General features: G+C 45.3%; 47 protein-coding genes, 3 tRNA genes and 1 pseudogene (1 of these 51 only partly in view). 25 read left to right on the top strand and 26 right to left on the bottom strand.

What is annotated here, in order from left to right; genetic code table 11:
- The 12 genes from rpoC to EXU30_RS11070 form a co-directional block, all read right to left on the bottom strand.
- Window positions 1-231: the 5' portion of a DNA-directed RNA polymerase subunit beta' gene (gene rpoC / locus EXU30_RS11125; RefSeq protein ID WP_130600050.1), read on the bottom strand. 3,987 nt of this gene lie to the left of the window's left edge; 231 of the gene's 4,218 nt are visible here — the first part of the coding sequence; its start codon is at window positions 229-231; the stop codon falls past the left edge of the window.
- Between the two features lie 85 nt (window positions 232-316).
- Window positions 317-4,348 carry a DNA-directed RNA polymerase subunit beta gene (gene rpoB / locus EXU30_RS11120; protein WP_130600048.1) on the bottom strand — a complete coding sequence of 1,344 codons (4,032 nt, stop codon included), beginning with the start codon at window positions 4,346-4,348 and terminating at the stop codon, window positions 317-319.
- Between the two features lie 234 nt (window positions 4,349-4,582).
- Complete coding sequence (rplL, locus tag EXU30_RS11115; RefSeq protein ID WP_130600046.1) at window positions 4,583-4,951, bottom strand: 50S ribosomal protein L7/L12; 369 nt, start codon at window positions 4,949-4,951, stop codon at window positions 4,583-4,585.
- A 54-nt stretch (window positions 4,952-5,005) separates the two neighbouring features.
- Window positions 5,006-5,503 carry a 50S ribosomal protein L10 gene (gene rplJ, locus EXU30_RS11110; RefSeq protein WP_130600044.1) on the bottom strand — a complete coding sequence of 166 codons (498 nt, stop codon included), beginning with the start codon at window positions 5,501-5,503 and terminating at the stop codon, window positions 5,006-5,008.
- Between the two features lie 265 nt (window positions 5,504-5,768).
- Window positions 5,769-6,470, bottom strand: a complete 702-nt coding sequence (gene rplA, locus EXU30_RS11105) for a 50S ribosomal protein L1 (protein ID WP_130600042.1) — start codon at window positions 6,468-6,470, stop codon at window positions 5,769-5,771.
- A 4-nt stretch (window positions 6,471-6,474) separates the two neighbouring features.
- A complete protein-coding gene (rplK, locus tag EXU30_RS11100; RefSeq protein WP_130600040.1) occupies window positions 6,475-6,903 on the bottom strand; it encodes a 50S ribosomal protein L11 in 429 nt (142 codons plus the stop codon).
- A gap of 129 nt (window positions 6,904-7,032) precedes the next feature.
- Window positions 7,033-7,584 (bottom strand): transcription termination/antitermination protein NusG, encoded by a 552-nt coding sequence (nusG, locus tag EXU30_RS11095; protein WP_130600038.1) that lies wholly within the window; start codon window positions 7,582-7,584, stop codon window positions 7,033-7,035.
- Between the two features lie 9 nt (window positions 7,585-7,593).
- Complete coding sequence (secE, locus tag EXU30_RS11090; protein WP_130600036.1) at window positions 7,594-7,965, bottom strand: preprotein translocase subunit SecE; 372 nt, start codon at window positions 7,963-7,965, stop codon at window positions 7,594-7,596.
- A 257-nt stretch (window positions 7,966-8,222) separates the two neighbouring features.
- Window positions 8,223-9,407 (bottom strand): elongation factor Tu, encoded by a 1,185-nt coding sequence (gene tuf, locus EXU30_RS11085; protein WP_130600035.1) that lies wholly within the window; start codon window positions 9,405-9,407, stop codon window positions 8,223-8,225.
- A gap of 162 nt (window positions 9,408-9,569) precedes the next feature.
- Window positions 9,570-9,643 (bottom strand) — tRNA-Gly (locus tag EXU30_RS11080).
- A 36-nt stretch (window positions 9,644-9,679) separates the two neighbouring features.
- Window positions 9,680-9,764 (bottom strand) — tRNA-Tyr (locus EXU30_RS11075).
- A 7-nt stretch (window positions 9,765-9,771) separates the two neighbouring features.
- Window positions 9,772-9,847: transfer RNA gene (locus EXU30_RS11070), tRNA-Thr, on the bottom strand.
- Between the two features lie 222 nt (window positions 9,848-10,069).
- Between EXU30_RS11070 and coaA the strand changes: the two genes are divergently transcribed.
- Entirely contained in the window at window positions 10,070-11,020 is a 951-nt protein-coding gene (coaA, locus tag EXU30_RS11065; protein WP_130600033.1) for a type I pantothenate kinase, read from the top strand.
- Window positions 11,021-11,103: 83 nt separating this feature from the next.
- On the opposite strand, the gene birA is transcribed toward coaA, so the two are convergent.
- The 3 genes from birA to EXU30_RS11050 form a co-directional block, all read right to left on the bottom strand.
- Window positions 11,104-12,066 (bottom strand): bifunctional biotin--[acetyl-CoA-carboxylase] ligase/biotin operon repressor BirA, encoded by a 963-nt coding sequence (birA, locus tag EXU30_RS11060; protein ID WP_130600031.1) that lies wholly within the window; start codon window positions 12,064-12,066, stop codon window positions 11,104-11,106.
- Window positions 12,063-13,076, bottom strand: coding sequence for a UDP-N-acetylmuramate dehydrogenase (gene murB, locus EXU30_RS11055; protein WP_130600029.1), 1,014 nt, complete (start codon window positions 13,074-13,076; stop codon window positions 12,063-12,065). The genes birA and murB overlap by 4 nt, the downstream gene beginning before the upstream one ends.
- A 133-nt stretch (window positions 13,077-13,209) precedes the next feature.
- Window positions 13,210-17,214 (bottom strand): AAA family ATPase, encoded by a 4,005-nt coding sequence (locus EXU30_RS11050; RefSeq protein ID WP_130600027.1) that lies wholly within the window; start codon window positions 17,212-17,214, stop codon window positions 13,210-13,212.
- A 224-nt stretch (window positions 17,215-17,438) separates the two neighbouring features.
- Here EXU30_RS11050 and EXU30_RS11045 point away from each other — a divergent pair, with 224 nt between their 5' ends.
- Window positions 17,439-18,380 (top strand): YeiH family protein, encoded by a 942-nt coding sequence (locus tag EXU30_RS11045; protein WP_130603433.1) that lies wholly within the window; start codon window positions 17,439-17,441, stop codon window positions 18,378-18,380.
- A gap of 158 nt (window positions 18,381-18,538) precedes the next feature.
- Here the strand turns inward: EXU30_RS11045 and EXU30_RS20275 are convergent, their stop codons facing one another.
- From EXU30_RS20275 to EXU30_RS11035, 3 genes are all read right to left on the bottom strand, one after another.
- Window positions 18,539-18,715 carry a hypothetical protein gene (locus EXU30_RS20275; protein ID WP_165399007.1) on the bottom strand — a complete coding sequence of 59 codons (177 nt, stop codon included), beginning with the start codon at window positions 18,713-18,715 and terminating at the stop codon, window positions 18,539-18,541.
- Window positions 18,716-18,803: 88 nt separating this feature from the next.
- Window positions 18,804-19,460: a paraquat-inducible protein A gene (locus tag EXU30_RS11040; protein ID WP_130600025.1), complete on the bottom strand. Its 657-nt coding sequence runs from the start codon at window positions 19,458-19,460 to the stop codon at window positions 18,804-18,806.
- A 121-nt stretch (window positions 19,461-19,581) separates the two neighbouring features.
- Window positions 19,582-20,775, bottom strand: coding sequence for a cyclic di-GMP phosphodiesterase (locus EXU30_RS11035; RefSeq protein WP_130600023.1), 1,194 nt, complete (start codon window positions 20,773-20,775; stop codon window positions 19,582-19,584).
- A 332-nt stretch (window positions 20,776-21,107) separates the two neighbouring features.
- Here EXU30_RS11035 and EXU30_RS11030 point away from each other — a divergent pair, with 332 nt between their 5' ends.
- From EXU30_RS11030 to EXU30_RS11020, 3 genes and pseudogenes are all read left to right on the top strand, one after another.
- Entirely contained in the window at window positions 21,108-22,466 is a 1,359-nt protein-coding gene (locus EXU30_RS11030) for an isochorismate synthase (protein ID WP_423213345.1), read from the top strand.
- Window positions 22,467-22,750: 284 nt separating this feature from the next.
- Window positions 22,751-23,412: pseudogene (locus EXU30_RS11025) on the top strand (7-cyano-7-deazaguanine/7-aminomethyl-7-deazaguanine transporter).
- A gap of 148 nt (window positions 23,413-23,560) precedes the next feature.
- Window positions 23,561-24,016 (top strand): GNAT family N-acetyltransferase, encoded by a 456-nt coding sequence (locus EXU30_RS11020; protein WP_130600019.1) that lies wholly within the window; start codon window positions 23,561-23,563, stop codon window positions 24,014-24,016.
- Window positions 24,017-25,002: 986 nt separating this feature from the next.
- On the opposite strand, the gene EXU30_RS11015 is transcribed toward EXU30_RS11020, so the two are convergent.
- Both EXU30_RS11015 and EXU30_RS11010 read right to left on the bottom strand, forming a co-directional pair.
- Window positions 25,003-27,165 (bottom strand): sensor histidine kinase, encoded by a 2,163-nt coding sequence (locus tag EXU30_RS11015; protein ID WP_423213344.1) that lies wholly within the window; start codon window positions 27,163-27,165, stop codon window positions 25,003-25,005.
- Window positions 27,166-27,167: 2 nt separating this feature from the next.
- Window positions 27,168-28,535: a sigma-54-dependent transcriptional regulator gene (locus EXU30_RS11010; RefSeq protein WP_130600017.1), complete on the bottom strand. Its 1,368-nt coding sequence runs from the start codon at window positions 28,533-28,535 to the stop codon at window positions 27,168-27,170.
- Window positions 28,536-28,835: 300 nt separating this feature from the next.
- On the opposite strand from EXU30_RS11010, the gene EXU30_RS11005 reads away from it, so the two are divergent.
- The 8 genes from EXU30_RS11005 (at window position 28,836) to mutM (ending at window position 36,322) form a co-directional block, all read left to right on the top strand.
- The gene (locus EXU30_RS11005; RefSeq protein WP_130600015.1) at window positions 28,836-29,654 is read left to right on the top strand and encodes an ABC transporter substrate-binding protein; all 819 of its coding nucleotides are present in this window, start codon (window positions 28,836-28,838) and stop codon (window positions 29,652-29,654) included.
- Window positions 29,654-30,361 carry an ABC transporter permease gene (locus tag EXU30_RS11000; protein ID WP_130600013.1) on the top strand — a complete coding sequence of 236 codons (708 nt, stop codon included), beginning with the start codon at window positions 29,654-29,656 and terminating at the stop codon, window positions 30,359-30,361. Before EXU30_RS11005 ends, EXU30_RS11000 begins: the two co-directional genes overlap by 1 nt.
- Window positions 30,362-31,096 carry an ATP-binding cassette domain-containing protein gene (locus tag EXU30_RS10995; RefSeq protein WP_130600011.1) on the top strand — a complete coding sequence of 245 codons (735 nt, stop codon included), beginning with the start codon at window positions 30,362-30,364 and terminating at the stop codon, window positions 31,094-31,096.
- Between the two features lie 7 nt (window positions 31,097-31,103).
- Complete coding sequence (mobA, locus tag EXU30_RS10990; RefSeq protein WP_130603429.1) at window positions 31,104-31,685, top strand: molybdenum cofactor guanylyltransferase MobA; 582 nt, start codon at window positions 31,104-31,106, stop codon at window positions 31,683-31,685.
- 27 nt (window positions 31,686-31,712) lie between these two features.
- Complete coding sequence (locus EXU30_RS10985; protein WP_130600009.1) at window positions 31,713-33,524, top strand: bifunctional molybdopterin-guanine dinucleotide biosynthesis adaptor protein MobB/molybdopterin molybdotransferase MoeA; 1,812 nt, start codon at window positions 31,713-31,715, stop codon at window positions 33,522-33,524.
- A gap of 21 nt (window positions 33,525-33,545) precedes the next feature.
- Window positions 33,546-34,532, top strand: coding sequence for a GTP 3',8-cyclase MoaA (gene moaA, locus EXU30_RS10980; RefSeq protein WP_130600007.1), 987 nt, complete (start codon window positions 33,546-33,548; stop codon window positions 34,530-34,532).
- A gap of 409 nt (window positions 34,533-34,941) precedes the next feature.
- The gene (locus EXU30_RS10975; protein WP_130600005.1) at window positions 34,942-35,400 is read left to right on the top strand and encodes a hypothetical protein; all 459 of its coding nucleotides are present in this window, start codon (window positions 34,942-34,944) and stop codon (window positions 35,398-35,400) included.
- 106 nt (window positions 35,401-35,506) lie between these two features.
- A complete protein-coding gene (gene mutM, locus EXU30_RS10970; protein ID WP_130600003.1) occupies window positions 35,507-36,322 on the top strand; it encodes a bifunctional DNA-formamidopyrimidine glycosylase/DNA-(apurinic or apyrimidinic site) lyase in 816 nt (271 codons plus the stop codon).
- Between the two features lie 134 nt (window positions 36,323-36,456).
- On the opposite strand, the gene coaD is transcribed toward mutM, so the two are convergent.
- Both coaD and hldE read right to left on the bottom strand, forming a co-directional pair.
- Window positions 36,457-36,936 (bottom strand): pantetheine-phosphate adenylyltransferase, encoded by a 480-nt coding sequence (gene coaD / locus EXU30_RS10965; RefSeq protein ID WP_130600001.1) that lies wholly within the window; start codon window positions 36,934-36,936, stop codon window positions 36,457-36,459.
- Window positions 36,937-36,948: 12 nt separating this feature from the next.
- Window positions 36,949-38,379 carry a bifunctional D-glycero-beta-D-manno-heptose-7-phosphate kinase/D-glycero-beta-D-manno-heptose 1-phosphate adenylyltransferase HldE gene (gene hldE, locus EXU30_RS10960; protein WP_130599999.1) on the bottom strand — a complete coding sequence of 477 codons (1,431 nt, stop codon included), beginning with the start codon at window positions 38,377-38,379 and terminating at the stop codon, window positions 36,949-36,951.
- A gap of 297 nt (window positions 38,380-38,676) precedes the next feature.
- On the opposite strand from hldE, the gene rfaD reads away from it, so the two are divergent.
- The 4 genes from rfaD (at window position 38,677) to EXU30_RS10940 (ending at window position 42,680) form a co-directional block, all read left to right on the top strand.
- Entirely contained in the window at window positions 38,677-39,630 is a 954-nt protein-coding gene (gene rfaD / locus EXU30_RS10955) for an ADP-glyceromanno-heptose 6-epimerase (protein ID WP_130599997.1), read from the top strand.
- An 80-nt stretch (window positions 39,631-39,710) separates the two neighbouring features.
- A complete protein-coding gene (locus tag EXU30_RS10950; protein ID WP_130599995.1) occupies window positions 39,711-40,712 on the top strand; it encodes a glycosyltransferase family 9 protein in 1,002 nt (333 codons plus the stop codon).
- Window positions 40,713-40,781: 69 nt separating this feature from the next.
- Complete coding sequence (locus tag EXU30_RS10945) at window positions 40,782-41,561, top strand: glycosyltransferase family 25 protein (protein WP_130599993.1); 780 nt, start codon at window positions 40,782-40,784, stop codon at window positions 41,559-41,561.
- A 9-nt stretch (window positions 41,562-41,570) separates the two neighbouring features.
- Window positions 41,571-42,680: a glycosyltransferase family 9 protein gene (locus tag EXU30_RS10940; protein WP_130599991.1), complete on the top strand. Its 1,110-nt coding sequence runs from the start codon at window positions 41,571-41,573 to the stop codon at window positions 42,678-42,680.
- Window positions 42,681-42,771: 91 nt separating this feature from the next.
- On the opposite strand, the gene EXU30_RS10935 is transcribed toward EXU30_RS10940, so the two are convergent.
- Window positions 42,772-43,851 carry a hypothetical protein gene (locus EXU30_RS10935; RefSeq protein WP_130599989.1) on the bottom strand — a complete coding sequence of 360 codons (1,080 nt, stop codon included), beginning with the start codon at window positions 43,849-43,851 and terminating at the stop codon, window positions 42,772-42,774.
- Between the two features lie 126 nt (window positions 43,852-43,977).
- Entirely contained in the window at window positions 43,978-45,024 is a 1,047-nt protein-coding gene (locus EXU30_RS10930) for a glycosyltransferase family 9 protein (protein ID WP_165399006.1), read from the bottom strand.
- A gap of 133 nt (window positions 45,025-45,157) precedes the next feature.
- On the opposite strand from EXU30_RS10930, the gene EXU30_RS10925 reads away from it, so the two are divergent.
- Window positions 45,158-45,922 (top strand): 3-deoxy-D-manno-octulosonic acid kinase, encoded by a 765-nt coding sequence (locus tag EXU30_RS10925; protein ID WP_130599987.1) that lies wholly within the window; start codon window positions 45,158-45,160, stop codon window positions 45,920-45,922.
- On the opposite strand, the gene waaA is transcribed toward EXU30_RS10925, so the two are convergent.
- On the bottom strand, window positions 45,919-47,244 hold the full coding sequence (gene waaA, locus EXU30_RS10920) for a lipid IV(A) 3-deoxy-D-manno-octulosonic acid transferase (protein WP_130599985.1): 1,326 nt from the start codon (window positions 47,242-47,244) through the stop codon (window positions 45,919-45,921). The two genes, EXU30_RS10925 and waaA, sit on opposite strands and share 4 nt — an antisense overlap.
- Before the next feature lie 122 nt (window positions 47,245-47,366).
- On the opposite strand from waaA, the gene EXU30_RS10915 reads away from it, so the two are divergent.
- The 6 genes from EXU30_RS10915 (at window position 47,367) to EXU30_RS10890 (ending at window position 53,100) form a co-directional block, all read left to right on the top strand.
- Window positions 47,367-48,017: a TetR/AcrR family transcriptional regulator gene (locus EXU30_RS10915; RefSeq protein WP_130599983.1), complete on the top strand. Its 651-nt coding sequence runs from the start codon at window positions 47,367-47,369 to the stop codon at window positions 48,015-48,017.
- A 438-nt stretch (window positions 48,018-48,455) separates the two neighbouring features.
- Window positions 48,456-49,649 (top strand): glycine C-acetyltransferase, encoded by a 1,194-nt coding sequence (locus EXU30_RS10910; RefSeq protein ID WP_130599981.1) that lies wholly within the window; start codon window positions 48,456-48,458, stop codon window positions 49,647-49,649.
- 10 nt (window positions 49,650-49,659) lie between these two features.
- Window positions 49,660-50,685 carry an L-threonine 3-dehydrogenase gene (tdh, locus tag EXU30_RS10905; protein ID WP_130599979.1) on the top strand — a complete coding sequence of 342 codons (1,026 nt, stop codon included), beginning with the start codon at window positions 49,660-49,662 and terminating at the stop codon, window positions 50,683-50,685.
- A gap of 114 nt (window positions 50,686-50,799) precedes the next feature.
- Window positions 50,800-51,108, top strand: a complete 309-nt coding sequence (glpE, locus tag EXU30_RS10900) for a thiosulfate sulfurtransferase GlpE (protein WP_130599977.1) — start codon at window positions 50,800-50,802, stop codon at window positions 51,106-51,108.
- Window positions 51,105-51,953: a rhomboid family intramembrane serine protease GlpG gene (gene glpG, locus EXU30_RS10895; RefSeq protein ID WP_130599975.1), complete on the top strand. Its 849-nt coding sequence runs from the start codon at window positions 51,105-51,107 to the stop codon at window positions 51,951-51,953. Before glpE ends, glpG begins: the two co-directional genes overlap by 4 nt.
- Before the next feature lie 133 nt (window positions 51,954-52,086).
- Complete coding sequence (locus EXU30_RS10890; protein ID WP_130599973.1) at window positions 52,087-53,100, top strand: glycosyltransferase family 9 protein; 1,014 nt, start codon at window positions 52,087-52,089, stop codon at window positions 53,098-53,100.
- 88 nt (window positions 53,101-53,188) lie between these two features.
- Here the strand turns inward: EXU30_RS10890 and elbB are convergent, their stop codons facing one another.
- A complete protein-coding gene (elbB, locus tag EXU30_RS10885) occupies window positions 53,189-53,842 on the bottom strand; it encodes an isoprenoid biosynthesis glyoxalase ElbB (protein ID WP_130599971.1) in 654 nt (217 codons plus the stop codon).
- Window positions 53,843-54,512: 670 nt separating this feature from the next.
- Between elbB and polA the strand changes: the two genes are divergently transcribed.
- The gene (gene polA / locus EXU30_RS10880; protein WP_130599969.1) at window positions 54,513-57,269 is read left to right on the top strand and encodes a DNA polymerase I; all 2,757 of its coding nucleotides are present in this window, start codon (window positions 54,513-54,515) and stop codon (window positions 57,267-57,269) included.
- Window positions 57,270-57,671 lie beyond the last annotated feature (402 nt).

Below are 57,671 nucleotides of genomic sequence, written 5' to 3'. Positions count from 1 at the left end.
ACGTTTGTATTTACCACACAAACATTCGTAATCTTTCACAGGACCGAAGATACGCGCACAGAACAAACCTTCACGCTCAGGCTTGAATGTACGGTAGTTAATGGTTTCTGGCTTTTTAACTTCACCAAAAGACCAAGAACGGATGAGGTCTGGCGATGCTAGACCAATTTTAATACCGTTAAATTCTTCAGTCTTGCTTTGCTGTTTAAGAAACTTTAATAAGTCTTTCACGTTTCTCTCCTGAAGGAGTTAAACCGGGTGCTTCGCACGGGGCGAAGCACCGTTAGGTTACCAAAACATTGCTTAAGAGCGATGCTTACTCTTGATCCAACTCGATATTAATACCCAGTGAACGGATCTCCTTCAGCAATACGTTGAAGGACTCTGGCATGCCAGGTTGCATCTGATGGTTACCGTCGACGATGTTCTTATACATCTGAGTACGACCGTTAACGTCATCCGACTTAACTGTAAGCATTTCTTGAAGAGTATAAGCGGCACCGTATGCTTCAAGTGCCCATACTTCCATCTCACCGAAACGCTGACCACCGAACTGAGCTTTACCGCCCAGAGGCTGCTGAGTAACCAAGCTGTACGAACCGGTAGAACGGGCGTGCATCTTGTCATCAACTAAGTGGTTCAGTTTAAGCATGTACATGTAACCAACAGTTACTTCACGCTCAAATTCGTTACCAGTGCGGCCATCGAATAAACGAAGCTGGCCTGAAGATGGTAAGCCTGCAAGTTCAAGCATTTGCTTGATCTCTTTCTCTTTAGCACCGTCGAATGCTGGTGTTGCGATTGGCAGACCAGATTTCAGGTGTTTGGCAAGACGTACAACTTCATCATCAGAGAATGAGTCGATGTCAACTTTCTGTTGAACTTCATCACCTAACTCATAAACTTCTTTGATATAGCCACGTAGCTCAGCAAGTTCGCGTTGCTCTTCAAGCATTTCGGTAATACGGTTACCAATGCCTTTAGCAGCTGCGCCCATGTGAACTTCAAGTACCTGACCGATGTTCATACGCGATGGTACACCCAGCGGGTTCAGGACGATGTCTACTGGGTTACCAGTTTCATCGTATGGCATATCTTCAATAGGACAGATCTTCGAGATAACACCTTTGTTACCGTGACGACCAGCCATCTTATCACCAGGTTGGATAGTACGTTTAACTGCTAGGTAAACCTTAACAATCTTCAGTACGCCAGGTGCTAAGTCATCACCTTGAGTGATCTTACGACGCTTGATTTCAAACTTCTTATCAAAGTCAGCTTTTAGCTCTTCGTGCTGCTCAGCTAACTGCTCAAGTTCAGTTTGTTTCGCTTCGTCGTCAATAACTTGGATTAACACGTCTTTACGTGGGATCTCAGCAAGTTTTGCTTCAGAGAAACCAGCAGACAGTAACAAGTTACGTGCACGGTCTAAGACACCTTCTTCAAGGATCTTGAACTCTTCGCCTAAGTCTTTACGAGCTTGGCTTACGTGCATTTCTTCAATTTCTAGTGCGCGCTTGTCTTTTTCAACACCGTCACGGGTGAAGACTTGAACGTCGATGATGGTACCTTTTACTGAGTTAGGTACACGTAGCGAGCTGTCTTTAACGTCAGACGCTTTTTCACCGAAGATAGCACGAAGTAACTTCTCTTCTGGAGTAAGCTGAGTTTCACCTTTAGGTGTCACTTTACCTACTAGAATATCGCCACCTTTCACTTCTGCACCAATGTAAACGATACCTGACTCGTCTAGTTTAGACAGAGCAGACTCACCTACGTTTGGAATATCAGCTGTGATTTCTTCACTACCAAGTTTAGTATCACGTGCAATACATGACAGCTCTTGGATGTGAATAGTCGTGAAACGGTCTTCTTGCGCTACGCGCTCAGAAATAAGGATCGAATCCTCAAAGTTGTAACCGTTCCAAGGCATGAATGCGATACGCATGTTTTGGCCAAGTGCCAAATCACCTAAGTCAGTTGAAGGACCGTCAGCTAGTACGTCACCACGAACCACTGGCTCACCAACGAAACAACGTGGACGTTGGTTGATACAAGTGTTTTGGTTCGAACGGGTGTACTTAGTTAGGTTGTAAATGTCGATACCCGCTTCACCTGGAGTAAGCTCGTCTTCATTTACTTTAACTACGATGCGGCTAGCATCAACATAGTCGATTACACCGCCACGTTTAGCAGCAACAACTACGCCTGAGTCAACAGCCAATGCACGCTCAATACCCGTACCGACTAATGGCTTTTCAGCGCTTAGTGTTGGTACAGCCTGACGTTGCATGTTCGCACCCATCAATGCACGGTTCGCGTCATCGTGTTCTAGGAACGGAATCAATGAAGCAGCAACAGAAATAATCTGTTGTGGCGAAACGTCCATGTATTGAATGTCAGCTGCGCGCATAAAGGTAGATTCACCTTTGTGACGACATGCAATCTGCTCTTCAACCATGCGGCCGTTCTTATCAACTTCAATGTTTGCCTGTGCAATAACATAACGACCTTCTTCAATCGCTGACAAGTATTCCACTTCGTCAGTGATCACACCGTCTACCACTTTGCGGTAAGGTGTTTCTAGGAAACCGTATGAGTTAGTACGTGCGAAACTTGCCAAAGAGTTGATCAAACCAATGTTTGGACCTTCAGGTGTTTCAATCGGACATAGACGACCATAGTGAGTCGGGTGTACGTCACGTACTTCGAAGCCAGCACGTTCACGAGTCAAACCACCTGGGCCTAATGCAGAAATACGACGCTTGTGCGTCACTTCTGATAGCGGGTTATTTTGGTCCATGAACTGAGACAGCTGTGAAGAGCCGAAGAATTCTTTCACTGCCGCAGAAATTGGCTTAGCGTTAATTAGGTCTTGTGGCATTAGCTCGTTTAGGTCGCCTAAAGATAGACGCTCACGAACAGCACGCTCAACACGAACTAGACCAACGCGGAATTGGTTTTCTGCCATTTCGCCCACAGAGCGAATACGACGGTTACCAAGGTGGTCGATATCATCGACTTCGTCGAAACCATTGCGAATATCAATGATTTTCTTCATTACCGCAACGATGTCTTCTTTAGACAGAATGCCTTCGCCTTCATCTTCAGCCATTTCTAGACGACGGTTGAACTTCATACGACCTACTTTAGATAGGTCATAACGCTCGTCGCTGAAGAATAGGTTTTGGAATAAGCTTTCTGCCGCTTCCTTGGTTGGTGGCTCACCAGGGCGCATCATACGATAGATTTCAACTAGCGCTTCTAGGCGGTTAGTTGTTGAATCGATACGTAGGGTGTCAGCAATGTAAGCACCGTGATCAAGGTCATTGATAAACAGAGTGTCAACGGCTTTGATGCCTGCTAATGAAAGCTTAGCTAGGTCTTCTAAAGTGATTTCGGCATTTGCTGAAACTAATACTTCACCAGTATCTTCGTCGATGTAATCTTGCGCAGCAAACTTACCAACGATGTACTCAACTGGTACTTCAAGATCTGTTGTGTTAGTTTTCTCTAGCTGGCGAATGTGACGTGCAGTAACACGGCGACCCGCTTCAACTAGCGTATTGCCTTCAGAATCTTTAATGTCAAAGCTAGAAGTTTCACCACGTAGGCGATCAGGAACTAGCTTCATCACTAATGAGTCTTTCTTAATCTTGAACTCAGTGCGTTCGAAGAATAAGTCTAGAATTTCTTGAGTCGAGTATTCCAATGCGCGCAGAATGATAGTCGCAGGTAGTTTACGACGACGGTCAATACGTACGAATAATGCATCTTTTGGATCGAATTCGAAATCCAACCATGAACCACGGTAAGGAATAATACGTGCGTTATACAGCACCTTACCTGAAGAGTGGGTTTTACCACGGTCGTGATCGAAGAATACACCCGGACTACGGTGTAACTGAGAAACAATTACACGTTCAGTACCATTGATAACGAAAGTACCATTTTCAGTCATTAATGGGATGTCACCCATATAGACTTCTTGCTCTTTGATATCTTTTACAGTACCAGCAGCAGCTTCACGGTCAAACAGTACCATGCGTAGTTTTACGCGTAATGGCGCTGAATAGGTAACACCGCGGATCTGACATTCTTTCACATCAAAAACTGGCTCACCTAGCTTGTAGCTGACATATTGCAGCTCACTATAGCCAGAAAAGCTCTTGATAGGAAAAACGCTACGGAATGCGGCTTCTAAGCCACGTTCACCCGTAGGGTCTTGATCGGTGAACTTCTTAAAAGAGTCTAACTGGATAGACAGTAGGTAAGGGATGTCCAGAACTTTAGGACGCTTACCAAAGTCTTTGCGAATACGCTTCTTTTCAGAATAGGAGTAAACCATGGGTTTCCTCTGCTTACGAGATGTGACCAAGACTGAAATAAACTTAATTAAATCAGCACGTTTGCCCATCACCGTTGATGCAAGAACCTAACCAGTAATCTCTGCTAGGGACTGCTAATAATTGGCGATAAACGGTGAAAAAAAATCGCCTGCGCTTAAAGCGCAAAAAAGCTGACGGTCAAAAAACCGTCAGCCCTCACCCAAATTAATGGGTGACTGAACTATAAGTATAGATTACTTAAGTTCAACTTCAGCGCCAGCTGCTTCTAGATCAGCTTTAAGAGCTTCAGCTTCTTCTTTGCTGATACCTTCTTTAACTGGTACTGGGCAAGATTCAGCCATGCCTTTAGCTTCTTTCAGGCCTAGACCTGTAGCGCCACGTAGTGCTTTAATAACAGCAACTTTGTTAGCACCGTGTGAAGTAAGAACTACGTCGAACTCTGTTTGTTCAGCAGCAGCTGCACCAGCGTCACCGCCTACAGCTACAGCAGCAGCGGCAGCAGAAACACCGAATTTCTCTTCCATTGCTTCGATTAGTTCAACAACTTCCATTACAGACATTTCTGCAAAGGCTTCTAAGATTTGATCTTTAGTGATAGACATTAGAAATATTTCCTATTGTTCTGAATTCAATTTAATTAAGCGGCTAATGTAAAATTAAGCTGCTTCTTTCTGATCGCGTAGGGCAGCCAAAGTACGTACGAACTTGCCAGCAGATGCTTCTTTCATAGTCATCATTAACTGAGCTAGTGCTTCGTCGTAAGTTGGTAGTTTCGCTAAACGATCAATATCAGCTGCAGGGATTAGTTCCCCTTCAAATGCTGCACCTTTAACTTCAAACTGCTCTTGCTCTTTAGCGAAGTCTTTAAGAAGACGCGCTGCAGCACCTGGGTGCTCGTTTGAGAATGCAATTAAAGTTGGGCCAGTGAATGTTTCTACTAGGCACTCAAAATCAGTACCTTCAACAGCACGGCGAGCAAGTGTGTTACGTACTACACGTACGAATACACCATTTTCGCGAGCTGACTTACGTAGAGCAGTCATAGCGCCTACAGTTACACCGCGTGAATCGGCAACAACTGCAGAAAGTGCACCTTTGGCAGCTTCGTTGACTTCAGCAACAATTGCCTTTTTGTCTTCGAGTCTTAATGCCATTGGCTTTACTCCTGGATTCTACCTAGGGCTATCCCTAGTATTAACCAACTAAATACTAATGTACTTAGCTACTTACGGTGCAGATTTCCAGCAGAATAAAAATTCTTATCTGGGGCCTGACACCGTCTACGCAGGGAATTAAGTTAGTCGTTTGAATAACACCTGCGGTCTTGGACGGAAGCTGATTTATGTCGATTTAATCGTCACTTACCAGCTTCAACCCACAAGGAGCGCGAATTATACGCTAATTTACGCCCCTTGTATATTACTTAACTTCAGTTAAAGAAGCTTGGTCAACAGCAACACCTGCACCCATAGTGGTAGAGATGCTAACTTTCTTGACGTAAACACCTTTAGCAGAAGCAGGCTTAGCCTTCTTCAGAGCGCCAACAAGTGCTTCTAAGTTTTCTTTAAGCTGTTCAGCGGTGAAATCCACTTTACCGATAGTAGTGTGGATAATACCGTTCTTGTCGTTACGGTAACGAACTTGACCAGCTTTAGCGTTCTTAACTGCTTCTGCAACGTTAGGCGTTACAGTACCAGTCTTAGGGTTAGGCATTAGACCACGTGGACCTAATACTTGACCTAGTTGACCAACAACGCGCATTGCATCTGGAGATGCGATAACTACGTCGAAGTTCATTTCGCCAGCTTTAACTTGAGCAGCTAGATCGTCCATACCTACAAGTTCAGCGCCTGCTTCTTTAGCAGCATCAGCGTTTGCACCTTGTGTGAATACCGCAACGCGGATGTCACGACCAGTACCGTGTGGTAGTACAGTAGCACCACGAACGTTTTGGTCAGATTTACGTGGATCGATACCTAGGTTAACGGCAACGTCAACACTCTCAACGAATTTAGCAGTTGCTAATTCTTTAAGTAGAGCAACAGCTTCGTTCATTTCGTAGCTTTTAGTTGCTTCAACTTTTTCGCGGATTACGCGCATGCGCTTAGTTAGCTTTGCCATTATATTAGTCCTCTACTACCAAACCCATTGAACGTGCAGTACCTTCAATTGAACGCATCATTGCTTCAATATCAGCACCAGTCATATCAGCGGCTTTAGTTTCAGCAATTTCCTGAACAGCGCTACGCTTGATAGTTCCCACTTTTTCAGTGTTAGGACGGCCAGAACCAGACTTCAGACCAGCTGCTTTAAGCAGTAGGAAAGACGCAGGTGGAGTCTTAGTTTCGAAAGTGAAAGAACGGTCATTGTATGCAGTGATCACAACAGGGATCGGCATACCTTTCTCGAATTTTTCTGTACGAGCGTTGAACGCCTTACAGAATTCCATGATGTTTAGACCTTTCTGACCCAGAGCTGGACCAACTGGTGGCGACGGGTTTGCAGCACCGGCTGCTACTTGTAGCTTAATATAGCCTTCAATTTTCTTTGCCATGTCGACATTTCCTCTATTTGGGTTCAAACGCTCATCAGCCCAATGCCGACTTGCTCCCCTGAAAACAACGGGTGCGGATTATATAAAAATCCACACCCGCAAACAATCTTTAATTTGCTTTTATTTTAATCAGCTTTTTTCAATCTGACTAAAGTCCAACTCAACGGGAGTTGAGCGGCCGAAGATCATAACAGACACCTTCACGCGGCTCTTGTCATAATCAACTTCTTCAATGGTGCCATTGAAGTCAGCAAATGGGCCATCACATACGCGAACAACTTCACCTGGTTCAAACATCACGCGATGTGTTGGCGACTCGGTCGTTTCTTCTAAGCGTTGAAGAATTGCATTTGCTTCTTTATCTGAAATCGGCGCTGGACGGTCAGAAGTACCGCCAATGAAGCCCATTACACGTGGTACGCTCTTCACTAAGTGCCAGCTTTCGTCGTTCATTTCCATTTGGACTAATACATAGCCAGGGAAGAACTTACGCTCACTCTTACGGCGTTGACCTGCACGCATTTCTACTACTTCTTCAGTCGGTACTAATACTTCACCAAAGTAGTCTTCCATGTTGTGCATTTTGATATGCTCAAGCAGTGTCTTACATACTCGACCTTCATAGCCAGAGAATGCTTGAATCACATACCATCTTTTTTTCGCTTCAGTAGCTTCAGTCATGTTTAATGCCTATACGCCAGTAATGAAATTAACGATTCGCAGCAACACTGCATCTAATCCCCAAAGGATTAATGCAACAACACCTGTTGCTGCTAGTACGATAAGTGTCGTGTTACGCGCTTCTTGGCGTGTTGGCCATACCACTTTACGTACTTCAATATGCGCTTCTTTAGCAAAAGTTAGCGCTTCTTTACCTTTAACTGTTTGTGCAGCAATAAAAGCAGCAATTGCGAATGTCACAATAACAGCTGCTGCGCGGGCAACGACACTGGCCTCACCAAAGTATTGGTTACCAATAACTGCAGCTGCGATAAGTAGCACTGCAATGCCCCACTTTACAAGATCCAGAGAATTGCTCTGGTTTTCAGTATTTGTTGTCATCGGTTATTTCCGTTACTTACTACGCCCTACGCTCAAACTTGGTAAATTAAAGGCTTACTAAACTAGTAACTCAATAATTTCGAAATAAAGCGCCGCGCAGGGTCAAAAATCGGCCATAGATTGTATTCTTATTCAACTTTGTTCGCAACTACACCTTAGCTTGTAGAGGCAACAAAATGTGAAAAAGCACCAATTTTTTCACCCTAAACAAAAAAGGAAGCCGAAGCTTCCTTTTCTCAGTAACTTAATTGTCGAAATTAGTCGACGATTTTAGCTACAACACCAGCACCTACTGTGCGGCCACCTTCACGGATTGCGAAACGTAGACCTTCGTCCATCGCGATTGGGTAAATTAGGGTAACATTCATCTTGATGTTGTCACCTGGCATTACCATTTCTACGCCTTCTGGTAGCTCGATAGTACCTGTTACGTCAGTTGTACGGAAGTAGAACTGTGGACGGTAACCTTTGAAGAATGGAGTGTGACGACCACCTTCATCTTTAGATAGTACGTATACTTCTGATTCGAAAGAAGTGTGAGGAGTGATTGTACCTGGCTTAGCTAGTACTTGACCACGCTCAACTTCGTCACGCTTAGTACCACGTAGTAGTACACCACAGTTCTCACCTGCACGACCTTCGTCAAGCAGCTTACGGAACATTTCTACACCTGTACAAGTTGTAGTTGTAGTGTCTTTGATACCAACGATTTCTACGTCGTCACCTACTGTGATGATACCACGCTCAACACGACCTGTTACTACAGTACCACGACCTTGGATTGAGAATACGTCTTCAATCGGTAGTAGGAATGGCTTGTCGATGTCACGCTCTGGCTCTGGGATGTAAGTATCTAAAGCTTCTGCAAGCTCGATTACTTTCTCTTCCCACTGAGCTTCACCGTTTAGTGCGCCTAGTGCAGAACCTTGGATAACTGGTAGGTCATCACCTGGGAAGTCGTACTCAGATAGAAGTTCACGAACTTCCATTTCTACTAGTTCTAGTAGTTCTTCATCGTCAACCATGTCACATTTGTTCATGAATACGATGATGAAAGGTACACCAACCTGACGTGAAAGCAGGATGTGCTCACGAGTCTGTGGCATTGGGCCATCAGTCGCTGCTACTACTAAGATTGCGCCGTCCATCTGTGCAGCACCAGTAATCATGTTTTTAACATAATCCGCGTGACCTGGGCAGTCTACGTGTGCGTAGTGACGAGTTGGAGTATCATATTCGATGTGAGAAGTATTAATTGTAATACCACGCTCACGCTCTTCTGGAGCGTTATCGATTTGTGCGAAATCTTTAGTCTCACCGCCGTATGCTTTAGTTAATACTGCAGAGATAGCCGCTGTTAGAGTAGTTTTACCATGGTCAACGTGACCAATTGTGCCCACGTTTACGTGCGGCTTACTACGTTCAAATTTTTCTTTTGCCATGATATCGCCTCAATCCAGAATCTTTGGTCGTGCAAAAACAGATATAGAAAAAATCCGACGCATATAATGACATCGAATCAGTTATTTTTTGGAAGTTAAGCTTAGCATATAACAGGGGAGGTGCTGATAAGATTAAAGTTTAATTTAATCTTGATAGCAATTTGGAGCGGATGGCGGGAATCGAACCCGCGTTATCAGCTTGGAAGGCTGGAGTAATACCATTATACGACATCCGCGGAACCTGCTAAGGCTACCTAACTGCCTTAAAAAAATGGTGGAGGGAGAAGGATTCGAACCTTCGAAGGCTGAGCCGTCAGATTTACAGTCTGATCCCTTTGGCCACTCGGGAACCCCTCCAGTAAAATGGTGCCGGCACCAAGAGTCGAACTCGGGACCTACTGATTACAAGTCAGTTGCTCTACCAACTGAGCTATGCCGGCGTGTCATTTCGGAAACGGATATTAGGTAAATGTGGCGCTGAGTGCAACTATAAAATTAAAAAAAACCGAAAAAACCACTCAAACGGTGTTTTTTTACGCTTGTTGTTGGTAATTCCGCACATTTATGCACAAATTTCTATCGGCCTTGAGGCAAATCAAGGCTAACTATTGTTTCGCTTAATGGTTTTGCGGTACTGTGCCAACCTAATCGAAGGAATGGTCATGAATACAACTAATAGCATCCAACAAGCCTTGTTTCATCGTTTCGATCGCGAACAATGGGCAGAGTTACGCCAATCGGTGCCGCTTACTTTGAGCGAAACTGAGCTGGTTGACCTGCAAGGCATGAACGAGCAACTTTCATTAGCTGAAGTTACAGACATCTATTTGCCGTTAAGTCGACTACTTAACCTGATCATCGATGCTAAACAGCAACGTAGTTTCGTGCTTAACCAATTCTTAGATCATAAAGTCGACCACAGTCCTTACATTATTAGTATCTCAGGCAGTGTCGCCGTAGGTAAAAGCACTACAGCCCGTATCTTGCAAACACTACTGCAACGCTGGCCACAGCACCCAAAGGTTGACTTAGTTACCACTGACGGCTTTTTGTACCCGCTAGCAGACCTCAAACGCAAAGGCTTAATGAAGCGTAAAGGCTTCCCCGAAAGTTACGATAAGAAAATGCTCAGTCAGTTTATTGCCGATGTCAAAGCTGGCCATGATGAAGTGCTTGCACCCTTGTACTCTCACGTCACTTATGACCGCCGTCACGACGAGCACCAACCTATTCGCCAACCAGATATTCTTATTCTTGAAGGTTTAAACGTGTTGCAAACCGATGCCGATACCTTAGTCGAGTCGCGCAAACCGTTTGTGTCTGATTTTGTTGATTTCTCTATTTATGTAGATGCTGAAGAGTCACTATTGAAAGAGTGGTACATGCAGCGTTTCTTGCAATTTAGACAAGGGGCATTTGCTAACCCTAAGTCATACTTTAACCACTACTCGAAGCTGACAGATGCCGAGGCCAACGCCATTGCTGCTAATATTTGGGATACCATCAACGGCCCTAACTTAAAGCTCAATATTTTGCCAACCCGCGAGCGCGCGGATTTGATCTTGACCAAAGGTGCCAACCATCTAATGGATAAAGTGTTATTGAAAAAATAACGCGACATCCACAAATACAAAAGGCGCTCAAATTTCAGCGCCTTTTGTTTATCTGAGCCACGAACTTATCTAACCCACGAGCTTTAGTTTGAACGCAGAGTGATCTCGCCGCCAATAAAGCTCTTCATACCAGCTTCAGTTTCAAGTACCACAGCACCTTGATTATCAATGCCATGATAAACACCATGAACTTCATTCGGCGCCATCAATAGTTTAACCTGCTTTTGCATAAATAAATCAGCCTGATTCCAACGCTCAATAAAGCTTGCCAAGCCATTCGCCTCAAACTCACGTAAATCACAAGTTAGCTGTTTATGCAGCGCGATCAGCAGTTGGGTTTTACTCATGCTCTTATCAAGATGCGACAAGTCACTCCAAGGTTGATCAATTTGATTTCCCTGAGTCGCTGGCATATTCATGTTTAAGCCAATACCAATAACTAACTCAACGCCTTGAGTTTGATTTTGCCCAAGCTCCACCAGCACACCCGCGAGCTTACGCCCTTCAAGATAGATGTCATTTGGCCATTTAAGCCCTAGCTCAGTCACCCCAAAATCCTGTAGCACCTTAACCAACGCGCAGCCAACCACTAGGCTTAGCCCCATTAATTGCTGAGGCGCTAACTGGCTACGCCAAAATAGTGAGGTATATAAATGATGTCCGTATGGCGATTGCCATGCGCGCCCTCGACGCCCTCGCCCTTGCGACTGATACTCAGCAACACAAAAGTCGCCGCTTGCCAGCTCAGCAGCATGACCCATAACAAAAGCATTGGTACTGTCAATTTCATCAAAATAAAAGCAACGCTTATCGATGTTGGCAATAAGCTCAGCCTCGTCAATCAGGCTCACCGCAGATGCTAGCTGATAACCTTTACCCTTAACGCTATATATATCGATACCATATTCAGCCATCGCATCAATATGCTGATTAACCGCGCCTCGGCTTAAGCCTATATGCTTGGCAATGGTCTCACCTGATACAAAACGCTGCGCACTTAATAATTGTAAGATTTGTCGCTTTCTCGACCAATGTTGGTTACTCATAGGCTTATCTCTCCTTGTTCGCCAAACACTCTCGGCTCTGCATGTAAACGAATAGCAAACTTACGTTCGACGACCTCAACAACGTAATGCGCCAAAGCGCGGATATCCGCGCCGTTTGCACCACCCAAATTCACTAGCACTAACGCTTGTTGATGATGAACACCGACTGCACCTTGCTGATACCCCTTCAAACCCGCATTATCGATTAACCAACCGGCAGCAACTTTCACCGAACCGTTGTCTTGCTCATAGCCGACAATCCCGTCAAACCGCTGTTTTAACTCAGCAAACTGTTGCCCATCAATAATCGGATTTTTAAAAAAGCTGCCGACATTACCCAGCACTTTAGGGTCGGGCAGCTTACTCATGCGCGTTGCGCACACACAATCAAATACCTGCTTAGCGCTAACATCTGTACCGATTAAATGAGTTAGCGGACCATAACTCAGGTTCGGTTGCCAATCATTGGGGATAAACAAGGTCACAGCGCTAATGATCGCCTTTTCTTTTAACTGATGCTTGAAAACCGAATCTCGGTAGGCAAACTCGCACTGACTGTTATTTAGCGTTTTGAAAGTGAGCGACTCAAGGTCTAGATACTCGACAGAGCGACAAAACTGGCTTAACTCGAGGCCATACGCCCCAATATTTTGAATTGGCGCCGCGCCAACGGTGCCCGGGATCAACGCCAGATTCTCTAGGCCGTAATAACCATGCGCTAAGCAAAACTCGACTAATTGATGCCAGTCTTCACCCGCCTGCACCATCAACTCTACACCGCCGTCAACCTGATGAACTTCTATGCCTTTGCTATTCATTTGTAGGCATGTGCCAGCAAAATCAGCGGTTAAAATCACGTTGCTGCCACCGCCTAATATCAACATAGGCGTATTGTTTACTTTGAGCTGCTGGCACGCTGTGACTAACTGTGATTTAGACTCAATGACTTCTAGTGCTTGGCATGACTGCGCTAGCCCTAGAGTATTGTATTGCTGTAAAGAGACGGGCATGAAAGGCTGCCTTTGCTGAATAGACGGATAAACTTAGCGGTTATTGTAAAACAAAGCCCTAGCAGGCGCGATGCAATAATGCTGCTAGGACTTACCATTTTACTTTGAGGGAGAATGAACGCCTTTTCGTAAGTTAATCTTCAAACAAAGCATTAATTTGCTCAGCTAACAATGACTCATGAGTAGTTAGCGCATCAGCGATTTTATCAAGCAAAGGCTTATGGCTGACTAAACGAAGCTCGACACTTTGCTCGGCGGTCACTAGCCAGTTGCGTACGCTTTGCTGAGCTTGCAACAATAAGTCACTTTCCTCATAGCGGGTTAATAGCTTGATATTAAGCGGCCCCAACTCTTCATCTAGCCCAGCTTCGTAAATCACGTGCATGGCTAGGTTAGTGGCTTTTTCAATGTCATTACTGGCACCAGCACTCACCTCGTCACTATTACCGGTTAGAATTTTCTCAGCCATGCGTCCCGCGAGCATAACTTCAAGGTGCGACATAGCTGTGGTTTTAGACAAGCTTTCATAGCTTTCACTTGGTCGCAGAGCCACAAACCCTAACGCTTGATTGCGGGGTTCAATGGTAACAAAGTCTACTTCACGATTTGGGAACAACAGCTTTGAGACCAACAAGTGCCCTGCTTCATGATACGCTGTGCGTTTTTTCTCCTCATCCGACATCGAAATATTTTCAGACGGAGTGCCGTAACTAACCCGGATCATGGTTTGTTGCAAGTTGGCAAAAGTCACTTCTTTGCCCTCGCTAACTGCGCTATAGATTGTCTCTCTGAAAACCTGCTCAATTTGCGCTGCCGACATGCCACGCGACGCACTTACCAAGTCGATAAGCAACTCATCACTTAGGGGTAATTGGTATTTATCTGCAAAGCGTTTAAAGAACGCATTTCTTGCGGCACTATTAGGTAAGTCACAATAAATGGTTTCATCAAAGCGCCCAGGACGCATCAAGGCGGAGTCTAATAACTCTGGTAAGTTGGTCGCAGCCATAACAAACACTTGCCCGGCAGACTGATCAAAGCCATCCATTTCAGTGAGCAAGGCATTAACCGTTAGGTTACGGTCTTTATCAGCACTGCTTTCGCCACTTGTTCTTTGCCCCGCGATAGCATCTATTTCATCAATAAACACTATTGATGGAGCATAGCGCCTCGCTGCAGCAAACAGTTTTTTAATATTGTCAGCACTGCCACCTGAATGCGACGCAGATATGCTTGATGATGACACACTAAAGAAAGGCAACTGGCTTTCGCCAGCAAGGGCTCTTGCCAGCAAGGTTTTTCCAGTGCCAGATGGACCGGCAAACAAGAAACCACTCGGAGGTTTGACATTGTACGCGGCAAGCTGGTGTGGCGACTTAAGCCACTGCAATACCTGAGTTAAACGATCTTTCGCACGCTCTAGCCCAACAACATCGGCTAGCGTTTCTGTGGGCACATCATGACTAAATAGCTCGTCACAGCGGACATCCTGACTTTGCACTTGCTGCACATAGCCTAGCTCGTGATAGCATACACTTAACCCGCTCGTCGATGACTGCATTGTTAATTGGTAATCGAGCTGCAAGTTCCTGCGCTGCATTTGCTGCAAGCTTCGCTCCATATGCAACTCATCACTCACAACAGTCAGCATACTAGTCAGCCAGTTTTCTTGTGCCGGGATGAGATTAAAGTGTTCACGAATATCATGACAACTGGCAAGCACATCAGCCCCTGTAGGCTTATGTGTTTCATAACCTGATAGCAGCTGGTAGGTAAAAATAGGCATTAGCGGTACATCAGCTAAATGCTGCGCTAAATAGCTATCTAGTGGTTGACCTAGTTTTTCAACGAGTTGTAAATCAAGTAATAACACGTCAGGGCGAACCTGACTTACCAGGGCCGATAACTGAGTCGGCTCGTCGCACAGGTGACAGTTGTACTCTGCTGGTAATTCATTTAACGCACTAAATACTCTAGGGTCGTCGTCGAGTACCAGAATACTTGGCTGACAGGGCTCCATTAACGGCTTCGTCTCGACATCAACGGTAATCTCAAGCTCAGATCTGTTGGCATCTAACAGGCTTGCACCTTGAGTAAGCAGTTGTGATTGCAGCTGTGACAAACGGCCGTTAAGTCTGCGCACTGATAAATCAGGCGCCATGGTTTTAAGCATAAAACTGGCAAAGTTTTCAGGCCAATGATAACTCAACCCTTTTTGCTCTTGACTCGACCGCAGACTGCGTTCGGCTAACGCCAATAAATGATTCACCTTTAATGGTGAGAACATTACTGCGTTACCTTTTGCCAGACGGTTAATAAACTCTGGCGATAATCGGGTATTACTGCCATTTGCCACTGAGCTAGATAGCACGTCAAACACACTGAGCTGTTTGTTTTGCGGCTTACTTGCAAGTAAGTCCTGGCCTAGATTAGATGTGAACAAGATAAAGCACTGACTGAAGTCGACATCTTCCTGACTGGTATTGTCTTTAGCAATACCGCTATCCAGCACCGACAATAACGACTGAATCACATTGGGGTGAGCTTTTTCTATTTCATCAAAAATCAACACGCTGCGAGGGTTAGCACGAACAAAAGAGGTTAAGGTTCCTAAGCTAGCATCTATGTACTGAATACCACTACCAAATAACTTTGATGGATCGCGCTTATCGCAATAACCTTCCATCTTAAACATCTTATACTGGTAGCCACTGCCTTCACACGCGTTTAGCTCATCGATAAACTCGGTAGCCAAATAGGTTTTACCTACACCAGATGGTCCAAGAAAAGTATAAATCGCTCTTGGCCCGCTATGAGTTTCAATACATGAGCTTAAATACCCCTGGCATAACTGCTCAATCGCATAAGACTGACCAATCACTTTATCAGCCAACGCCTTTTTCATTCGTTGACTAGTTTGCGCTGAATTTATCAGGCGGTTGGCGACCTGGTTTTGCTGCTTAAGCAGCTCAAATAAGGCAATATTGCTATTGCAAAGACTATCAACAAACTCCGCTACGTCGAGCTTGCCATCGGCAGATATAGCACTAAGCAAACATTCCTTTATTATTTGCGGAAATCTTAATTTGGGAGCATTGCGTTTTGCCAATTGATACCAGGTTGTCGTCGGCTCGCCAAAGCTACGGGTCTCGGCGACTTGCTCTAGCTGTAACCTTTGCTCATACACAACTGGTGGGAACACGATTTGGTAGTGCTGGCACCCAAAGCGCTCTGCCAATGCATTTAACAAAGGTCTACTGGCTAAAAAGGCACCAAGCAGCGCTTTATCATCAACAACCTTGGCAGAACCCATGTCTTCATGAGTGCTGTCACTATTTTCAGTAAAGTATTTAGCCGCTGCCATTACGGCAAGTTCTTGAATGATATGCTTTGAAGCGTTATCTAGCTCGGCATAAGCTGATTGCAAATCGGTAAAAGCCATTGATTTTCTATTCTTTTTAGTTGTAGTACTTTTAGTTGGCGTATCTGAAGGTAGAAAGCTTGAAACATCTAAATTACTGTACTCAGCGGTAGCAACATGCACCTTATCTTCAGCAGTTGGCTGTTCGGCACTAGGTTTTACTTGGGCGGTTTGGTGACTCGGGGTAGATGACTTGGTTGCCACACTCGCTTTTGCTTGCTCTGCGTTATCATCGAACATGGATTTGAGTTTATCGCTCAATTCGTTGAGCTTGTCGTTATCAAGAAAATTAAACAAAAACTGTAAGTCCTTATAAACATCAATATGGGTATTTGCAGGAACGCTTTTAAAATGCTCGCGGCAGTATCCGGCAAACTCGCCGACGTTGAGGCCCAGCATTAGACCACTAATATCACGGGGCAAAAATAGAAAAGGAGTAAGACAACTGGCGCCGTCATAAGCATGAATAATGTCTATGAGCTTTTGCTCATCTTTAATGTTCAGCTTATCAGTGCGAAAAAACAGCAGGCTGTTGGTATCAGTAATTAAAGAGAAATCAACCACCGACTTAAGTTGCTGCTCACCATATAAGCGAGCAGTTACCGCCAAAATCAGTGGCATAAACATGTCTTCATGGCACAACATATCTTCTGATAGTACTTCATCGCCAAATACCACATCGCAACGATTAAAAAACGCTTTACTGATCCGAATCATGCTTGCTGACCTAAACTTCCCTTTACCCACATAGCAGTACAAACTGAGCCAAAAAATCAGCCCAAACAACAAACTACACTGTATTACAAATCACCTCACAACCACAGCATCCTAACCTCAAAAATACAATTATTTATACCAACTGGGGTTTAACATCGGAAGTTGGCTTTAGGTCTGTTACAATGTGCCTCTCACAGCAACGCAGCAAGGCATATCCGCTCGCCATGTCAGTTATTCAATCTCAAAAATTTAAGTCCTTCTTATTCTTTGCTCTTGCTTTAGCATGCCTGTTACCCGCTATTTCATCACCTATTGCACTGCTAATGGGATTTACCCTAGCAAGCCTTGGCTTGGTGCCAGATAATCTGGATTTAGCTAAGTGGACTAAAAAACTGCTGGCATACTCCATTGTTGGATTAGGTTTTGGCATTAACTTACCTGAAGCCATCGCTGCAAGTCGTGACAATATCGGGCTGATTATTGGCTCTATTATCTTCACCCTAGTTCTGGGATATGGCCTAACAAGATTAATGAAGTTAGAGCAGAAAACCGGTCATTTGATTAGCTGCGGCACCGCAATTTGTGGCGGCAGCGCGATTGCCGCGGTTGCACCAGCAATCAATGCCAAAAATGATCAAACTGCTGTCGCGCTTGCCTGTATTTTTTTACTCAACTCTGTGGCCTTGTTCGTATTCCCAACCCTGGGACACGCCTTTAACCTGTCTGAATATGATTTTGGTGTATGGAGCGCAATTGCGATTCACGACACCTCATCGGTTGTCGGCGCAGCTGCCGCCTATGGAGATGAAGCTTTAAAAACCGCTACCACAGTTAAGCTTGCCAGAGCGCTATGGATTATTCCAATTGCGCTGTTGAGCGCTGTCGCTTTTGGTGGCGATCGCAGCAAAATCGCCATTCCATACTTTATTGGTTTTTACTGCCTCGCCATCGCGATTGCCTACTTTTTACCTCAAGGGCAAGCAGTTTATGAAGTCGCGTTTAACGCTTCCAAGCGTATATTAATTGTATGTCTATTTTTAATTGGTGCGGGAATTACAGTTAAGAAAATGCGTGCTAATGGACCTAAGCCGCTGCTGCTTGGGGTATTACTCTGGTTCGCAATTGGTGCAAGTTCACTTGCCTACATTTTGATGACTGGGCAATAATTTAATCACTTGGCAGTAATTCAACTAAGTGGCGGACTCGCTGAGATGTTGAAGCTACAGCAATGAGAGGTGTTTGATTCCTGGCATCGAGCCCTATAGCAAAACTCTAGGCTAGCAGTCCTGGCTAAACGATTGAAATGAACTCGCAAGGATAGAAGTTAACCTTCTTCAATGTATGGTTTGGACAATACCAACCAGATAAGACTCGCAAAGGCGCTTAACTCGATCAGCGCCCGAGTTAACCCTGAAGTATAGATAGATGCCACTACGGCAATCACGCATAGCAGCACGATCAATACAGCTTTGATTCGTTTATTGGCAATGAGTGACTTCATGAATTCCCCTAACTTTATGTTAGGTAAATTATCTCGGCCACCCTGCTAAGTTGCCAATAACGATACCGTCTATGATATTCCTTTCTTTTTACCGCGCAGTTTCATCAGCTTGCGACTCACCTGTATTCACCTTATCGCTAGGTCGCTGCAACAGCACTTGACTGGCTATAGCAAATAAACAATAGGCCGCAAAAAAGTAAAAACCATTCTCAAATTGAGCCTGGGTTTGCAGCATCTCACCCATTCCCGCTGAGGCATTACCTGCCATATAAACAATAATCAGCGCCACGACGAAGACATCGGCCATAGACCACTTACTAATTAGCGCCATAAAACGATAAATACCTAATCGAATACTTAACTTTATTGGTAAATGTATCACTAACATCAACAGCAACTTGATAGCTGGAATAACTATACTGAACAACGCCACCAGTGCAGCAACGAGTAGATGGTTAGATAGATATAACTCTGAAACGGTATCAGCTATGCTGCGGGTCTTGTGAAATACCTCGACTTGCCCTTCAACCTCATCTAACCCGAGCATAGACAGCGCCATATTAAGCATACTTGCTGCACTAGATTGTGAGTTGGCGGATACATTGTCCAGCAATAGCTGCTTACCAGTGTCCACCATCTGCGCTTTTTCGATGCTGCCAGTAATGGTTAATACCGGTTGCGTCACCCCGGGAATAAGTAAAGCAAGGGAGCAAACAACCAACACAATAGAAATAACAACTCTCATGAAAAACCCGCAGATATAAACACAAAAAAGGCCATCATAGTCGATGGCCTGTTTTTATGTCACCTTCGATAGCATAGTTACAACAACCAGGTGACACGATTGAGTGACAAAAATTAACCCACTAATAGAAAGGCGTCGGGTCAACATCAAGTGAACTTGGCGACACGCCTCGCTCAATCACTAAGTCCGACTTTTTCAAATCGACAAATGCTACCTCGGTATAACGACGATGTTTTTGCGAATAAAAACACTTAACAATCGGATGCAATGCGTCGCGATTTTTTGAATCCCATACAATACCAACACGTTCATCAGACAATTGCACCAACGAGCCAACTGGATAAACACCGACACAGCGAATAAACTCGTATACCAGTTTTTGATCTAGATGGAATGGGGTTAAGCTAATTAAGATTTTAAATGCGGCCGCAGGGCTCATCGCCTCTTTGTAGCAGCGCGTTGCCGTGAGCGCATCGTAAATATCAACAATACAGCTCATACGGCCATGCATAGGGATTTCATCTCCTTTCAAGCCTCTAGGATAACCTTTGCCGTCAAGTTTTTCGTGGTGCATCAAGCACACGTCAATACTGACCTGAGACAAGCCTTCAATGTCGCGCATAATATCGATTGCGTAAACTTGATGCAGCTTCATCTTTTCAAATTCTTCAGCGGTCAGTCTGGCAGGCTTATGCAAAATCTCATTATCGACTTTGACCTTGCCAATATCATGCAAGATACCACCAACGGCCATTTGCTTAATCAATTCAGGGTCAAGGTCAAGGTAGCGACCAAAAGTCACCAGCAAAAAGGCAACGTTAATCGAGTGCTCAAGTAAATAGGCATCTTTTGAACGTAGTGCTGAAATACACTTAAAAGCATCGGCATCATCCATTACCGACTCGATCATTTTGTCAGCCACTTCGCCAAACTGCGCCACCTCGATAGCTTTACCCTCGAAGGTTTCTGACATCACTTTTTTGATCAAGACTTTAGCTTCAGACAAAAGTTTCTTCGCCTGTTTTTGCTTAACGTCGCGAGGATTCGTCGCAGGCTTTTTCGCTAACGGATTACCAGATACTTTTGGCTTAACCTTTTTCAACCCGCAGCTATCCGACGAGCGCTCGACATCGACCCAAACGGTTTTAATACCATTTTTGGTTAACTTAGTAATAGCATCACGGTTTTTTATCTGGCCTGCATTAGAAACAGCGACCTTACTATTATTGTGGTCAATGGCGGTAACGAACATGCCGATAGCCAATTTAGACACGGGGATCTTAATCAGATTGTCTGATCCCGCAGATACATTCATTTATACAGCGCTCCAACAAAGTTGATATTGCAGATAGAGGCGGATACAGAAAAGAGGTTTGTTATTGTCTGATTAATTTTATGCTTTGTCAGTAACAATTTCCAAATAAAAACTTGCTTATTTTTAGACCTGTATCCGGTATCTCTACCTCAATAAGGCGTTGATCCACGCTTTTGCCCATAAATGCGAGTTTAGACGTATAAATTAAAGTAATTCTTGTATCACAAGACTGAAAATTGGATATCGGCTTTTTAATTTCAGGCTGGTATATTAGATTTTCATGTGCAATCAAATAGTAAGATAGCACCGAGATAAACACGTGGGAGAGAACATTGCCGGGCCAGGTTTTTGCGACACACATTAGCGAGCTAAAACAAAAACTCGCTAAATTGAGACATGCGCCTATCGCTGACCCAATTCTACAACTGTCAGTAGAAGCCCCTTCTCTGCCCGTATTATCATGGCTAGCGGCACAAACCTTATACCCGAGGATCTACTGGCACGGACGTGACAAAGTAGAAGAAGTCGCTGCAATCGGTGCCTGCAAAGACTTCTACTTTCATGATCAAATTAATGATGATGACCTCGCTAGACTTTATCAAAGCCAGCGCAATAAAAGTAACGGCCAAGACATTCGCTACTATGGCGGTTTAGCATTTGACCGCACAGTGGAATGTTGGGACGAATTTGGTCGCGCGCGCTTTGTGCTGCCTAGGATTGAAATTCGTCGCCACGGCAACAAGCTGCGCATTTTGCTCAACCTTGACTTCGACGGCAAAGACCCCAGCCAAGAGTGCGACGCTGCACTTGCCGATTTACAACAATTGCAGAAGCCTCTACCGCTGACACCACCAAGTAAACTGTCATTAATGGGCCGCAGCGACTTGCCAAATTACCCTCGCTGGCAAGAGCTGGTTGAACAAGTAACGCAACAGCAATTCAATCAAGCCACACCCAAAGTAGTACTGTCTCGACAAACTCAGCTTGAGGTCAGTGGTAATATTGACCCTTGGACCGTACTTGCTTGCTGGCAAGGCCGTAATCCAAATAGCTTTCAATTTGGTTTTCAGTTCTCGCCAGAACGGGCATTTATCTCCTGTTCACCCGAGCGCTTATATCTGCGCCGCCAACAAGAGCTCTACACTGAAGCATTAGCAGGCACCACCACTCGCGGGCTCAATACAGAAGAAGACAACCAACTCGCAAAGCAGTTACTCGAAGATACCAAGAACAGTCACGAAAACCAGCTGGTGCGTGAACATATCGTCGACTCCTTGTCATCGTTGAGCCAGTACGTCGGTGCAGAAGAAACACCCAAGATATTCAAGCTGAACCATATTCAGCATTTACACCGTGCTATTCGAGCACAGCTGCATTCTGGAGTGAACGATTTTGATCTGCTGAAAGCTTTGCACCCGACTCCAGCTGTCGGCGGCTTACCAAGGCAGTCAGCCTTAAGCTTTATTAGGCAAAGAGAAGGTTACGCTCGTGGCTGGTATGCGGGAGCTTGTGGTTATTTAAACCATTATGAATCGGAGTTTTCAGTGGCCATTCGTAGTGCACTGATAGAGCCTAACCGCGTTAACCTGTTCGCAGGCGCAGGTATTGTGGCAGGTTCAGATCCGCAAGCCGAGTGGCAAGAGTTAGAAAATAAACTCGCCACCATTTTATCGATACTAATTGATTTCTAATCAAACACTTCAGTAAGAACAGTATAACCTAGCAACGCAGTGCAGCTAAATTGCGCTTTTCGCTGCTTACACTTGGTGCTATTATCCCGCCCCCTAATTTACGCCTAGACTCTTTGTTAATTGTTAGTGCTTAAGCTCCTAGCTCGAACTTCAGAGCGATAAGGCAAGTTAGTTATACTCTGTACAAGCGCAGCTAAAAACTGAACTCTTAAATCAATAATCAGCAGCGGCGTTAACTTCGCGGGTTCCCTCACCCCGCATAATGAAACTAAAAAGGTCACAATATGCTTAGTTTAACTGCGCCGCAAATTCGCCGCGCCCTCACTTTATTGGTGAGCTTTCACATTTTAATCATCTGCGCCAGCAACTATTTAGTGCAGCTGCCATTTCAAATATTCGGTTTCCACACCACTTGGGGGCATTTAGCTTTCCATTTGTGTACCTAGCAACTGACCTCACCGTGCGTATTTTCGGTCAACAGGCAGCGCGTAAGATCATCTTTAAAGCTATGATCCCTGCACTGCTTATCTCATATCTCGTGGGTGTTGTGTTCACTCAAGGACAGTTTCAAGGCCTAACAGCGCTAACCGATATCAATACCTTTGTATTGCGTATCGCCTTTGCTAGCTTTGTGGCGTACCTATTTGGTCAGTTGATGGACATTACTGTGTTCGCCCGTTTACGTACGCTGAAAAAATGGTGGGTCGCACCGGCTGCCTCCACAGTTGTGGGCAATCTAGTGGATACTATAGTGTTCTTTAGTGTGGCATTTTACGCCTCGACTGACGCCTTTATGGCGCAGCACTGGCCAGAAATCGCCAGTGTCGACTATGGCTTCAAGCTTATTGTTAGCCTTGGACTATTTTTACCCGCTTACGGTGTGCTACTTAAAGTGCTGCAAGACAAAATTTTAGCGACGACAGACCAGCAAACCTTACGCAACTAACGACAGATTTATGTCATTTGAGCGAACAAGATCACGGTTACTGTTCGCTCATTCTGATCAGCACACTAGCAGACAACTGGACTGACCTGTTATACTTTCCGCAATTTTAACCCTTTAGTTAATGGCATTTATACCAAGGAGAGTTGTGATGTACTCCACTGAAATTAAGGCTTATAGCCAACTTTCATCAAAAGTTCTAAGCGAACTAACTCGTTTAACTCACATGATCCCTGAGTTAGACCGCCCGCAAACTGAGCTGGATTTGCAACAGCGTTTAGCGAACAAACCATGCTTGGTGTTACTTGCCTATGTTGAAGATGAACTCGCTGGGTTCAAACTAGGTTACGCCGAGTCTGACACTGTGTTTTACAGCTGGTTAGGTGGAGTTGCACCAGACTTTAGAAACCTAGGCCTGGCGAAGTCAATGTTGGAGTATCAAGAGAAATGGGCTGCTGAGCAAGGTTATCAAACCATGACAGTTAAAACCCGAAATCACTTCAAAGCCATGTTAACTATGTTGGTTCGTAGCCAATATCAGATCACAGAAATTGCGCCAGCGGCTGATATCGCCCACAACAAACTGCATTTACAAAAACAGCTGTAGGAATTAAAGGCTAATACTATCAAGGCGTTACAAACGGCAATTGTAAAGATAGCACTAATTGCCATCTTACGCTTGCAAGTGATAATGAGAATGATTATTATTTATTTGCGTTCCAAAACTCAGACAGTTAAAGGCTCATCACTTTAACTCCCCTCCGAGTTTTAATTAGCACGACATTGCTCACACACTTTGTGGCCGGGATTTTATCCCGGCTTTTTTTTACCTGAAATTCAGTTTTGCAACTCATTACTAATTGACGAAGATGTGATCACTGAGCAGAATCTTGCGCTGCTGAGAATAGTGGTTATTTTAGGTGCAAGCTTTTGAAACGACATAGTACAGGCGAAAACGCGCTTTTAAGCGTACTTTTAACCGTCGACTTCCCTGTAAAATAACTCCACAAAAGAGCGCCAGCGCATTATCTATCCACCTTAAATTCGTTTGCCAAACTGCTCTGTGCCTATTACTGATTGCTGTAACGCTTAGTTAGCAGTCAACTTCGGCGACGATTCATGCCGCCATAGCTACAAACCGTTAACTTTATGTTTGCTTTCACCAAAGCAGTTAAACAAATAAATTCAAACACTTAATAAGCAACAAACCTTATCAAACTACAGTGATAGCCTAATTAGGCTAAAAAAATGTCAAATTTAGCTTGCAAACTAAATGAGAATCATTATTATTAACTTGCGTTCCGAAGTAGAGAGCTTCATCACCTTTCTACTTTTTTAGTGATAAGTCTCATCATCTTTTCACTTCTCTGCAAAAAGCGTCATGCTAGAGCTTCATCACCTTTAGTTAGACGCTGCACAAAGTAGTATCACTCAATACTCCTAAAACAAGCCGGCTTCATCACCCGGCTTTTTTAGTGCCTGTTTTCTGACTCTCAAAGTTGTTCCAGCCTAGAGATACAAATATGCCACTCACTCAGATAAACCGAGCAAGTGGCACTGTTGCTTATACCGCTTTAATACTGACAAGGCTGATTACAGCGGCTTGTCCTTATCGACGAACTTGCTACGGCCGCCGAAGTGCAAACCAACATAAGGGTTGGTAGCATGCTCATCACGAGCTTGATGATACAGGCCAATAGTAAACACTGTACCCTCTCCAAGCGTAGAGCTCACCTCAATCGTGCCACCAATACGCTTAATAATGCCGTAACTTAACGATAAACCTAAGCCTGTACCGTCTTTACGCGTAGTGTAGAAAGGGTCAAAGATACGGCTAAGCTGTTCTTCAGAAATGCCCACCCCTTCATCGGCCACTTCAATCTTCACTCCAATGCACTGCCCTTTGTCATCAAGCCAATCAAAGGTTTTTACAAAGATGCGTCCTTTCTCTTCACTGGCGTGAGCTGCGTTCACCACAAGGTTAATCAGTACCTGCAAGATCTGCGGACGGTTAATTTCCACTTCAGTAGTGGCATTGAGCTCCTGAATCAACTCAACTTGCTGCTTCCTGATCGAGTGACGGACCAGTACCAGCATTTCTTCAACAATCGGCGTAACAGAATGTAGCTGCAGCGGCGCGTTGAACTCTCCCGGGCGACTGTACTGCAATAAACTGCGAATAATAGTACTAATACGACCTACTTGCTGAATCACTAAGTCGATCTCTTCTTCTACGTCGTCAGCTTTTTCACCAAGCTCGTATTTCAGCAGTTCCATGTTGCCCAAAATCACTGCTGTTGGATTATTAATCTCGTGGGCAATACCTGCGGTTAATTCACCTAGTGCAGTAAGCTTTTCATTGGTCACTAGCTGCTGACGGGTTTCATTTAGCAGTGCTACGTTGCACTGAAGCTCAACAGTTTTATCCTGCAAACTGCGAGTACGCTCCTCAACTTTGACTTCTAGCTGCTCCGCTGCCGCTTGGATCTGACTATTACGCTGCTGCAGTAAATCAAGCATGCGGTCGAACTGTTCAGCTAGATTGGACAATTCATTCTCACTATCAAGCCCAAGCTCTCCAATACGCACATTACGCCCTGATTGAACCGCTTTTACCACATGGTGAATTTTCTCGATCGGCTGCAATAAACTATAGGCTCCGCGATAAACCAGCAAACCAGAAATTAGCAACACCAACATCAAGATAGTGCCAAGCTCAATAATGTTTAGCAGATAGTTATGGATAAACGGTGACTCCGAGAATCCGGTGTAGATCATACCGATACGCTTACCGCGAATGTCTTCAATCGGTGAGTAAGCCGAAATAAACCAATCATTAAGCACAAACGCGCGGTCAACCCAAACTTCACCGTTCTCAAGCACTTGTTCACGCACTTCATCGGACACCAAAGTACCTAGCGCGCGGGTCATGGTCTCTTGCTCAGGAAAGGTAAGCTTCATCGGTACATTGGTACTGACGCGAATGTTATCGAGGAAAATTGTTACCGTGCCAATTGAGCGCTCAGGTAAGGTGCCTTTGTCGTAGACCAGATCACGAATATAGTCGACAATCACCGTATTGCGGTTGATCAAAATACCGCTGTCGAGATACCACACCACATTACCGTTTTGGTCGAGTACCGGCAAAATTGTCCGACTGACTAACCCTCGACTCTCTTCATCTTTTTTCGGCTCTTGTGCCCTAAGGGTTTCAGACACTGGGATCACCGCTTTTTGCGCAAGCTCAGGATTAATATGACTTAAGCGCTGAGGTGATAGCACAGTCAAACCTGAATAAGCTTGACCATCATTAATGTCAGACAACATGAGCCTTAGATCAGGATCTGCAGCAGCCTCGGTAATACTTAATATACGCAGAAAATCGAGTCCATAACGCTGCTTTTGTTCATTGAGTTTTAGGTTAAGTTGCGCTTGATTCTCTCGTTGCTGCTTGCGGCCTTGTGATATCAGGCGCTCATAATAGGTATGAAATTCCCAAGAATGACTAATATTGACCAGCTGTTGTTGCTGCTCTTGCTGTACCTGCAATAAGGTATTGTTAGCGACCGCCAGATCAGCTTTTACCTTCATAAATAGCTGCTGACCTGTGTAGCTGATATTCCAATAAATGGTAATAAATACCAGACTGACTAACGTCAACAAAATAGGCAGCAGCGTCAGTACTAGCAAGCGATAGCGTACCTTGGCACGCATTTGCTGCCAGGTAACGCCAAAAACTCGATTAAACAAAGACACGATTATTCTTCCTGCTCTGGGGCGGTGACATCAGCCCACTCTTTGAACTTACGGTCGAGCGTTTTGCGAGAAACCCCAAGATCACGCGCAGCAGCCGACTTATTACCATCGTGGGCAGCGACAACCTGCATTACATGCTGTTTTTCAACTTCTTTTAATGGCCAATCAAGCGGATAGCCAGATGTTTCAGGTACTGACTCTTTAGTGTCCACCTTCCAATATTCTGCCGGCGGCTTGCCAAGCAAGATACAGCGCTCAATCATATTACGCAGCTCACGGATATTGCCCGGCCACTCATGCTGTTGCAGAACCTGTAAATCTTCGTGGCTCCAAATCACCTCTTTCATGCCCATCTCTTTAATGATCTGCATGGTAAAGTAATGGGTTAACTCAACAATATCTTCACTGCGGGCACGCAGCGGTGGAATAAGGATATTCAACACGTTTAAGCGATAGAAGAGGTCGCGGCGGAAATGTCCTGCTTCAACCTCTTCTTGTAAGGTACGATTGGTCGCCGCCACAATGCGCACGTCAATAGCGACTTCTTTCTCGCTGCCTACTGGACGAATAGCACGCTGCTCCAGCACCCTTAACAAAGCCGTTTGCATGTTCATTGGCATTTCGCCAATTTCATCAAGGAAGATCGTGCCACCCGATGCAAAACTAAATAAACCTTCGCGACTAGATTTAGCGCCGGTGAATGACCCCGCCGTATGACCAAATAGCTCACTGCCCAATAATTCAGGAGCAATTGCGCCACAATTAACAGGCACAAAAGGGCCACTGCGGCCACTTAGGTGGTGCAACTGTCTGGCTACCAGCTCTTTACCTGTGCCGGACTCACCCTCAATTAACACCACAGCGTTAGTTGGCGCGACACGCTCTATCACTTGTTTTACTTCAACCATGGCATCACTGCGACCAATAATGCTGGATGCTTTACCGTGTGAAAGCTCGCGCTTAAGCATAAAGTTTTCACGTTTCAGCAAGCGGCGCTCAATACAGCGATCAACTGCTGTCATCATCTGCTCTAAATGAAACGGCTTCATAATAAAGTCAGAGGCACCAGCACGCAGCGCTTTAATAGCAACGTCCATATCGGCATAACCTGTCATAAAGATAATATCCGACTGACGATCAGGATCATCTAGCGCTTCATGCCACTCGATTCCCGAGCGGTCGGGCAAACGAATATCGACAATAAGTAGATCATAGTGACCTTGAGAGCGCATCTGCTCAGCTTGGGTAATCGTGGATGCGGTATCCACCAAAGCAAACTTTTTACTCAGTGCTTTATTTAAAAAGCTGCGCATCCCTGGCTCATCATCAACAATTAATACAGACATACCTGTTGGAAATGAAGTTTTCATGCAGTCGTGCTCGTCTTAGTTCAGTTGGACAAAATGACTCTGTTTTGGGAATTTATTTCAAAGACAGCGAAATCATTGGTCAGTATGGGTCAATACTACCGTGAGTTGAGACAATTTGTCCGCGCCAATTTCACAATAAACTTGATAATGATCACAGTTTAAATTTCTAGCGTGAACTACAACATTTGAATTCAGCCTTGGCATTTTAATTGCTTTATAGAGGCAAAATAAGAAAGTACCCACGATATTGAATGGCATAAGTACTTCACCAAACTTACAATTATTCTCCAGGGAACGACTATGTTTACTAAAAAATCTTCTGCATTATTACTTGCCGCTTCAGTACTAGGGAGTGTGGCATTCAGCCCAGTTGCACTAGCTGATGAAATTATCAAGCTAGCGACAACCACCAGCACAGAAAACTCAGGCTTGTTAGGCGCTATCCTACCGACTTTCGAAAAGCAGTCTGGTTTTGAAGTACAGGTTATTGCAACAGGTACAGGTAAAGCTTTAAAACTAGCTCGTCAGGGTGACGTGGATGTTGTAATGACTCATGCACCAGCGGCGGAAGCTAAATTCGTTAACGAAGGTTATGGTATTGAGCCGCGTGGCATCATGGCAAATGACTTCGTGGTATTAGGTCCAAAGAATGACCCAGCCAAAATCAATGGTAGTAAAGATGTAAACCAAGCTTTTGCTAAAATCGCTGCTAAGCCAGCAACCTTCATTTCTCGTGGTGACAACTCAGGCACGAACATGAAGGAGTTAGCAATTTGGAACAATGCCAATGTCACGACCGACTTTAATGGCTATACTGCAGTAGGCCAAGGTATGGGTAAAACGCTACTTATGGCTAACGAACTGCAAGCTTATACCTTGACTGACCGCGGTACTTTTGTAGCTTATAAAGCTAAATTAGATTTAGAGATTAAATTCGATGGTGGTGAAGCACTTGCTAACCCTTATCAAATTATTCTAATTAACCCTAAAAAATACCCAGACTTAAACCACAAAGGTGCACGCGCACTAAGTGATTGGTTAGTCAGCCCAGAAGCAAAGAAAATGATCAACAACTACAAAGTGCAAGGAGAGCAATTGTTTAAGGCATCTCAAAAATAATGAGCGAAGGCTGGTTAGTACTACTGCAGCAAGCATTTAGCTTGCTGCTGTCTTTTGACCCTGAAGTATGGTCAATCATCAATGTTTCATTTAGCGTGTCATTCGCTGCGCTTCTTATCACCCTTATTCCATCTATCGCCTTAGGCTTTGTCCTTGCATTCACGCAATTTCGTGGGCGCTGGCTGGTTACCAACCTTATTCAAACGCTGCAATCTATTCCTACAGTGGTGATAGGTTTGTTGGTGTTTTTATTATTAACTCGTAACGGCGTGCTGGGTGACTTGAAATGGTTGTTTACCCAGAAAGGTATGATCCTAGGGCAAATGCTAATTTGTGCCCCTGTATTAGTAGCCTTATCGCAAGCAGCATTCTCAAGTGTTGATCGCCGAGCCTGGGAAACCTCACGCACGCTTGGCGTATCATGGCCAAGCGCGGTTTATGTCTTATGCCGTGAGCTACGAGTACCACTGCTGCTTGCTGTTATCGCCGCATTTAGCAGAATTCTAACTGAAGTAGGATGCTCTATGATGGTGGGCGGCAATATTTTGAATGCCACTCGCAACATTCCTACCGCGATTGCCCTAGAAACCAGCAAAGGCGACTTTGCCCAAGCCATTGCATTAGGCTTAGTGTTATTGATCTTAGCCTTAATATTAAACTTCACACTAGGCACTTTGCGCGGTAAAGCGATGCCAAGGAGCCACTAGATGACAACCGTTCATAAAGCTCAAATCAATGCCGAGCACGTCGTCATGCGCTTCAACGACAAGGTGTTGTTTTCGTTTGCTAAGCTAACTTTTGCCCAAGGTGACGTGATTTACCTGCAAGGTGACAATGGCACAGGTAAATCAACGCTAATGAAATTACTCGCTGGCTTAATACACGCACCTGAAGGGAAGTTTAGTCATCAAGGATTTGAAAAAGCGGCATGGTGGCGTAAAGACGGCATGTTGGGCAAAGCTTTGTATTTGCACCAACATCCTTACCTTTTTGACGGTAGTGTAGAGTACAATCTCAAGTTCGCTGCGAACCAGTCAAAACTTGACCAAAGTGCGCTGACTGAACGTATTGACCAAGCAATTGAAATGGCGCAGCTTAAGCATTTGCTCACCCGCAATGCCAGTGATTTGTCTGGCGGTGAGCGTCAACGCCTTGCGATGGCTCGCGCCTGGATTGTGCAACCAAAGCTACTGATGTTAGATGAGCCTATTTCCAATATGGACAAGCCATCACAGCGACTAGTATTAGCTATGATCAATCAACTAAAAGATGATGGTACAGGCTTGTTGATAAGCAGCCATCAAACATGTGGCTTAACCGCTTTATGCCAAAAGCACTGGCATATTGCTAAACAACAAATTACTGTAAGCGATCACGTACCTAGCTTTTCTACTCAGCAACCAATTAATTCCACAGGATTAAATTATGTCAGCGCCAACTAACCCTTACATGGTCGATGGAGTCATTCTCGCAGGCGGTATGGCGCGACGTATGGGTGGCAATGACAAAGGATTGGTAGAGCTTGCGGGCAAACCCATGATTGCCCATGCGATTGACCGCATTAGCCCACAAGTGACGCAAGTTTTAATCAATGCCAACCGCAACCAAGACTCATACGCCGAATTCGGCTATCAGGTGTTCAATGACAACGAGTCAGGCTATCTCGGCCCACTTGCGGGCATGGTTACCGCACTTGCAAAAACTCAGGCCGACTATGTAATGGTAGTTCCGTGTGATTGCCCGCTATTACCAACAGATTTATTTATCCGTTTACACGCAGCGCTAGTAGCGCAACAAGCCGAGTTAGCAGTAGCCAGTGACGGCGAGCGCGAACAACCTGTTGTGCTGTTACTTACACCTAAATTGTTGACGTCAATGCAGGCCTTTTTAGATGCTGGCAATCGTAAAATCGATGACTGGTACGCCGCGCATCGCTATGCCGTCGCTGAATTTAGCGACCAACCAGACGCCTTTGTGAACGTTAATACGCCAGAACAAAAACAACGACTCGCCCAAGCGATTGCGCGCTAAGTTACCCAAATTTCGACGAGGTTATTTATGAGTGTTCCGTTTTCTAACCCGCTTCCAGTTCCAGTACTTGGCTTTTGTGCATACAGCGGCACCGGCAAGACCACTTTATTAAAGCAACTAATTCCTGAGCTAAACCGCCGTGGATTGCGTTTAGCCGTGATAAAACACGCTCACCATAATTTCGATGTCGATATTCCAGGTAAAGATAGCTATGAAATGCGCAAAGCTGGCGCAAGACAAATGCTGGTTGCGTCCCACGTGCGCTGGGCATTGATGACTGAAGATGCCGTTGATGGTGATCCAAAACTCGATCACCTACTCAAGCAAATTGAAGCCGACAAGGTCGATATTGTGTTGGTTGAAGGTTTTAAAAAGCTCACGCTACCAAAAATTGAGCTGCACCGCGCTGCACACGGTAAGCCATTTATTCACGAGCAAGACGACAACATCGTCGCCATTGCGTGTTGTGACGACACCAATACGCCGGCTGAGCTAAAGCGCCTTGACCTTAACAATGTCGGGCAAATTGCTGACTTTGTGGTTGAGTATCAACAAAACTGGCAACAACCTGCAGCTGAACTACCAATTCAACTACCACAAGCGCTCGATAGCGATAACGCGTACCAGCAAGGTCTCAGTGTCGCTCAAGGCATCACTTATGTGCTTGATAGCATTAATGCCACCAGCAATAGTGAGTTATGCAGCTTAGATGAGCTGGATAACCGAGTATTGGCCACTGATGTGATTTCACCAGTTAACGTGCCACAGCAAACCAACTCAGCAATGGACGGTTACGCATTCGCTTATGACAGTGTCTCGCAAACACCGTTGAAAGTCGTCGGCGAAGTTTTTGCTGGCCACGAATATGGCCAGACCCTTAATGCAGGTGAAGCTGTGCGCATTATGACTGGCGCGCCTGTGCCAGCAGGCGCAGACACCATTATGCCGCGCGAGCTAACCAAAGAAGAAAATGGCGAACTGAGCCTGCTTGAAGCTAAGTCCATCAAAGCGGGTCAGCACGTGCGTTTAGCGGGTGAAGATATTGCTAAAGATGCGGTTGCACTAAAAGCTGGCACCCGCATGAGCGCAGCTGAAGTAGGGCTAATGGCGTCACTTGGCCTAAGTCAGGCACAGGTGAGCAAAGCGCCAACCATTGCCGTGTTCTCAACCGGGGATGAGGTAAGTCAGCCAGGTGACGCGCTGAAGCCAAACTGCATTTACGATTCAAACCGCTACACCATCAAAACCATGGCCAAACGCCTTGGCTGCAAGGTTATTGATTTAGGCATCATCGAAGATAATGAAGATGCGCTAATGCAAACCTTGACTCAAGCATCTGAACAAGCCGATATCGTAATTAGCTCTGGTGGTGTGTCTGTAGGAAATGCCGACTACATTAAAACTGCGTTAGCAAAACTTGGCGCCATTAATTTCTGGCGTATTAACATGCGCCCTGGTCGCCCACTTGCCGTTGGCAAACTCAATAATGCGACATTCTTTGGGCTACCAGGCAACCCGGTTGCAGTTATGGTGTCTTTCCTGCAGTTTGTACAACCTGCGGTGCGTAAACTTGCTGGCGAGAAAAATTGGCAGCCAACTTTCTTACCTGCCGTAGCCGATGAAAATCTACGCAGCCGTGAAGGTCGCACTGAATTTTTACGTGGTATTTACCACGTTGGCAACGATGGTCAGTTGCACGTTAAGTCTACCGGCGCCCAAGGCTCAGGCATGCTTAACTCTATGGTACAAGGGAACTGTTTAATTGTGATCGGTGAGCAACCTAAGTCTGTTGCTGCTGGTAACACGGTATTTATTCAACCCTTTGCTGATGTGTTGTAAGCAGCTGTAGTAAGAGTCGTTATGAGCCAAATTGTTGATCAATTTTACCGTCACGTAGAGTACCTGCGCCTGTCGGTGACCGACCGTTGTGATTTTCGCTGTGTATATTGCATGAGTGAAGATCCCGAGTTTCTGCCACGTGACCATGTGCTGAGTCTTGAGGAGTTGTCTTGGGTTGCTCAAGCATTCACCGAGCTTGGCGTCAAAAAGATCCGCCTAACCGGTGGCGAGCCGTTGGTGCGAACCGACTGTGAGCAACTGGTTAAACTGCTAGGTGATTTACCGGGGTTGGACGACTTGTCGATGACCACAAATGGTTCACGTCTCAGTAAGATGGCAACATCACTCAAGCAAAATGGTCTTAAACGACTAAATATCAGCTTAGATACTTTAAACCCTGAGTTATTCACTCAGTTAACCCGTAACGGCAAGTTAGAGCGAGTTGTAGCAGGTATTGATGCAGCTATTGCAGCAGGCTTTACCAAGATCAAAATAAACGCGGTTATTCTGCGAGGACAAAACGACCATGAAGTAATTGATTTGGTTAACTTCTGCCGCGAACGCAGCCTAGACATTGCCTTTATTGAAGAAATGCCACTTGGGGTTATTGATGAGCGCAAACGCAGCCGTCACTGCTCAAGTGCAGAAGTACGCCAAATCATTGAGCAGCAGTACCAGCTAATCCCATCGAGCAAGCGTACTGGCGGGCCGGCTCGTTATTACAAGATACCTGATAGCGACACTCATATTGGCTTTATTTCCCCTCACAGCAATAACTTTTGTCACGAGTGTAATCGCGTGCGGGTAACCGTTGAAGGACGTCTACTACTTTGTTTAGGCAACGAAAATTCGGTGGACTTAAAAGCCATTGTACGCGAGCATCCAGGCGATATCGACAGGCTCAAAACCGCCATTCTCGAAGGTATTAAACGTAAGCCGAAAGAGCACCATTTTGGTCATCAAGATGAGGTGCAAATTCTGCGCTTTATGAATGCCACCGGCGGTTAATACTCATCTCTTAACAGCGCAGTACAAAATAGCTACTGCGCTGATCGCACGTCTCCCATCTATCTATTCACAGCTACCTTAATAGCGTAAGTAATAGTTTGGCTTTATCTCGACAATTACCAACGCTTACCTCTAGGCGCCATTCAATCCAGGGCGAACATTTATCGCGTGTCTTCTTGTGGGATTAATGAGCTTTGAGTAAGCAAGCCTCTTTAGCAAGGATGCTAAAGCGGAGCCATCAGGGATGATTTTACGGCGTCTTGCGCAATCAAAGTTCGTTACCCCTTAGCACATGGTTGATAATCAATCACTCACGCGATCGCACTGCCATTCAATCCTATTCGCCTCAGCCAAGCTTAATGCTACACTGCCAATTCTAAGCTTAAACTAAGGAACAATAGGACGGCATATGGCACTGTCACGTAAAAAGTGGAACTACATTATTATTGCTGCCAGCATCATGATGATTTCAGTGCTCTCCTACCTAGACAATCAGTCTACTATTCCTAACGATGCGCTGCCTTTATTTGCTGACGATACCCCATTAGTGCAGCTGCAGCTGGACGAGGTTTGGCTTAAACAGCAGCAAGGCCAATGGCTGTGTGATAGCAAGGTGCTCAACTGTCAGCAGTGGGCTAAGGCCTGGCAAACTATCAAGGTATCGCCAATGACGCTTCAAGCAGATGATTTTGTCGCCGAAGGTGAGCAGCGACAATCTCTCACCATTAAGATTGAGCAGCACCAAGTACAACAATGGACGCTATATCCAGAGCAAGGTTTAATACAGACTCAAGCTGGTAGCTGGTATCAAATCCCGCCAAGTTTGCGGGCTGGGTTAATACCTGTCATCGATCTTAATCAACACTAAATTTCTAAACGTATAAACACCCAAATGTGGCAATGCGCCAACAAAAAACACACCAACAAACCTTGAGCTAACCACTGCCGCACACCAGTAAAGGAATAATCACGCCATGCCTGAATTACCCGAAGTAGAAGTGACCCGACTCGGTATTTCACCTCATCTTATCGCGCAAACCGTTACTGAGCTGATCGTGCGTAATCGTTCATTACGCTGGCCTGTGCCAGATGTTGCGAGCAATATCGTTGGTCAGCAGATTATTGATATTCGCCGCCGCGCGAAATACTTACTGATGGAGACTCAGGCTGGGGTCACCATAGTGCATCTGGGTATGTCCGGCAGTTTAAGGGTGCTGGCCAGTGATACCCCAGCCGAAAAACATGATCACATCGACCTTAAACTCGGTAATGGTCAAATGCTCAGGTTCAACGACCCCCGCCGCTTTGGAGCCTGGTTGTGGTATGAATTGCCTGAACATGCTCACCCATTGCTGGCAAAGCTCGGCCCTGAGCCACTAAGCGATGAATTTAACCTTGAGCAATTAAAAGCCGCGCTGGCGAACAAGAAAAAAGCCATCAAACTGTGCCTAATGGACAATCACATTGTGGTGGGTGTCGGTAATATTTATGCCAACGAAGCCTTGTTTGCCGCTGGGATTCACCCTCAAGCAGAGGCAGGCAAAGTCGATGATGCGCGCCTTACAGTCTTAGTCGCCGAGGTAAAACGAATTTTGGTTCAGGCGATTAAACAAGGCGGCACCACATTAAAAGATTTTACCAATGCCGACGGTAAGCCCGGCTATTTTGCCCAGAAACTACATGTCTATGGCCGCGGCGGTGAAACCTGCACCAGTTGTGGCAACCTGCTATCGGAAATCAAACTTGGGCAGCGAGCGACGGTGTTTTGCGGTTTGTGCCAAAGCAAGTAACTTACTAAGTCGTTAACGTGCGTGTGATATGAGTGGTGCATTCAATGCATAGGGGCATGGTGAAGGAATAAAAAAACGCGCTACAGTAGCGCGTTTTGTGGTTCTTAAAGCTCTTTATAGCTAGCTTTTAAACACTAGGCCTTCTGCTCATTTAAAGCGGCAGCAACAATCGGATGTACAAACTGACTAACATCCCCACCATGCAGTGCAACTTCTTTCACCAGTGAAGATGAAATAAACGAGTTTTCTTCTGCTGGAGTGAGAAACACACTTTCTAACTGCGGGCTCAGTCGGCGGTTCATATTGGCGAGCTGAAATTCATACTCAAAATCAGATACCGCACGTAAACCACGAACTAACACGCTGGCATTTTGCTGCTTAGCAAAGTCCACCAGCAGGCCACTAAAACCAACCACTTCAACATTATCAAGATGGGCAGTCACTTGCTGCAATAGCTCTACTCGCCTTTCTAAGCTAAACCTTGGTTGCTTAGTCGGGTTAGCGGCAATACCGATAATCACATGCTCAAACAAGTTTGCCGCACGCTCAATCAAATCGGCGTGGCCATTGGTTACTGGGTCAAAAGTGCCAGGATAAATCGCGCGTCTATGCATGAATCAAACGTCCTAGTTGTTTGCCTTAATATTTTCAATGATCTTAGTGGTCGAAACGCCGTCTTCAAAGCTCAGCACTTTCACCACACCGCCAGCTTCAATCACTTCTTTACCACCAGCAATCTCTTCAATCTTATAATCACCACCTTTGACAAGTAAATCAGGCAGTAATTTAGCAATCACTCGTTGTGGCGTGTCCTCAGAAAATGGCACTACCCAATCTACAGCGGCAAGGCCAGCAAGCACTGCCATACGGCGCTCAACAGGGTTCACCGGGCGACCTTCACCTTTCAGGCGTTTAACAGAGTCATCGTCGTTAACCGCAACAATCAGACGATCGCCTTGAGCACGAGCTTCATTTAAGTAACTCACGTGACCCGCGTGAAGAATATCAAAGCAACCATTGGTCATTACCACGCGCTCGCCAGCAAGTTTGGCGTGTTCAAGCGCATATGCCAATTGGTCTTCACTTACTACACCAAAACCCATTTCACCTTGGTGAACATTTAGTGATTGCGCAAGCTCAATGCGGCTCACAGTAGATGTACCCAGCTTACCGACCACAATACCAGCGGCAGCATTGGCGATAGCACAAGCCTGTGGCAAATCGCTACCGGCGGCTAACGATGAAGCCAATACTGAAATAACAGTATCACCCGCACCCGTTACGTCGTGCACTTCGCGCGCAACGGTTGGAATATGTAATTCGTCATTGTCACGGGTGATCAGGGTCATGCCCTTTTCTGAGCGAGTCACCAACAATGCCTCAAGGTCAAACTCATGCAGCAGCTTGTGGGCCTTTTCAACTAAGTCTGCTTCACTGGTCACCTTGCCAGCAACAAGTTCAAACTCAAGCATATTAGGCGTCAGCAGCGATGCTCCGCGATAACGTGAAAAGTCGCTACCTTTAGGGTCAACAAGCACCTTAACGCCTTGCTTCGTTGCCTGGGCAATAAAGTCGGTACAATCAGTTAATGCGCCTTTGGCGTAATCAGAAAGAATAACGACGTCAACTTCACCTAGCATTTTCACTGCAGATGCCATTAGCGCATGGCTTTCAGCTTCTGGGTAAGCTTCTTCAAAGTCTAAGCGAATAAGCTGCTGACTACGTGACATCACCCTTAACTTGGTGATAGTGGGTAGCTCGGCAACAGTGTGCCAGCATGGCTCGACACCAAGCGCTTTAATACCAGTAGTCAGCGCCTGAGCGTTTTCGTCGTCGCCAACAATACCCGCTAGTGCAACTTGCCCACCTAAGGTCGCAATGTTTAATGCCACGTTAGCGGCGCCGCCTGGGCGATCCTCACTTTGATTTATGCGTACGACTGGTACAGGAGCTTCTGGAGAAATACGTCCTGTATCACCTGCCCAATACCTATCGAGCATCACGTCTCCAACTACTAAGACTTTTGCTTGTTCAAATACGGGTAAAGTTACCTTCATAACGCCTATTCTTTCTGCTAAAAATTAAACCCCGATTGTACCTAAATTTGTTCACAGCTGTTACTTTTCATCAATTTAATTACTGCTTTATTCGAAGTTTCACGATTAAACGTAACCGCAAGGAGCAAAACTGTTATAATACAGCGCTATAAATCGGTGTAAAAAGCTACACCCAACAGTTGATACAGAGCATTAAGCTATATTTCAATTGGTCGAAATTGTTAAACAACTACTGCTGAACTAACAGACCTTAACTGAGTCTATCTTCAGTAGCCTTTAGTCAGAATAGGAATAAATATGATAGTCGTAACCGGTGCAGCGGGCTTTATTGGTAGTAACCTAGTCAAAACGCTTAACGAATTAGGCCGTAAAGATATCATTGCTGTTGACGATTTAACCGACGGCACCAAGATGTTTAACTTAGCCGACTGTGAAATTGCCGACTACCTAGACAAAGACCAGTTTCTAGCTTCGATTGAAGCCGGTGAATTTGACGGTAAGTTAGAAGTGATTTTCCATCAAGGCGCTTGCTCTACCACCACTGAGTGGGACGGTAAGTTCATGATGCAAAACAACTACGAATACTCTAAAACGCTACTGCATTTCTGCCAGCAACATAATTGCCAATTCATCTATGCATCATCTGCATCTGTATACGGCGGTAGCGAGAAGTTTGTCGAGCAGCGCGAGTTTGAAAAGCCACTTAACGTTTACGCTTACTCAAAGTTCTTATTCGACCAATATGTGCGTACTCAATCACTGACCTCTCAAGTTGCTGGTCTGCGTTATTTCAATGTCTATGGCCCGCGCGAGCAGCACAAAGGCGGAATGGCGAGTGTCGCTTTCCACTTCAATAACCAGATCAAAGAGAACCAAGTTTGTCGCTTATTTGCGGGAATTGACGGTTTTGAAGATGGTATGCAACTGCGTGACTTTGTGTACGTTAAAGATGTCGTTGCTGTAAATATTTGGCTATGGCAAAACCCTGAAGTGTCAGGCATCTTCAACTGTGGTACAGGCCAAGCGCAAAGCTTTAACGACGTCGCTAATGCAGTAATTAACTACCATAATGCAGGCAAAATTGAATACATCCCGTTCCCAGACAAGCTTAAAGGTGCATACCAAAGCTTTACCCAGGCAGACTTAACTCAGTTAAGAGCTGCGGGCTATACGGCGCCATTCAAAACCGTAGAGCAGGCAGTACCTGAGTACCTAGACTGGTTAGCAGAACAACATTTCATCGGCCAATAACCACCGCAAAGGAGACGGTATAAGCCGTCTCCCATACACAGCCCAACACTGTTTAATTAGGTTAAGTGAATAGCAAATCGATGAAGAAACTACTGCTAGTTAAGAACGATAAAATTGGCGATTTCGTCCTCATGTGGCCCGCATTTTACCTGCTAAAGACAGCGCTACCAGATACCAGTATCGAGGTGTTTGTGTCTCCAGTCGTTGCCGATTTTGCCAGAGCTTGCCCTTATATCGATAATGTCATTGCTGACACAGGTGATGATACTCAGCTAAGGCAAACCATCAATGATGCCAACTATGACGTGGTGTTAGTATCATCGTCTGAGTTAAGAATTTACAACCTGGTAAAAAACAGTGGTGCAAGCTACACCCTGGCGCCAAAACACAAATGGTTCCAGTATCTGTATAAACACAGAGTCAATAACCTGTACGAAAAACATGAAGGCTGCTGGCGTGGCGGCTGCTTGTTAGTCGAACACTTTTTAAAACACCATAATATTGCGATTCCTGTGTTACCAAAACAGTATTGGGATGCAAGCGAAAATCGTCACAAGTGGCTGCAACATTACGGCCATCAAGCGGGCGAGAAACTGATTTTTGTCCATCCAGGTACAGGTGGTTCATCAGGAAGAGTCGCTGAGTCAGACTATATTAATCTCATCACTCAACTGCATGGCCAGCTTAACCACCCAGTTAGGTTTATCTTGACCTATAATGGCGATGAGCTGGTGTTAGCGCAAAATATCCATCAAGGGTTAGCACAATCTGATATCAATATTGATATTGCCAAACCATTATCGAGTTTGACCGATTTTGCAGAGTCTATTGTCGCCGCAGATATGTTTATTGCTGGCTCAACGGGGCCGCTACACCTTGCGGGATTGCACAATGTCGCCACCGTGGGTTTTTATGCAGGGCGCCGCTCAGCGCCGCATATTCGCTGGCAGACTTTATCGCAAGCAGAAAAACGCTTTGCTTTTACCCCGCCAGTTGGCCGCAAGAGCGGTCGCAACATGGCGTTGATTGATTTTGATAAAGTTGCGACAGAGACAGCACAATATCTAAATGCTCAAGACTAGTTAGGCTAATCTAACAACCCATAGCAGCGAACAACCGAAACGACGAGATAAAAAGAGAATTTACTCAAGATGCATAACTTCAAAGTTTTTGTCATTAACTTAGCAAGCTCCGCTGAGCGCCTTAAGCACATCACTGAGCAATTAGGCAAATTCCAGGTACCGTTTGAACGCATTGATGCAGTTGATGGCCGTAAGCTTAGCGATGAAGAAATCGAGAAATACTCTCCTCAATCATTAGTACAACAGCACTATTTTCGCCCGCTAAATAAAGGGGAAGTTGGCTGCAGTCTCAGTCACCAAAAAGCATGGCAAAAAATTCTCGACGATGATTTAGATTTTGCCATCATTTTAGAAGATGACATTTATCTAAAGGACAATTTCAAATCCATTGTAGAACTGATGGCTGAACTACCAACAATGGACTGGGACTATATAAAGTTATTCCCATTTAAAAAAGGCGGCGAAAGTAACGTTCGCGATTCAATTGAATATAAAGGGCATCGTTTCGTTAGTTACCACAAGTACCCTATTAGCGCCGTTGGCCAAATAATTAGTCGCCGCGGAGCCCAAGCTTTGATAAAAAATATGCCATATGTTGTTCAACCGGTAGATGGTCATATCAAGTCTTGGTGGGAGCTCGATATTACGCCTTTCGGCTTATCACCGTATTGCATAGGCATCGATGTCGATGGCCAATCGGATATCAACCCTGGTCAGCAAGAGCTCAACAAACTCAAGCAACGTAAAGTGCATAAAATCCTTCTCAATTGGAAACGTGCATTTAACCGAATGCTAGCTACACCTAAGCTAGACAAAGCCTTTAATCAATTTAAACAACAGCTTAAGTAGGATATCAATATGATACCGGTTGTTAGCCACTCACAGTTACAACAAGCCAAGCGAGTGCTGTACATGAGCCACCTCGCGATTGGAGACTTCGTCTACCAAGGCGTGTGGTTACAAGCACTTAAACATAAGTACCCTCAGCTAAGTATTGATATTTGGTTTGATGATTGTCGCAGCAAACCCCAAGACTGGGCTGCTGGACGCAATAAAACCTTAACGGAATGGATTGATGCTACAGAAGAATTTGACGACACCTATCCAATTGTTGCGGATCTTGAACAGCGCGCGCAATCAATTGCGAAAGCGCAAGCAAAACAGTACGACATTATTGTGTTTGTCGGCAAGAACCGCCCTGAAAAGTTTGCAAAAATTGCCAGACAGATTTCACATAGCGCACAAATAGCAGTAACCAATAGCAAGCCACTATCTAACCCCATTGCTAACTACATGCACATGAAAAAGATGGATGGCGTGATTAGCTATGACAACATTGCCGCCAAGGTATCGCACATTACCGAGCTATACAGCCAGTGTTTTAACCAACTTTTGGGATTAGAAACAAGTGATCTGGTTGCAGGCAAGCAGCAATTACCACTTGCAGTTAAGCCTGAGTATTTAGCACTAGTTGAACCAACTGTAAGTAAGCTGGTCGCGCAAGAACAAGATAAAAAACTGGTATTTATAAATCATTTATCCACTGCATCAAAAAAAGATTACCCTTGGGAAGGTGTTAAGACACTCATTGTCGAGCTAAGCAAGCAGCATCCAACACTGGCGTTTATTGTTAATACCCCGCCTGACAAGCTTGATGAAGTCGAGCAGGCAATCGCGCAAGACGGTGACTTATCTAACCTTGCAGTATGTGCCTCAACAGCAAAGACCAACTTCTTTGAGCTACCCGCGTTAATGAGCCTGTGTAGCCTAGTTATTACCGTAGATACCGCCACTGCGCATTTGGCATTAAGCCTAGACGTGCCGCAAGTCACTATCATGGCAAGTGACTTTAAATTATGGCAGCCACAAGGTAATAGCATTATTTTGGAAGGAAACGGCAAAGCAAGACAAGTCGCCGTAAAAGATGTCATCGCAGCAGCAAACCAACAATTGAGTGCTATCATCTAGCACTCATCCAATACACATCTAGCGCTCAACCTCAACTAACGCTCGATTTTTCAATCGCAAATTCTCATCAACGGTTAATAGGGTTAACAACTTAGATGTGAGCTTGCGTATTGACCAACTGTTGCAGTTTGTCCATCGCCGCTACTAACCCATTCTCAGTAGGTGACGCCTGTAAACTAGCAGACAGCTCCTGAAAACTCTGCTCTTTAAGTAACCCAAGCACAGTACTTAGCAGTGACTGATAACTCGCATCTGCTGCAAGCACCATGTGCGCCTGAGCACATTTTCTAATTCTATCTGGCTGGTCTTTCGATACAGGCGCTACGACAGTAGGAACTTTCAGAGCGATTGATTGCAATAGGGTATCTCCGCCACTCAATACCGCAGCTTTAGCTCCGTTTAGCAAGCTAATAAACTCTTTAGTATCAAGCGCAGATATAGCAATCACACCAGGCAACTCAGGCAGTGGTTTAGGGTAGTTCGGCCCAAACACCATCACGCTAGGAACTTGCGTTTCCATATAAGCTTGCTGGGCAACTTTCGCCCATACGTCAGCGGCCAACAAATTATTGTTAAGTAAATGTCCGCCAGAGCCTGCACTAAAGAATAAATATTGTTTTGCTACTAACTGATATCTCTGCAGTAATTGCTGCTGCAGTTTAATATCTGGGTGCGGAAAAATACTGCCAATGCAAATTGGCTCTGGCCGCTTAATCAAATTGAGCTTGAAGCGATTAAACGCCGAAATATCACCAATCACGAATTCAGGTTGTACTACCCAGTGACTATCAGTCGCCAATGCTCGCTCCAGCTTCATGCCGCGAGCACGCTTACGTTTATGCTGACTGATAAACACCACTTGCGCGCCAGAGCGTTTGGCATGCTTTAGCTGTGATTTTCTGCCAGCAGCATCAAAAATCACTACATCGGGTTTAAGCTCAGTAATGAGCTGATTCACTTCCTTGATTTTTTTGGTGGGCGTATCGTCAAGTAAATGCGTGCGATAGTGGCAGCTATGACAATAAGGCGCATGTCGATTCAATACAAAATCAATTTGGGCATTTGGCCATTGACATTTTGCTTCATCAGCAATAATGGTTGAGCGCATATATTCACCAATACCTTCATCTGAAGATACTGGAATAAACAACAGCTTTGGCTCATTTGGCATGGTTACATCCGTTTACTTTTGAGGGCAGTTCATCTACATCCTGGTAGAACTGTTGAGCAAAGCGCACGTATCGCTTTGCTTGGAACAAATCCTAACATGGTTAATTGAGGTTTTTACACCAATTTATCAACGCGGTCTAACTTGTTTATCAACGCAATCTAACTTGGCAATCACATCTTCAACACTGATCATTGCCATCAAATTTTCGCCCTTGGCGCGTTTACCCCATTTTACCTCGCCTACAACCTGCTGAGCTATTGCTTGCGGGTAAACATTTGCAACCAAGTCCTGACTAAAATAGGGGCCTGTTCGACCTGGGTTTGAGTGCGCATACAAACCAACCACAGGTGTACCTTGGGTCACTGCCATATGTGCAGGGCCAGTGTCAGGCGCAAGTACCACTGAGGCGCGCTTTAGTATGGCAAGCATTTGCGTTAATGAGGTCTTACCAACCAGGTTTTCAATGCTATTGGTTCCTTGGTTGACGATTTGTGTCGCAAGCTCACTTTCAAGCTTACTTGGCCCGCCACACAGCAATACTCGATAACCTTGAGCTACTGCATAATCGGCAACCTTGGCATAGCGCTCAGGTAGCCAGTTACGCTCTGCTTTACTGGCTGCAGGGCAAATCACTAAGGTTTTAGCGTCATCACTAATTTGCGTGGCAGCAAAATGCGTGTCCGCCTCAGGTACAGGGATATTCCAGCTCGGGGTAATATCCGTTACACCAATGGCTTTAGCGAAGCCCATAAAGCCATCAAGCACATGGGGTTGATGCTGCGGCGCAATGGCAGCATTGGTCACTAACCACTGGCCTTCTTTAGCCCTCGCCTTGTCAAAACCTATGCGGGTTTTCGCTTTAATCATTAGCGAAGCAATGGTAGCCCTTAGTGCAACTTGCATATGCAGCAGCACATCAAACTTTTGCCCTTTTAATGCCGTACGTAAATTGCGGTAGCTGCGCCAGCCTTGTGACTTATCAAACACCACAAACTCGACATTAGGCAGATGCTTCACCAGTTGGTGCTCAACCTTACCGATTACCCAGGTGATTTTCAGGTTTGGGTAATGACGTTGAATCGCTTGCACCATAGCCACGCCATGGCAAACATCACCTATAGCGGATAAGCGCAATAAACATAAAGATTGGATTGAGCTGAAATCGTTAGACATGTTCACCTGCTGGCAATGTTCGCCCAATAAGGCGAGGCTAAGGGCTTGAAATTGTGAGTAATCGCAAGCCCAGAATTTTAAGGTATAATGCGTTTTTTATCTACTTTATAAGCCTTAGCTTTCGCGAGCACGCATGCAAATAAAATCTACTCCGACAGGCGTTATCGCTTGGTGCTGTGAGCAAGCAGCAAACCTTACACCTGAAGATTTCAAGGTGACACCTTGGCAGGAAAAGGGTCAAGTTACAGGCCAATCTCGCGGCCGCTATACGACTTGGTTTGTCAAACCAGAGCAGTTGGAAAAAACCGAGCATAGCGTTAAGCCAGAGCAGAGTGTTAATGAGCACGATGACTGCGAGTGGGTTTTACGCCACTACTGGCGCGGTGGTCTTGCTGAAAAGTTGTCTAAAGATGCCTATCTGTATACAGGCAAACTCAATACTCGCGCCTTTGCTGAATTAGCTTTACTTGAAAAGCTGTATCAACAAGGTTTCGCCGTACCAAGACCAATCGCCGCCAATGTTGAACGCTTCGCTTTATGGTATCGCGCTGACATTATTATCGAGCGTATCGCTGGCGCAAAAGATCTAGTTGCACACTTATCAAATGAGCCAATGACCGACGCCCAGTGGCAGCATTTAGGAGCCACAATCGCTAAATTCCACCAACATGGGGTGTATCACGCCGATCTTAACGCTAAGAATATTCTGCTGAGCGCAGATAAATTCTATCTGATTGATTTTGACCGCGGCGAAATGCGTAAACCATACAATAGCTGGCAACAGGCAAATCTTGCTCGCCTACTGCGTTCATTTAATAAAGAGCTAGGTAAGCAGCCACAATTGCATTTCAGCGAAGATAATTGGCAACAGCTCATCCGGGGCTATCAAAGCGCCTAGCCTGCTAGCACTGGCGAGATAGCATCAAAGTGCGCTTTTAACGCGCCTTTGTTTTGCTCCACCACAGCAAGCGCTGCCTTACATTGCTGCTGATGCGCTTGCTTGTCATCCCAATTTAACAGCAAGAATTGCGCTAATTCATCTGCAGGCTGAGCGTGGTTTAAATCATCCCCCTTCGAGCCGTTAGCTCCTGATCCAGAGCTATCTGCTGCAACCACCTTTAACCCACCAGCTTGCTTAAGCAACTGAGTAATTTCGGCAAAATCCCAGTGATGCGGGCCAACAAATACATTCAACCCCATAGCCGCAGGTTCAAGTGGGTTGTGACCACCATTTTCAATCAAGGTGCCACCCACAAATGCTTGATCGGCTGTGCCATAGAGCATCAATAATTCACCCATGGAATCGCCAAGTAACACCTGGGTTTGTTCTTTAACAGCTTGCCCTTCACTGCGACGCAGCAAGTTCAATCCAACACTGTTTACTGCCTTCGCTGCCGCGTCAAATTGCTCCGGGTGACGCGGCGCCATAATTAACAATGCATTTGGATAGTGTGCTAACACTTGCTTATGGGCCTGCAGCATAATGTCGAACTCACCAGGATGAACACTACCTGCTACCCAAACTGGGGCGGTTTGTCTTTGCCAAAGGCTGCGAAGTTCATGCGCCTGCTCACGCTTGCTGGCATCAATATTGATATCAAACTTAACACTACCAGTCACTTGAACACGCTGAGTATCAACACCTAGCTTGAAAAAGCGCTCAGCCTCGGTCTGGCTCTGCACCAACACTTTGTCGAGTGTTTTCAACATCGGAATGCTGAGCTTAGGTTTTGCCTGATATTTATCAGCCGATTTTTGCGATAGTCGCGCATTTGCCAGTATCAACTCAACGCCGCGTTTATTGGCAAAATGAACTAGGTTTGGCCATAGCTCAGTTTCCATAATCACGCACACTTTTGGATTAACCTGATTAAGAAACCGCTGCACGGCATAACTAAAATCTAAAGGCAGATAACAATGCTGGACACTGTCGCCAAACGCCTTGGTAACTTGCTCTGAACCAGTTGGACTTGTGGTAGTAATGGTGAATTTTTTAGCGGGATATTGCTGCATTAGCTGTTTAATCAAATCCACTGCAGCTAGGGTTTCGCCCATGGATACACAATGAAATAACACATCGGTTTGCACTAGCTTTGAAAAACCAAAGCGCTCAGACCAACGCTTGCGATAATCAGCGCTTTTAATACTGCGAAAACCAAGGTAGAGCACCACTAAAGGTGCCAGTAGATACAGTAACAGTGAATAAACTGAGCGAGTCATAACAAAGACTTAAATGATTTTGCGAAACATAGCCGCAATGCTACCATACTCGCTGTTAATAAGGATATGTGTGCGACCTAGCCCCTTGAGCTAGGCAATAAATGACTGACTTTGGAAGTGCTATGAAAACCCGCGATAAAATTGTTTTTGCCAGCCTAGAGCTGTTTAATGAGCACGGTGAACGCAACATCACCACTAACCATATCGCGGCTCACTTAGGTATTAGCCCCGGCAACCTGTACTACCACTTTCGCAACAAAGAAGACATTATCAACTCTATCTTTACCTTATACGAAACCCACCTAGAAAATGGCTCTAAGCCATATCAAGACGTTGCGATTGATATCGAGCTGCTCCTTGGCTATTTCGATGCCATGTTTTACACCATGTGGCAATTCCGCTTCATGTACGCCAACTTAGCTGACATTTTAAGCCGCGATGAAAAACTCAAGCAGCGCTATTTAGTGGCGCAAAGAAATGTTCTAGAAAGCTCAAGCAACGTTCTGCGCCAGCTTACTAACGACGGCTTTCTAGCAGTTGATGAAAACATCATAGCCGAGCTTGCTGACACACTAAAAATGATGGTCAGCTTCTGGATCAGCTACCAACTAACCCAATCAGATGACTCAGCCATCACTAAAGCAACCTTATACAAAGGCTTGTTAAGAGTGCTGATGGTATTTAAGGCATACTCAACTGAACACTCGCGCGATACCTTTGACCGCTTAGAGCAGCACTACCGCGCCATGATTGAGAAACCAGGACAAGGCTAAGCTGACAGCTTAGGTTTATGAGCAAGAGTTCAAGAACTAAAGCAATCAGCTAGGACGTATAACTTCCGCTTATGAACCACAACTTAAAGCTGTGTTCCAGTACTAATTTGCGCTAACAAGCCTTTAGGTCGCCTATCGTTTACTGCTCTAACTTGTTGTCAATGCAAACCTTCCTCTGGCACTCAATTAAACTCACCAAACAACCCCAATATACTCGCTGTTAACGCTAATTCACAAAGTATTAGGATTAGTTTTACTTATCAAAAAATCGACTCAGCCCTAATCTCTTTTATATAACGGCCACGGTTAAAAAAAACGCTGTGGCTGGGGGTTATTTAGGAGTAGAATGCCCGACATACTCCACTCCAAGCAAACTTGTTTAAAACACAAATTGACTACACTTGGATTAACATAATAACCATTAGCAGGAGACATCAGGTGGCCTCTACTTCATTCTACGACCGTATCAATCAGCAGCTAGCTGAAGTTAAAGCCGACGGCTTATACAAAAGCGAACGCGTGATCACTTCAGCCCAGCAAACGGCAATCGACGTAAACGATGATAAAGTCATCAACTTCTGTGCGAATAACTACCTTGGTTTAGCGAATCACCCAGAGCTAATTAAAGCCGCGCAAAATGGCCTAGATAACCACGGTTTCGGTATGGCGTCAGTGCGCTTTATCTGCGGTACGCAAGACATCCATAAGCAACTTGAAGCTAGCCTAAGTGAATTTTTAGGCATGGAAGACACCATTCTTTACTCTTCTTGCTTTGACGCTAACGCGGGCCTTTTCGAAACTCTACTAGACGCCAACGACGCGATTGTGTCTGATGCACTAAACCACGCTTCAATTATCGATGGTGTTCGCTTGTGTAAGGCTAAGCGCTTCCGTTACGCCAACAATGATATGGCTGATCTTGAGCAACAACTTATTGCCGCTACTGAAGCAGGTGCGCGTAATATTCTAATCGCCACCGACGGTGTATTCTCAATGGACGGCGTGATTGCCAACCTACAAGGCGTTTGCGATTTAGCCGACAAGTACGGTGCACTTGTGATGGTTGATGACTCTCACGCAGTCGGTTTTGTGGGTCAGCAAGGCCGTGGTACTCATGAGTACTGTGAAGTCATGGATCGCGTAGACATCATTACAGGTACGCTTGGTAAAGCACTGGGCGGCGCATCTGGTGGTTTCACCGCAGCCAAAAAAGAAGTGGTTGATTGGTTACGTCAGCGCTCGCGCCCTTACCTATTCTCTAACTCATTAGCACCTTCAATTGTCAGTGCATCAATTCGCGTACTTGAAATGCTTAAAGATGGCCAAGAGCTACGTGAAGCAGTATGGGAAAACAGCCGTTACTTCCGCGAGCAAATGTCAGCGGCAGGCTTTAACTTAGGCGGTGCAGATCATGCCATTATTCCTGTGATGATTGGTGATGCAAAACTTGCTAGCGACTTTGCTAACCGCCTACTGGCAGAAAACATCTATGTGATTGGCTTCTCTTTCCCAGTCGTACCTAAAGGTCAGGCACGTATTCGTACGCAAATGTCTGCAGCACACACTCGTGAGCAACTAGACCATGCAATCGGCGCCTTTACCCGCATCGGTAAAGAAATGGGCATAATCTAAGGTCGCGAACATGAAAGCACTAAGCAAATTAAAGCCTGAAGAAGGCATTTGGATGGTTGATGCGCCTAAGCCTGAGCTAGGCCATAACGACCTGCTAATTAAAATTAAGAAAACCGCCATTTGCGGCACCGATGTGCACATCTACAACTGGGACGAGTGGTCACAAAACACCATTCCTGTGCCAATGATTGTTGGTCATGAGTATGTGGGTGAAGTCGTTGATATGGGTCAGGAAGTACGTGGTTTTAGCGTAGGCGACCGCGTATCAGGTGAAGGTCACATTACCTGTGGTCACTGCCGAAACTGTCGTGGCGGCCGCACTCACCTTTGTCGCAACACCTCAGGTGTGGGCGTTAATCGTCAAGGTGCATTTGCTGAATATCTAGTTATTCCTGCATTTAATGCTTTTAAAATCCCTGCAGATATCTCTGACGATCTTGCTTCTATTTTTGACCCTTTTGGTAATGCAGTGCACACAGCTTTGTCGTTCGACCTAGTGGGTGAAGATGTGCTGATCACAGGTGCTGGCCCAATTGGCATTATGGCAGCTGCAGTGTGTAAGCATGTTGGCGCGCGCCATGTGGTGATCACAGACGTTAACGAGTACCGCCTAGAGCTTGCCCGTAAAATGGGCGCCACCCGCGCGGTTAACGTTGCCAATGAAGATCTCAAGTCAGTGATGGACGAGCTAGGCATGACCGAAGGCTTTGACGTTGGTTTAGAAATGTCAGGCGTACCGTCAGCATTCCACTCTATGCTGGATACTATGAACCACGGCGGTAAAATCGCTATGTTAGGTATTCCTGGCAAAGATATGGCGATTGACTGGAGCAAGGTGATCTTTAAAGGCTTAATCTTAAAAGGTATTTATGGTCGTGAGATGTTTGAAACCTGGTACAAGATGGCAAGTCTCATTCAGTCAGGTTTAGACCTGTCGCCTATCATTACTCACCACTACAAGGTTGATGACTTCCAGCAGGGTTTTGATGCCATGCGCTCAGGTCAATCAGGTAAGGTAATCTTAGATTGGCAGTAACCAGTTAATGCGCAATGACTGCGCTAGCTAAGTAACCACAAACTTTAAGGGTTGTCGTCAGGCAGCCCCTTACTTCATAATCTGCATAAATCTTAAGCCCTTTTGGTAACCGCAATGTCTAACTTTAAACACTTATCCATCAATGAACTTATTCACATGCAAGCCGAACAAAGCGACCTGCAAATTGTGGATATTCGCGATGCCGCAAGTTTTGCACAAGGGCACATTCAAGGTGCAACCCACCTAACCAATGAAAACATCGCCCATTTCATTGCCGATGCCGACATGGACGCACCATTAATCGTGGTGTGCTATCACGGTATAAGCAGTCAAGGCGCTGCCACTTACTTAATTGAGCAAGGCTTTGATGATGTTTATAGCCTTGATGGTGGCTTCACTGCATGGAGTAGCGCTCACGCATGATAGAACTTGGAGTGATACCAAATGCGCGAATGGCGCAGGCATTTATCGATTACCTTGCAGGATTAGGGATCAGCTGCCACGCCATGCCAGTTGAGCAAGGTGTGAAGCTAGTGTTAGCCAATTCAACCGACTTAATTCGTGCGAGCGAAGAACTTGAACTTTTCATCAAAAATCCAAACGATCCTAAATATCTACAGGCATCATGGGACAATGGCGATGCCGGGGTTAAATTCGACTATGGTTCTGGCGGGTTAGGCTTAGCTGCGCAATTTATCACAGGTGCAGGCCCACTTACGCTGGTCATATTTGCAGTATGTGTCCTGCTATTTGCAGTGATGAATCTAGGCTTTGGTAATCAAGTCTACAGCGCTTTATCATTCTTCAATGCGGTGCCTGGCGCAGACCTTGAGCAAATTTGGCGAGTGTTCACTCCAAGCTTGATGCACGGCTCCATCATGCACGTCGTATTTAACCTGCTGTGGTGGTGGTATCTTGGTGGCAAGATTGAAAACCGACTCGGCACTATGCCGTTACTCACACTGTTGTTGGTTGCTGGCACCTTGCCAAATATCGTGCAGTATTTTGTGTCTGGCCCTAACTTTTTAGGTATTTCTGGTGTGGTATACGCACTGGTTGGCTATAGCTATCTCATGGGTAAACGCAGTCCCCAAAGTGGTATTTTCCTGCCAGACTCTTACATGGGCTTTATGATCATTTGGTTGGTTTTAGGCTTTACCGATATTCTCGGTGTTTCCATGGCAAATGGCGCCCATATTGGCGGCTTAGCAGTTGGCTTATTGCAAGCGCGAATCGACTCACGTAACTCTCGCCACATCAAACATTAGCAACACAGCGATTAACCAAAACATGGCGAAATCGCCCGTATAGCACACGATTATGGCAACAATAGCCCCAGGCTAATTGTGTAAATACCTAGAGCAAGGTATAAAGAGTTTTTTAATTTGAGGCATCTGAAATATGGAACGTATTCTCGTAGTCAGGGTAGATAAATTGGGCGATTTTTGTCACTCATTACCAGCTATTTCATTATTAAAACGCTCACTTCCTGATGCGCAAATTGACGTTATTGTGTCGCCGATTATTGAGCCATTGGCTAAGCAGTTTGATTTTATAGACAACCTGTTGATTTACCGTAAAGACGACCCTCAACTAGTTGATACGATTAAACAAAGAAACTATCAAGCAGCTTTGATCATGCATAGCCATAAGCATATGGCGCAAGTTGTTAAGCAAGCGAATATTCCTTACCGCCTAGGCCAACGTCGCAAGTGGTTTCAGTACCTTTATACCCACAGAGCACCATTAAATCGCAGTGCCTGCCTAAAACCAGAATGGCGCTACTGTACTGATCATATTGAGTACTTCTTATGTAAGCACCATATCCCGCCTGCCGACATCCACCAAAGGCTGTGGGATATCGCTGAGCAAAAGCCGCAGTGGCAAGAATTCTATGGCAAAACCAATTATGAACTGATGGTATTTATCCACCCAGGAAGTGGCGGCTCAGAAGGCTCATTATCGCCCGCTCAGTTTGTCGACATTGCCGACAATCTAGCGCAAAAATGCCAACACAAACTCAAATTTGTAGTCACATTTGGCCCAGGCGAAGAGCAACTTGCTGATACCGTAGCCAAGCAACTGCAAGACAAGCAGCATGATGCCTTACCAGCTAAACCCATTAAAGATATCGCCGAATTCTCACGCTCACTGGTCGCCGCCGATGTGATGATTGCTGGCTCAACTGGGCCACTGCACGTTGCGAGTCTACACAATGCGATTACGGTTGGCTTCTATCCCCATGAGTCTCGTGACGATAAGATCCGTTGGCAAACTTTAAGTGACGACTACAAGCGCCTGTCATTTTCACCGCCTATGGGTAAGAGTACTGGGGCGAACCTAGCTTTAGTCGACACTAAACTTGCAGGCACTAAAGCCGCTGAAAAAATCAATGCTTTATATGGTGACAACTAGCGTTCTGTTTCACTAACGCTAAACCAATAAAAATGCGGCTAGGGAGTAACTCCTGCCGCATTTTTGACAGCTTAAAGCATCAAACTAACTAAGCCATGCTGATCACTTGTTTGACTAATTTTTCGATTCCCTCATTCGCCTCGGCTATATTAGTCGCCAACATGTAGGCAGGTGTTGTCACTAACTTGTTTGCTTCATCCACAACAATCTCATCAACGTTTGCATCCACATGTGTCGCGCCCATTTGATTCACAGCAGCGGCAGTATCAATATCTGTACCTATGGTTGCTTGCACATTCTCACCGTAAATAAGTGGCACCATTACTGGCGCAATACACATCATGCCTACAGGTTTGCTAGCTAAAGCAAACTCTCGAATAAACTGCTCCACTTGTGGAGCGATCGTGCAGTCTTTGCCGTTTAAGGCAAAGTTACATAGGTTTTTCGCTGCGCCAAAGCCGCCAGGCACAATCAGTGCATCGAACTCTTCAAGCTCTAGGTTAGTCACATCTTTAATTTCACCACGAGCAATGCGAGCAGCCTCAACTAGCACGTTACGTGAAGCGCCTTCATCAACCTCGCCGGTTAAATGATTCACTACGTGTAGCTGAGCAATGTCAGGGGCAAAACACTGATAACTTGCGCCAGCTTTAACCACTGCCAGTAGCGTCAGAACGCTTTCATGAATTTCTGCCCCATCAAAAACACCGCTACCACTTAGTAAAACTGCTACCTTTTTCATGCTGTTACTCCATATCCTTTTTGAGCTCAAAAATTAATTTAACAAAAAACAAACAAAACTATTGATCTGAGAACCAATCATGCTAACTTAGTTGCTCGAAATAATGTGACGAAAAAATCAACAGTGAGATCGACTCTCTGTTACCTCAGGGAAGTGACAATATTTTGCAACTCATTTCGATTAAGTCTTGCAAAATTTGACCAACTTTTGTTAGGGATAACAATCACACCGATCGCCGTTCTATGTTTGTGTCATATCTGATTACTTTGAAAAAGTCCACATATATTATTTTTTTTCAAAGATCATCACTCAGCTCACATTATTTTAAAAATACAATAAAAAACAGTGATTTATACTTTTGCGCTTGCACTATGTCGAAAAAGTAATTTCTACTAACAGGTTTTAACTAACAGACTTATCCACAGGCTGTTGGTCAACTTACTGTGCCTGAGATCTTACTATTATCAATAGGATCACCCACATAACGATCGGATCAGATCAGTTTTCATCAACAAGCAACTGCCACCATTATCTAACCTAGCTCATACCGCTAAATCTCATCCTATACGCATGCATTTCCACAGGCCTACAACGGCGAATCAAGGTTGAGCAATCAAAGCGATAATGTCATCCTATAGCACCTCTTTTGAATGACGATGAAAGACCCATTATGGCAACGATCCCAAACAACCCACTGGTACTAATCGACGGCTCTTCATACCTTTACCGTGCTTATTATGCACCGCCACATTTAACCAACTCTAAGGGTGAAGCAACCGGTGCCGTATATGGCGTTGTCAACATGCTTAGAAGCCTACTTTCTCGTTACAACCCAAGTCATGTCGCTGTGGTATTTGACGCTAAGGGTAAGACTTTCCGTAACGACATGTACAGCGAATACAAAGCCCAGCGCCCACCTATGCCAGATGATCTGCGTAGCCAAATTGCGCCGCTACACCGCATTATCCGTGCGCTAGGTTTGCCTCTGATTGCCATTGAAGGCGTTGAAGCAGATGACGTTATCGGCACCCTTGCTCGTCAAGCAAGTGCAGACGGCCGTGCAACACTAATAAGCACTGGCGATAAAGACATGGCGCAATTGGTTGACGACAATGTCACCCTAATTAACACCATGACCGACACCATTATGGGTCCTGAAGAGGTAACCACCAAGTTTGGTGTTGGCCCTGAGTTAATCATCGATTACCTAGCCTTAATGGGCGACAAAGCTGACAACATTCCTGGCCTGCCGGGTGTGGGCGAGAAAACCGCTCTTGCCATGCTGACTAGCGTTGGCAGTGTCGATACCCTGCTGGCTAACCCTGATGCCGTTGTCGATGCCGGTTTCCGTGGTGCTAAATCGATGCCAAAGAAAATCAACGACAACGCCGAGCTGCTCAAACTGTCGTACCAGCTTGCTACCATTAAACTCGATGTAGAGCTAGAACAAACCTGGCAGCAACTAGAAATCCAACCACAAAACCGTGACGAGCTAGTGGCTTGTTATGGCGAGATGGAGTTCAAGCGCTGGTTAGCAGAAGTATTAGACAACAAATCTGGCGCTGCAACGACTGCAACTGAGTCAGAAGAAGCCCCAAGTGCAAAGGCAGATATAGAAACTGAGTACCAAACCATTGTTACTGAAGCAGAGCTTGATGCCTGGATTGAAAAATTAACCCAGGCAGAGCTAATGGCTATAGATACTGAAACCACTAGCCTCAATTATATGGAAGCTGAGCTAGTGGGATTATCGTTTGCCGTAGAAGCTGGCAAAGCAGCCTATGTACCAGTCGGCCACGACTACGCAGGCGCGCCAGAGCAGTTAAGCAAGCAGCTAGTGCTTGATAAATTGCGCCCTATTTTAGAGGCTGACAAACCAGCTAAAGTAGGCCAAAACCTTAAATACGACATCAGTATTCTTGCCAATCAAGGCGTGAAGCTTAAAGGTATCCAATTCGATACCATGTTGGAGTCGTACGTATTTAATTCTGTAGCATCGCGTCACGATATGGATGGTTTAGCACTTAAATATCTAGGGCATAAAAACATTAGCTTTGAGCAGATTGCCGGTAAAGGTGCGAAGCAGCTTACCTTTAATCAAATCGACTTGGAAACTGCTGGCCCATACGCAGCCGAAGATGCTGACATTACCCTGCGTTTGCATCAACACCTGTGGCCACGTCTTGAGAAACAAGGCGAGCTTGCCAAGGTGTTTACCGAGCTTGAATTGCCACTGATTAACATTTTGTCAGATATTGAGCGTAATGGCGTTTACATCGACTCTATGTTGCTAAGTCAGCACAGTCAGGAGCTTGCGCAAAAGCTAGATGAATTAGAGCAAAAGGCTTATGAGATTGCAGGCGAGAAGTTCAATCTAGCATCACCTAAGCAATTACAAGGCTTGTTCTTTGAAAAGCTTGGCTACCCGATTATCAAGAAAACCCCTAAAGGTGCACCATCAACTTCAGAAGAAGTGTTAGTTGAGTTAGCACTCGATTACCCGCTGCCAAAGATCATTCTCGAGCACCGCAGTTTATCTAAGCTAAAAAGCACCTATACCGACAAGCTACCGTTAATGGTCAACCCTGTTACTGGCCGCGTACATACCAGTTACCACCAAGCCAATGCGGCTACAGGTCGTTTGTCATCAAGTGAGCCAAACCTGCAGAATATTCCAATTCGCACCGAAGAAGGTCGCCGTATTCGCCAGGCATTTGTTGCACCTGAAGGTAAAAAGATTCTGGCCGCCGACTACTCGCAAATTGAACTGCGTATTATGGCGCACCTATCGCAAGACAAAGGCCTACTTAGCGCCTTTGCTGAAGGGAAAGACATTCACCGCGCGACCGCTGCGGAAGTATTTGGCGTTCACTTTGAAGAAGTGACTAGTGAGCAACGCCGCCGCGCTAAAGCGGTTAACTTTGGTTTGATTTACGGCATGTCTGCCTTTGGCTTGGCCAAGCAGCTTGATATTGCTCGCGCAGAAGCTCAGTCGTACATCGACACCTACTTTGCGCGCTACCCAGGTGTACTAAAGTACATGGAAGACACTCGCGCTGAAGCTGCTGAGCTTGGCTATGTATCAACCTTGTTTGGCCGCCGCTTGTATCTACCTGATATTAAAGATCGCAATGCAATGCGCCGTCAGGCCGCAGAGCGCGCTGCGATTAACGCGCCAATGCAAGGTACAGCTGCTGACATTATTAAAAAGGCAATGATTAGCGTAGCTAACTGGATTGAACAAGACACCAGCGGCGAGATCACCATGCTAATGCAAGTTCACGATGAGCTGGTATTTGAAGTCGATGCAGACAAAGCTGACAGCCTACAAGCTAAGGTTTGTGAGCTAATGGCCGCAGCCGCGAGCTTGGATGTTACATTGCTAGCCGAAGCTGGTATTGGTGACAACTGGCAGCAAGCTCACTAATTGTCAGCAACAAATTCTAAGTACAAAGTGTATTATTAGCTTTAAATAGAAAACAGCTTATCTACAAAAGCACGCTCATGCGTGCTTTTTTATGCTTTAAACAACTTAAAGTGCAAAAAATGACCACCTTTTGTGCGAAAAATCACATTATTCATCACAAAACAAAAATACTGTTTTCTATTTAAGAATAAATAAAGTAATATTCTCTGCGTAGGGTACAGAGGTTAAGATGTTCAATCTTAAAAACCTTTATTTCACTAGCAATAGTGCGCCAAATTAGGCACCTCAGCAATGTAAGTTGCTGGGGTTTTTTTATGTCTTTTTTCAGCTAGCAATCTATTCACCCAAGCCACCCTTTCTTAATCTAGCCAACTATTAAGAAAACCTTGGCAAATTAGCAAA

It is taken from the genome of Shewanella maritima (assembly GCF_004295345.1).
GTDB classification, from domain to species: domain Bacteria; phylum Pseudomonadota; class Gammaproteobacteria; order Enterobacterales; family Shewanellaceae; genus Shewanella; species Shewanella maritima.
The sequence above is the reverse complement of the archived record's forward strand: the minus strand, read 5'-3'. Positions and strand labels throughout refer to the sequence as shown.

Coding starts and splice junctions, on each gene's coding strand:
- EXU30_RS11035 (WP_130600023.1), bottom strand. CDS start 20,775: ATGAATGTATCTGCGGGATCAGACAATCTGATTAAGATCCCCGTGTCT.
- EXU30_RS10945 (WP_130599993.1), top strand. CDS start 40,782: ATGCATAACTTCAAAGTTTTTGTCATTAACTTAGCAAGCTCCGCTGAG.
- mutM (WP_130600003.1), top strand. CDS start 35,507: ATGCCTGAATTACCCGAAGTAGAAGTGACCCGACTCGGTATTTCACCT.
- EXU30_RS11010 (WP_130600017.1), bottom strand. CDS start 28,535: ATGAAAACTTCATTTCCAACAGGTATGTCTGTATTAATTGTTGATGAT.
- rplJ (WP_130600044.1), bottom strand. CDS start 5,503: ATGGCATTAAGACTCGAAGACAAAAAGGCAATTGTTGCTGAAGTCAAC.
- hldE (WP_130599999.1), bottom strand. CDS start 38,379: ATGAAGGTAACTTTACCCGTATTTGAACAAGCAAAAGTCTTAGTAGTT.
- EXU30_RS10890 (WP_130599973.1), top strand. CDS start 52,087: ATGGAACGTATTCTCGTAGTCAGGGTAGATAAATTGGGCGATTTTTGT.
- tuf (WP_130600035.1), bottom strand. CDS start 9,407: ATGGCAAAAGAAAAATTTGAACGTAGTAAGCCGCACGTAAACGTGGGC.
- EXU30_RS11050 (WP_130600027.1), bottom strand. CDS start 17,214: ATGATTCGGATCAGTAAAGCGTTTTTTAATCGTTGCGATGTGGTATTT.
- elbB (WP_130599971.1), bottom strand. CDS start 53,842: ATGAAAAAGGTAGCAGTTTTACTAAGTGGTAGCGGTGTTTTTGATGGG.
- glpE (WP_130599977.1), top strand. CDS start 50,800: ATGTCTAACTTTAAACACTTATCCATCAATGAACTTATTCACATGCAA.
- birA (WP_130600031.1), bottom strand. CDS start 12,066: ATGAGTAACCAACATTGGTCGAGAAAGCGACAAATCTTACAATTATTA.
- rpoB (WP_130600048.1), bottom strand. CDS start 4,348: ATGGTTTACTCCTATTCTGAAAAGAAGCGTATTCGCAAAGACTTTGGT.
- murB (WP_130600029.1), bottom strand. CDS start 13,076: ATGCCCGTCTCTTTACAGCAATACAATACTCTAGGGCTAGCGCAGTCA.
- EXU30_RS10935 (WP_130599989.1), bottom strand. CDS start 43,851: ATGCCAAATGAGCCAAAGCTGTTGTTTATTCCAGTATCTTCAGATGAA.
- EXU30_RS10985 (WP_130600009.1), top strand. CDS start 31,713: ATGAGTGTTCCGTTTTCTAACCCGCTTCCAGTTCCAGTACTTGGCTTT.
- EXU30_RS10940 (WP_130599991.1), top strand. CDS start 41,571: ATGATACCGGTTGTTAGCCACTCACAGTTACAACAAGCCAAGCGAGTG.
- moaA (WP_130600007.1), top strand. CDS start 33,546: ATGAGCCAAATTGTTGATCAATTTTACCGTCACGTAGAGTACCTGCGC.
- secE (WP_130600036.1), bottom strand. CDS start 7,965: ATGACAACAAATACTGAAAACCAGAGCAATTCTCTGGATCTTGTAAAG.
- nusG (WP_130600038.1), bottom strand. CDS start 7,584: ATGACTGAAGCTACTGAAGCGAAAAAAAGATGGTATGTGATTCAAGCA.
- EXU30_RS10950 (WP_130599995.1), top strand. CDS start 39,711: ATGAAGAAACTACTGCTAGTTAAGAACGATAAAATTGGCGATTTCGTC.
- rfaD (WP_130599997.1), top strand. CDS start 38,677: ATGATAGTCGTAACCGGTGCAGCGGGCTTTATTGGTAGTAACCTAGTC.
- EXU30_RS11020 (WP_130600019.1), top strand. CDS start 23,561: ATGTACTCCACTGAAATTAAGGCTTATAGCCAACTTTCATCAAAAGTT.
- coaA (WP_130600033.1), top strand. CDS start 10,070: ATGAATACAACTAATAGCATCCAACAAGCCTTGTTTCATCGTTTCGAT.
- EXU30_RS20275 (WP_165399007.1), bottom strand. CDS start 18,715: ATGAAGTCACTCATTGCCAATAAACGAATCAAAGCTGTATTGATCGTG.
- EXU30_RS11000 (WP_130600013.1), top strand. CDS start 29,654: ATGAGCGAAGGCTGGTTAGTACTACTGCAGCAAGCATTTAGCTTGCTG.
- coaD (WP_130600001.1), bottom strand. CDS start 36,936: ATGCATAGACGCGCGATTTATCCTGGCACTTTTGACCCAGTAACCAAT.
- rplK (WP_130600040.1), bottom strand. CDS start 6,903: ATGGCAAAGAAAATTGAAGGCTATATTAAGCTACAAGTAGCAGCCGGT.
- waaA (WP_130599985.1), bottom strand. CDS start 47,244: ATGACTCGCTCAGTTTATTCACTGTTACTGTATCTACTGGCACCTTTA.
- EXU30_RS10975 (WP_130600005.1), top strand. CDS start 34,942: ATGGCACTGTCACGTAAAAAGTGGAACTACATTATTATTGCTGCCAGC.
- EXU30_RS11005 (WP_130600015.1), top strand. CDS start 28,836: ATGTTTACTAAAAAATCTTCTGCATTATTACTTGCCGCTTCAGTACTA.
- polA (WP_130599969.1), top strand. CDS start 54,513: ATGGCAACGATCCCAAACAACCCACTGGTACTAATCGACGGCTCTTCA.
- EXU30_RS10925 (WP_130599987.1), top strand. CDS start 45,158: ATGCAAATAAAATCTACTCCGACAGGCGTTATCGCTTGGTGCTGTGAG.
- rplL (WP_130600046.1), bottom strand. CDS start 4,951: ATGTCTATCACTAAAGATCAAATCTTAGAAGCCTTTGCAGAAATGTCT.
- EXU30_RS10915 (WP_130599983.1), top strand. CDS start 47,367: ATGAAAACCCGCGATAAAATTGTTTTTGCCAGCCTAGAGCTGTTTAAT.
- rplA (WP_130600042.1), bottom strand. CDS start 6,470: ATGGCAAAGCTAACTAAGCGCATGCGCGTAATCCGCGAAAAAGTTGAA.
- EXU30_RS11040 (WP_130600025.1), bottom strand. CDS start 19,460: ATGAGAGTTGTTATTTCTATTGTGTTGGTTGTTTGCTCCCTTGCTTTA.
- mobA (WP_130603429.1), top strand. CDS start 31,104: ATGGTCGATGGAGTCATTCTCGCAGGCGGTATGGCGCGACGTATGGGT.
- glpG (WP_130599975.1), top strand. CDS start 51,105: ATGATAGAACTTGGAGTGATACCAAATGCGCGAATGGCGCAGGCATTT.
- EXU30_RS11045 (WP_130603433.1), top strand. CDS start 17,439: ATGTCAGTTATTCAATCTCAAAAATTTAAGTCCTTCTTATTCTTTGCT.
- EXU30_RS10995 (WP_130600011.1), top strand. CDS start 30,362: ATGACAACCGTTCATAAAGCTCAAATCAATGCCGAGCACGTCGTCATG.
- EXU30_RS10930 (WP_165399006.1), bottom strand. CDS start 45,024: ATGTCTAACGATTTCAGCTCAATCCAATCTTTATGTTTATTGCGCTTA.
- tdh (WP_130599979.1), top strand. CDS start 49,660: ATGAAAGCACTAAGCAAATTAAAGCCTGAAGAAGGCATTTGGATGGTT.